This is a genomic window from Shewanella bicestrii (assembly GCF_002216875.1).
Taxonomy (GTDB): Bacteria; Pseudomonadota; Gammaproteobacteria; order Enterobacterales; family Shewanellaceae; genus Shewanella; species Shewanella seohaensis.
Map to the genome: position 1 here is coordinate 4,553,873 of NZ_CP022358.1, position 57,671 is coordinate 4,611,543.

Consider the following 57,671-nt stretch of genomic DNA (forward strand, 5'->3'; position numbering starts at 1 on the left):
GATTGAAGAAGCGAAAAAAGCCCAAGGTAATGCTACCTCGCTGTTTGAGTTTACCAATACCATCAATGCCGAATTTAGCTTGGAGCAAAAACAACAATTGCTGTTAGCTATGTGGCAATTAGCCTATGCCGATGGACAACTCTCCCAGTACGAAGATCAAATTATTCGCCGCACCGCCGATTTGCTGTACCTCAAGCACAGCGAACTGATCCAGATGCGTAATCAGGCTATCGAAGCGACCCAAGCGGCACGCTAAAAGCGCCCAATAAAAAAGCATGAATCGCAGTGTGCCATTCATGCTTTGAGTTTAACGTTTTAAATTGCCGTTTCGGGTCAAATATTCTTAAGCAAGGGCCTTACCTATTTCGAATCCAGCGCCTCTAAGCTCGGTTAACTTGACTCGCAATCCCCCCATTTCCATCTTTAAGCCCTTCTTGGTCGCTAATTGCGATAACCAACTGGTTTTATCGTCATCATCTATGCTGTCCCACTCTTCCAGCACTTTATAGGCGAGGCACAACAAGGCGGCCAATTTAGAAAACGGATTCGAATCCTTGGGGTGATCCTGATACAGAATGCCCTGCACCAGCGCTGGGGTAAATTTCCAGTTTTGGGCCAACAAGGCGCCTATATCGGGCGAATCATAGCCGAGCAGTTCACGCTCAAACGTATGCTTATCTTTGCCCTGAGCGACGGCTTCGGTAATCTTCTCGGCATCTTCGGGGGAAATCGCCGCAATCAGTAAGTCACCAATCCGATGGAGGATCCCACAGGTAAAGGCCTCATCGGGCTGTACCCCACAACGTTTGGCCATCTCTTGGCAATAGAGTGCAATTTCAAAGGTCTGCCCCCAAAACTGCGCGAGATCGACCCCTTGGCATTTAGGCACTGAGCCCATCACCGCCGACGCTAGGACTAACGTCCGCAGCGTCTGCATGCCAAGGCGCACAACGGCTTCGTCAATACTGCCCACCTCGCGGCTGTGGCCATAGTGGGCGCAATTGGCCAGCCTCAGCACCTTAGCGCTGATCAAGGGATCGTGGGACACCTTAGTCGCAATATTTTTGACCGTGGCATTATCATCGTTAACTACTTCAAGCAGCTCACTGATGGCTTTAGGTAAACGGGGTAAGTCATCGACTCGACTCAGTAGCGCAGCAGAATCCATATTTATTCTCCTTCGACATGAATGATCAAAATATAGAACACAGAATTTAGCCTCGCTTGCAAAGATATCGCCGTATATCAATGGCGTCTGGCACTTTTGTCTTACTTCAAACGATATTGAAAGCAGGCCGTGATTGCTACAAATCCGCTCGGCAAGCGCGATTGGCTCGTGCTTTATGCCATTCCAGCCCGTCAAAGTTGCTCAACAATTATGCTTATTTGTAAATAAATATTTCTAAAATTTAGTGATAGGTGATATAGATTAAATCTTGTTCATCCATTGTAAGGAAGCACTATGGGCCAACATGCACTCGTTAATCGCACTGGTATTATCCTTGTTAGCGCACTGATCACCTTAGGTTTGTTCGTGTTTATGGCGCAACTTATCCATAATCCGCAGCCCTTGAGCGGGCAAGCGAGCGATGCACCGCAGATCAATATTTTGATGACGGAGCGAACACCCATTCCGCCGAAGGAAAGCCGTAAACCCGAACCACCTAAACCCATTCCGGCTAGGGAGCGCGTTACCGCTCCCGGTGAGAGCAATCAACTCGTCAATTTCAATACACAAACTTTTACCCCCGAAATGCCAACCCAAACCACACTCTTTACCCAATCGGCAATGACGGCCGAAGCCTTACCTGTGGTGCAAGTGTCCCCTCGCTATCCCATTGATGCGGCGCAAAATGGCAAGGAAGGTTATGTAGTCGTGGGATTTGATATCACAGCGGATGGTAGTGTCAGCAATGTGCGCGTGCTCGATGCTAATCCGAAGCGGGTGTTTGATAAGGCGGCACTGTCAGCGGTGCAAAACTGGAAATACAAACCTAAGTTTGATTCGGGCAAGGCCGTGCCACAGCTGAATCAACAGGTGCAGCTCGACTTTAAACTGGATCAGAAGATTTAAGGCCAAGGGACCAGAACGCACGATGCTTGGCGTTCTGGTCCGTCATTAAGTGATAGTTCAGCACTTCGGCCACTAAGACGCTTTATTTACCGCTAAGCTCTGTTTGCGACTGATATGCGTCTTTTGCCACCACAGGAATGGTGCCACGAACAAGATCAACACCAACACGTAGGCCATACTTGCCCCAAGCGCGATACCTAAGGCCAAGCAGAAGCCACAACCTAATACCACTAAGGGTAAGTTACTGCGGGGCAATAACTTAGCCGCGGCTAACATCGCCATTAAATAAATCACCACGAACACCCCATTACTCCAGGCTATCAAATGTTCGAGCTCTTGGCCCGTGGTGTGGGTCAGCACTATCACACTCGCCATCACGCTGAGTAACGCCGCCAAGGCGCGGATAGGCACTCCGTGACGATTTTTTACCGCAAAGCAGCGCGGCAAAATGCCTTCGTTACTAAAGCTCCAGATTAGGCGCGCAGCACTGGCGGCGTACACGTTAACCGTGGCAAGACCGCTGGCAATCCCCAGCACACCAATCACTTGTGCGCCATAGCCACCCAAAAGCGCATCGAACACGCCAATCATGGCCACGCTTTTATCGGTCGGTACTAACAGCAAAATCAAGGTACAGGCCACATAAATAATGCCCACCAGCACAGTACCCATCATCATCGCAGGGATCATATCCTGCTGCGGACGACGAAAATCATCGGCGAGGTGAGTCATGGCCTCAATCCCAAGGAAACTCCAAAAGGCGATACCTGCGGCAATCATAATAGTGGGGATTTCTGGCGTGCCATAGCTCGCTAATGAGGTTAAGTGCCCAGGTTGCACACTGCTCGCCCCGAATAACAGCACCACAATCGCCACAATACAAAGGGTTAAGCCAAATTGCAGTTTGGCCGAGACTTGGATGCCACGCAGATTAAGTAGGAATAAGCCGAAAATCACTAATACCTCAGCGCCAACCTTAGACCAACCATCTAAGGGGATGAGCGCATTAACGAATTGGAAGGTCATCAAAATCGCGGCTGGCGCGCCCATGGGCACCACCAGTAAAAAAATCAGCCCAATAGTACGGCCAGCGGTGCGGCCAAAAGCCTTTTCGACAAAATAAGCGGGACCCGCTGCATGGGGAAAGACACTTGCCAATCGACCAAAAATCAGTGCCACCGGAATAATGGCTAAGGTCAGGAGTGACCACGCGATAAGCGCGCCAGCCTGGGCTTTGTCGATTATCATTTGCGGGAGAATAAACACCCCAGTGCCCAGCAAAGTGGTGGCCATCAAGCCTGCGCCTTGCCAACGTCCTATAGTTCCGCTATGTGAGTTCATCTGTTAAAATTCAGTGGTTTTGAAGCCGTCAGTATAGTGAGATTTTACGCCGCAATCTGCCGTCAATCTCAGTGTTCTTCATGGCAAACACCGGCAAAATGACGGCAAAAATGCATATTTCCGGCAAAATGACGGCGCAGCCCCAGCGCTAAGTGCTTAACTGATATTAGCCCGCCTTGGCGATTTGCCTCGCGCTTTTTTACAACCCGTTTTTATCGGAGCTCAAGTTGGATAAGTTTGATACCGCCATCATCCACAGCCTGCGACAAGATGCACGCCAGAGTGTCTCCAGTATCGCTGAGCAGGTTAACCTTTCCCGTAGTGCGGTTGCCGAGCGGATTAAAAAACTCGAGCAAACTGGGGTGATCCGCGGCTATCAGGTTTTGCTGAGCGAATCGCAAAAGGAAGGCGTGTCGGCCTATTTCGAAATCCAGCATAAATGCCCGCGCTGCGCCGATGTGGTGCATGTGTTCCACGCCATCCCCGAGGTGATCACTTGCCGCGGTATCTCTGGCGATATGGATTTGTTGGTGTATGTGCACGCCCCGTCGATGCGCCGCTTGCATGAAATTCGTGAATATATCGATACCCACACGGATATCATTAAAATCAAAACCCATGTGGTGATGAGCGAGTGGATAAATAACGCGGGTGAATAGGCGTGCTTTGTCCTCAAACAAGAAACGCCACCCCTAAGGAATAAAGGTGGCGAGGCCCTTGTGGAGGCAGGGCAAACAATATCAAAAATATGGCTTCCCTTCCCAATAACCTCCCTGTGACAGCAAATCGCGACAAGGCAACCCACCTTTAACTACTTCAGCCAGTGTAATCAAAGGAGGTTAACTCACAGTGCATTCCTTAAGCACCGCTTCGCCATCCGCCGTTATTCCTTCTTATCTTTAACTTGGGCAAACCGTGCCCCATTAAACGACCGTCATTTGCCCCGTGTAGAGAATAAAGTTACGCAGCAGTAGTACACCAATAAGACTCAAACATGCGGTGCCTGCCACATAGGCCCACTTACGTTTGGAAGTGGCAGTCATAAACAGATTCATTGCCAGTGGTCCCGATAATCCCAGCCCAACTATGCCAATCCAGAAGACCCATCCCCAGAAGCCATAACCTATCGCATTGAAGGCGGCAAACTTACTCTGACCTCCCGACAAGACGAGCCCCATAAAGAAGGTGAAAATCAACACTATCTCCACCAAAATCAATGGGATCTCAACTTTATGGATAAAGTGTACTTCCTTGGCATTGGGGTTGGCATTAAGTAGCACGCCACCCAAGAGGGAAGATGCGGCGCCCGATGACAATCCCGAAGCCAAAAATAGCAGTGGCAACACGGGGTTTTTCAACATCGGATAGCCGGGTAAGGCCGACAGTAAAAAGCCGGTGTAGGCCCCAAGCGCGAGGGAGAAGATTACCAATAAACCAGTAATCGTTGCCTCGAAACGGCTCAGCCAGGCGGTGAACTTCAGCACCATGGGGAAGCGACTCTCACACCAAGCATCGATAGGTTTACGGAATAACAAGCCTATCCACATAAACATAAAGACTTGGTAAATCAGTAGAATCAACACCCCCATCGACATCACTGACTTGGGATTATAGAAGACTAAGATCTTCCAAAAATCGAAGGGCTTAGTTAAGTCCAAGACTAAGATGCCCAAACCCGCCATCACAGCCACGGGCGCCACAATACAGGCCGCTTGTACAAAGCCAGACTGGTAGGCGTTATGCTTTAACACAAAATGTTTGAGTAACACCGCAAAGAACATGGCACCGGCCGATGCGCCGGCTAAAAACAGGTAAATCGCGATCGGCCAATGCCACACTAGCGTATCAAAATGTAGGGCGCTCATATTGCTACCTCCCCTGATTTGGCCACAATGCGGAACAGTTTTGGCCGCGTTCCTAGGTCAACCTTAGCCCTTTGGGTCGGGTTAGCCTTCAGCACTTGTACCACCTGTGAACTCGGATCCTTTAAGTTGCCAAACACTAAGGCCTTAGTTGGACAAGCCGCGACGCAGGCGGGCTGTTTACCTTGGGCCAGATTAGTCTCACGGCAAAAATCACACTTGTCCGCGGCATGGGTAACGGGATTGATAAAGCGAATTTTGTAGGGACAAGCCGCAATACAATACTGACAGCCCACACACTTCCACGCATCCACCGACACGATTCCCGTTTCTTTATCGATAAAAGCGGCGCCAGTCGGGCAGACATTGACACAGGGCGCGTCTTCACAGTGCTGGCAAGACTTACGACTAAAGTGATAAAACTGGTTTGGATATTCTCCGTAAGGTCCGGTTTGTTCTATCTTCAGCCGCGCCACGCCCTCTGGCACATGGTTGGTTTCACGGCATGCAACCTCACAGGCCTTGCAACCTATGCACTTAGTCTCATCGTGGATCAGCGCATACTTAACACTGGCGTCGGCCTTGGCCTCATTCGAAGCACTGACAGTCGCGAGTAGGGTCGCTCCCGAAGCGCCGGCCAACAGGGCACATGTCCCTTTGAGAAATCTTCTTTTTGAATTTTCCATAACCTTACTCCTGCTGGCCTGTATGACAGTTACGGCACAGCTCACTGCGAACCTTAGGCGTCATGTCGGCCATAGGTTCAGTTGGGCTATGTAATTTATGGCAAGCGGCGCACGCCACTTTTTGCGCATGCACATTATGCGTCCACTCTTGGGAACTGAGTTTGGCGGGCCTGTGGCATTTTTGGCATGCTTGTAATTGCACTGTGGTTTCGGATGCCTCATTTAATCCAAAAACCACTAAATCATTTGGTTTTTTAGGGTGATCACCCTTTTCACCGTGACAACTGGAACAGGTCATTTTCATGGCATCCTGGCCGTGATGCCCTAACATTTGACCATTACGCTTATGACACTTCATGCAAGCATCACTGTTAATTTGCCTAGCAGGCTCAGCACTCGAAGCAGAAAAACTGAGCAATACAGCAATGACACCCAAGCGTAATGACCACAGCCATTGTCGTGTAGACATAGCGAGTCCTCATATTGATAGATGGGGAAATACAGAGGAAGTCAGGGTTCGGAAGGCTCCGAACCCGACAGTCGTGGTCAGACGGCTAAAGCTTGCTTAAGGCTTTGGGTATCCCACTGTTTATGCTGGTTCATTTCAATAAAACCAATATTGAATTTACTGAACAGCTTTTTCATGGGTGAGTTAATTTGCTTACCAGCGTCGCTGATCACCATTTTGACTTCAGAAGAGTCATGGTCAATCAACACATAGTCGAGACGGCATTCGTGATTTAAATCAGCATCATGCTGGTCCATATCAAATACAGTGTCTAACGGCACATTGCAGCAGACATCATATTTACCTTCTACGACAGTTTTGAGTGATTTAAAAAAGCTGAAGCTTTCTTCATCAAATAACACTGGTTTGAGTTTCATTTCATGATGAGCGTCATCAGGAACTGCTCTAAAAAACTTAATGCAAGTCATGACAAACATTACAAACACGAATGGAACTGCGACGAATAGTACAAAGTACATAAACGCATAGCTGAGAATGACTGAAGTGTTCATATACGCCTCCAATAACACAATTATATTTTTGTTTTCTCCTTTAAAGCAGCTTCAGTATTATTGTTAATCCCATTTATTTTTTTGACATAGATCACATTTAAAAATACAAAATTACATATAAACAACAAGTTAAGATACAGAACACATTACCGTTTAACATAAATCTAAAATGCACATATTGATAATGGTTAATTAATAAATTGAAATTCAAATAGTCAAATATCACAAACTAAAATTTCAAATTAAATTAAAGATGTTTTTTGAAAAATAAAAAATTCAAATCTAAATTTCCTGTTACACATAGATAGAAAAAAGGTGCTAGACTTGAGACTGGTTTCACATTAATTTTAATTACCAACACCATAATAATTCCTTGCTTATCTAGTGCTTGCCCAATATTAAGGAATATAAAAAATGCATATTAATAACATGGACAACCTCGATATTTTGAGTTTGAAAATATTGGTTTCATTATATGAGAACAAATCTGCAACCTATGTATCAAAGGCGTTAGATATCCCTGCCCCCAAAATAAGTCGCAGCCTAAAAAATCTGCGGGAAACATTTGGCGATGAACTTTTCATTCGTAAAAAATACGGTTTATTTCCAAATGAGTTTGTAACTCATTTATATCCTATTGCGAAACAAACCATAGAATGCTCGGATAAATTTCAAAAGGTGCGCGCGGCAAATGCAAGCCAAGTCAAAACCCATGTTGAAATTGCAGCGCCGGGCCTCATTGCCTATGCGTTTCCTAAAGCCTTAATGCAGGCCATTAAGGAAGAACAAAAGCCGATGCAGATTAATATCACCCCTTGGTCGCTGCACACGACACAGGACATCATCAATGGCGATGTGGCCTTAGGCATTTGCTGTAATAAGAGCACCGCCGATGTGGCGGCCTTTGGTGATAAGTTGCAAACCACGACACTGCAACGCATGGACAAGGTTTACCTCATCGCCAGCCGTAACCATCCGATTTTTAAACGCGAAATCATGCTTGAGAGCATTGCCGAATACCCCTATGTCAATACAGATCTTGGCAACCCCAGCACTCGCCTCAGCCCATATCAGGAGTTCTGCATTAAAAATGGCATAAAACTCAATACTGAAATTACCATTACCAGTATTTCTAGCCTGTTCGAATATCTCGGCGAGAGCCAGACAATTTCATTACTGCCCTATCGAGTGGTCTACGAGATGGTGAGCGATATTCCCGAGTTACACACTTGCCAGCTGTCACAACTGGAGGCCGAACGTTTGTACGCCCATACCGAAGCGCCAACGATTTTCCTCGTACAAAAAAACCAACCGAATAAGGTGAACGAAGACTTGCTCTGGCTCAGCGGGCAGATAAAGAAAATTGTCGACCATATTATTTAGCGGCTCCTTATCCTGTATTTTCATCTTGTAATACGAGGTGATAGGCATACTCTGCCTTAGCTTAGGCTCCACCTCATCCCCCACAGTATCTACCCAAGTTTTGTTAAGCCAGGCATACATCTTACCCGCCAAACACGCTACACTAAGCCCATCTTTATCTTGATAGATCTTGCTATGCGAACCGAAAACACAGCCACACTGAACCTGATGTGGGGCGCACTTATTCTGGAAGAATTAGCACGTCTTGGTGTGCAGCATGTCTGCATGGCACCGGGCTCACGCTCGACACCGCTAACCTTAGCCGCGGCTCAGCAAACCAAGCTTAAACGTCACTTGCATTTCGATGAGCGTGGCTTAGGTTTTATGGCACTCGGATTAGCCAAAGCCAGCTGCGCCCCCGTGGCGATTATCACCACCTCAGGCACGGCCGTCGCCAACCTTTATCCTGCGATAGTCGAAGCTTGGTTGACCCATGTGCCCTTGATTGTCCTAAGCGGTGACAGGCCACCAGAGTTACTCGGTTGCGGCGCCAACCAAGCCATAGTGCAACCGGCGATTTTTGCCAATTATGCCCAGCAGGTAAACCTGCCCACGCCAGATGCGCACATTGCGCCACAGATGTTGCTCACAACCCTCGATGAGGCGGTGGCAAACCAAACACGCCCAGTGCATATCAACTGCATGTACCGCGAACCTCTATATCCGAGTGAGATGACTGGCACCATTCTCGATAGCGAATCACCTTATCTGAGGCCACTGCAAACCTGGCTGCAACACGCCAGACCCTACACTCAATACGGTAAGAGTGAACAACTCAGCAGCCCGAGCGATGATGCCATTATGCGTTTCGTCCATGGTAAGGGCGTCATCATCGCGGGTACGCTCACGCCGGAGCAAGATCCACAGCAACTCATCGCCCTCTCACAAAAGATTGGTTGGCCATTGCTGACCGATGCGCAGTCACAACTGCGGCAACATCCTGCGGCGATGGGCAATATTGACCAACTACTGCAACATCCTAAGGCACGCAATCTGTTGCAAGAGGCTGACCGCGTGCTGGTATTTGGTGGGCGCTTATTGTCCAAGCGTTTGATTGCTTACCTTGCCGAGCAAAACTGGCACAGTTACTGGCAAGTGCTGCCACAGCAGGACAGGCTCGACCCAAGCCATAATGCCAAACACATTTGGCACGCCAACGCCGCGCAATTTGCTCAACTGAATTGGTATCGTTCCTCTTCGGCCAATTGGGCCAACACCTTAGTCACCTACAACGATGAATTACATAGTTTATTTGTACGTAATATCGATCAAGGTGAGTTTGGTGAGGCGCAGGTTATCCGCGCCATTGCCAATACGCGGCCCTTAGAGCAGCAATTGTTTATCGGCAATAGTCTGCCCGTGCGGTTATACGATATGTACGCCCCAGTGAGTTGTTGCACGGCCACCACTTATACCAACCGCGGCGCATCGGGGATCGACGGCTTACTGGCCACCGCCTGCGGCATTGCAGCGCATCAAGGCAAACCTACGAGCTTGATTATTGGGGACTTATCCCAGTTGCATGATCTCAACTCTTTTGCCATTGCCCGCAGCTTAACCAGCCCGTTGGTGATCATTATTCTCAACAACGACGGCGGCAATATCTTTAATCTCTTGCCCGTTCCTAACGAGGAGCTGCGCAGTGATTACTACCGCTTAAGCCATGGTTTAGAGTTTGGTTACGCCGCTGCCATGTTTAATCTGCCATATAATCAAGTGGATAATTTAGCCGACTTCCAAAGTTGTTATCACGAAGCGCTGGATTATCAGGGCGCCTCGGTGATCGAAGTCAGTGTAAGCCAACACCAAGCCAGCGAGCAGATCGCCGCGCTGAATTTATGGGTGAAACAAAGCTAATGCCAACCGTGGCCCGTTACGGGGAAGTCTCGCAACCAAACTTAGTCCTGCTTCACGGCTTTTTAGGGACTAAGGCCGATTGGCTGCCGCTTATCCCCGAACTGAGCCAGCATTTTCACTGTATCTGCCTCGATTTACCCGGACACGGCGATAATCAGCACGAGCTGCCATCGACGCTAGCCAATGGTTTCGAGCATTGTGTTCAAGACATTATCAGCCGCCTCGATCGCCTTGGTATTGAATCCTTTTATCTCTACGGTTATTCCCTCGGCGGCCGCATCGCTCTGCACCTTGCCAAGGCGTATCCGCAGCGCGTTTTGAGCTTATGGCTGGAGTCCTGTCATCCCGGGCTAACCGATACCGCAGAGCAAGCCGCACGCAGTAAAAACGACAATCTGTGGGCCAAACGCTTACTCAGCTTAAGCAGTCGGGATTTTTTACAGCTTTGGTATCAACAGGCGGTGTTTGCCGATATGTCCGACAAGGCGCGGCATGCCTTGGTAGCAAAACGTGCGTCGCTGCTCGACCAACATCCCAAGCAGACACTAAAACAGATCTTTTTGGCCACATCGCTGGCTCGCCAAACCTCTCTCTGGGATGTACCTGAAAACCTTGGCTGTGAATGCCATTTTTTTGCTGGCAGCCAAGATGCTAAATTCACTGCAATAGCAAAGGATTGGCAAGCACAACAACCCATCATCTTGCATCAGATTGAACAGGCTGGGCATAACATACATCAGGCCAATCCCGCGGCATTAGTCGCCTGCTTAAGCGCGCTAAAGCTTAAAAAATCGATGACTTGAAACAGATAAATTTAGGGAAAATATGATCTTAACGTCGCTCAGCTTGTACTTATATCGCCTGCCCTTAGACCGCTTTTTACCCGTGGGGAAACAGCGTATCGACCATAGAACGGGTTTAGTATTGCAGGCAAAGGCACAAGCTGAGGGCGAAGAAAGCGAGCAACTGATTGAAATCGCGCCGCTCTCTGGGTTTGATATCGACCAGCAGCCATTGTCCGGTTTTAGCCGCGAGAGCCTAGAAGAAGTACAACAGGCCTTAGTGGCACTGTTGCCTAAGCTGCAAAATCAACCTATCGATTACTTACTCGAGCAAGCCGAAGCGAGCCCCTATCCGTCCATGGCCTTTGGCTTAAGCCTATTGCACGCCAAACTTAGCGGAAAACTCGAGTCGGTGCGCCCAGTTACCGCCACTGTGCCGTTGATTTATCAGCCAGTGGATGCGCCTAAAACTGAATTGATTGCTAACATTGCGAGTCTTGATAGCTGCGTGCGCTCAGTCAAAGTGAAGGTTGCGCAAACCTCAGTGGAAGATGAATTAAGCTTGATTTATGGCATCTTAGGCCAGAGACCCGATCTCAAGCTGCGCTTAGATGCTAATCGCGGCTTTAGCTTAGAACAGGCCCTCGATTTTGCCGCTTGTTTACCGCTAGAGAGCATTGAATATATTGAGGAACCTTGCCAGCATCCGCAGGATAATCAAACCCTGTATCGCGCCATTCCTCTGCCCTACGCCTTAGATGAATCCCTCAATGAGCCGGATTATCAATTTATGATGCATGAGGGACTCACGGCGCTCATCATCAAACCCATGCTACTTGGCAGTATTGAAAAACTTCAGCGCCTTATCGACGAGGCACACAGCCATGGCGTGCGCTGTATCTTAAGCTCAAGCCTTGAGGCCAGCTTAGGTATCAATGACTTGGCCCACTTAGCCGCCATACTGACGCCCGATGAAATCCCAGGGCTCGATACGTTAGCCGCCTTTAGCCAAGACTTAATCGTACCAAGCGGTAAGCCCCAATGCTTAAAGCTTCATCAACTTAAACTTGTCGCCAGTACGCAGCAGGATTAATCGCCAATGTCCGAATCTCAAACATTGGCACCATCCCAATCCATTGCACAGCAAGGTATCTCGCCATTACATAGCGCGGCGCTCACCTCGCCCACACAAACGGCGGTTAAGTGTAATGGGCAAGACATCAGCTACGCCCGCTTAAGCCATATGGTGCAAGCCTTGGGTGAACAACTCACGCGCATCGGCGTTGGCCAAGGGCAACCACTGGCATGTATCAGCCGCAATAATCTAGAGATGATTTGCCTGTATTGGGCCTGCGTGGATATTGGCGCAATCTTCTTTCCTATCTCGCCCCGTTTTCCGCTGGCGCAAGTTCAAGGGCTTATCGATAGCCACCACATTCCTTTCTATTGGAGCGAAGCGGCGCCGGCCTTATTAGGCAGTCATCAACTCACGCTGGATTTTAGTCTCGATGCAGCACCTAGCGCCAACCTCGCCGCGACAGCTTTTGATATTTATCGTCCAAGTAATGTGATTTTAACCTCTGGCTCCAGCGGTTTTCCTAAGGCGGCCGTGCACAATCTTGCGAACCATATTGCCAATGCCGAGGGCGCCCGCAGCCTGATCCCGCTGGTCTCTGGTGATGCTTGGTTGTTGTCGTTACCCCTGTTTCATATTGGCGGCCTCGCCATTCTCAACCGCTGCGCCTTAGTGGCGGCGACGGTAGTGCTGCCGGATCAGACTCTCCCGCTGCAGGCACAAATCGAGCGCGACGGCTTAACGCATGCTTCCCTCGTGCCGACACAGTTACTCAATCTACTTGCCGACAAACAGGCTTCACTCAAGAGCATTAAAGCCCTGCTGCTCGGCGGCGGCGCAATTTCTATCGATTTGCTCAAACAGCTCGAACAGCGGCATATTGCCAGCTTTACCAGCTACGGCATGACTGAGATGGGCTCGCAAATCACCACAGGCCCAGCGCTAAGCGATGGCACCAGTGGCAAATTACTCCCAGGGCGTGAGCTCAAAATTGTCGATGGGGTGATTTGGGTGCGAGGAGATTGCTTATTTATGGGCTATCTCACGGATAATGGCATTGAAAAACCACTCGATGCCGAGGGTTGGTTTTATACCAAAGACAGGGGCGAATGGGATGCTAACGGCAATCTTAAGATCTTGGGCCGCGTCGATAATATGTTTATCAGTGGTGGCGAAAACATTCAGCCAGAGGAAATTGAAGCGGCGCTAAAACTGCATCCACTAATTGATGAGGCGATCGTCTTTCCTCTGCCAGACGTGACCTTTGGCCAACTCCCCGCCGCCATTATTCGTGGTGATATTATTCTCGGTGAGACAATCCACAGCAGTACAAGCCAAGAGATAAGCGCAATAGAGGCTGAACTTGAAGTCTTTCTCGCCGACAAAATCGCTCGCTTTAAACGACCACGTCGCTATTACCCTTGGCCAGAGCATGTCGAGCAAACGGGTTTAAAGGTGAATAGATCACAAATAGTTAATTGTATTAGTCACAACTCTCAAGACTAACCTCATTGTATTCCACTAGCTCAAGCCCAAGAGGGAAAAAACGCTGAATAAAAGTACGCTCATCAATCGGGCTAGAAAAACAAAAACCTTGCCCTATAGTGCACCCCAGCTGCTGTAATAGACTCAGTTGTGAATTCGTTTCTATTCCCTCGACAACAAGTTCCATGTTCAATGCCTGTGATAGTGCTATTACGCTGGAAATAGCCGCCTGACACCTTGGTTCAACACCTAACTCTCTAACAAAACAACTATCTAGCTTAATCTGTGAGAATGGCAACTCACACAAACGTGCTAAGGAGGAATAGCCAGCACCAAAATCGTCCATGGCAAGTTCGAAACCATACATACGGAGTCGGATGAGATTTTCCATGTTATATGCTGGAGCGGCTAACAATCCTGTCTCAGTAATCTCTAGAGTAATAAATCGAGGATGTATATTAAAACTCTTTACAATTTCGAAGATTTGATAGACTAGTGTAGGGCAATTAAGCTGAGATATATCAAGATTATAGGCCAATGAAATATGACGATTTGCTTGTTGCAATCTCTGTTGCAAACGACAGCCTTGTTCAAACAACTGCAAAAACAACTCATCGAGTAAACCATAAAATATTAAGGGTTCAATAAAAGTGGCGGGGGCCAATAGACCAAATTTAGGATGATGCCATCTCGCTAGTATTTCAGCCCCAGAGAGACTAAACCCCTCGACATCAAACTTAGGTTGATAAAAGCCAGAAAACTGCTTATTTTTCAAACCATTTTGAAGCTCTTCTAAGGAAACATCTTGAGGAGCTTTCTCTACTAGTGAGCGAAAAGTTATATTTCCATTCTTACCACGCAACTCTGCATACTTATCAAGCATAGTGTGTAAATTGTCTACAGAAGGACTTTGGTTCAAATCCCCTAGATATTCCAAATTAAGCATTTTAATCATTTGTGACACAGCACGCCTTAGCTCCATATCGATACAACTAAACAACATGACCGAAAAGATATTACATTTGGAACTTGCCTTGCGCAGAAAAGATAGACCATCCATTTCAGACATCATCAGATCACATATCACAATATCGGCCTGATGATTATTATCAAACCAAATCATTGCATCCTTAGCAGAGCCAAATGAAAATATATCAATTTCTGGAAAATATTTTAGATTACATTCAAGAACCGCACGCTGAAATGAATGCTCCTCTAAAATAATTATCCGAATTTTACTCATATTAAAAACCTTTAAATTACTTAAATCTAATAAAAATTATTTCTCTTCACGTGATTCGATAAAAACAATTAAAACATAACATGCTAAATTAGAAAGGTGCACGATACAAAATGACACAAATTTTAAATGGTTGAATAAACTCCAATGATTGCAACCAAATACCTCCATTTGCTTAATTCTATGGCAATAAAAAAAGAAAATTGCCGAACATGCTGTAGGAATGTTCTGAACATGCCTGTATCATTTCGCGGTTCATATTTACAAAGGGTAGAATTATAGAGGGTAAATAAAAGTGTTTCTCATTTTAAATGGAGTACGTGGATGAAGAAAAAAATACTAATTGTTGATGACCATCCTGTAGTCGTGCTAGCGTTAAAAATACTCCTTGAGAAAAGTGGATTTGAAGTCATCGGAGAAACTAATAACGGTGTTGATGCACTCAAACTCACAAGAGAGTTATCTCCTCATGCAATAATTCTAGATATAGATATCCCACAAATCGATGGTCTAGAGGTTATAGAAAGAGCACAGAAAATACCTTTATGCCCACCTATACTAGTATTAACAGCGCAACCATCTGAACATTTTGTTTTGCGCTGTATTACAGCTGGTGCAGCTGGATTTATTTCAAAAAATAAAGATCTGGTTGAAGTTTCAAGCGCCTTAAATGCTGTTATCTCAGGCCATTCTTATTTTCCTCTAATTAGGAAAAATAAAAATACTCAAGTAGATATCAATGAGTCCGACCTTATAAAAAAACTATCTACACGAGAAATGAGCGTACTTAGGCAACTTTCACTTGGGCTAACAAACAATGAAATAGCTGAAAAGATGCTGTTTAGCAATAAAACCATAAGCACATATAAAACAAGAATATTTGAGAAGCTTAACATTAGAAATATTGTTGATATAATAGAATTTTCTAAGAGAAATAACTTAGTATGAGATACTCCCTGCTCATTACCTACTTTTTTGTAAGTTTTATATTTTCAATATCATTAAGAGCTTATGAAATAAAAGAAGAAGCTGAAATAATAATAAAGCCCAACGAGCAATCTGAACTTAACATTCCGCTAGCGGCCGATGAAGAAAATATAAAATCACTATATAACGAGATCAATGTAGGCGTATCAATTTACAATTACCCGCCTTATGATGTTGTAAATCAAGGTAAAACATTTTATCAAGGAATTAGTGCAGAATACTTACAGATAATTTCTGATATTTTAGACATGGATATCAACATTAAATATTATCCATCACGAGATAGAGTTATAGCTGCCGTATTAAGTGGTGACGTCGATATCATTACCACTGCAAATGCCTTTGACAAGCTTTACGGACTAGTTTTGAGCGAACCCTATATTGAGGATAAACCCACAGTATTCCGTAGTAGTGATATAGGACCTCGTGCCGAAATAAAAACAATGGCAATGGCATATGAGTACCTTCCTGATGATACGATAAAAAATTTATATCCTAAAAGAAAACTCATAAAATTTCCAACTCGTGAAGCAGCAATCGCTGCCGTTGTTTTTGGTCAAGTCGACTCAGTGATTATTGATCTGGTTTCAGCAAATTACCTAGTCAACAATCATTTCCCTAACAAGCTTAAATTCGACTCAAATATTGCACTTAATCCTGAAGGTAATGCATTTGCCTCTACAGAGAAAAATCTTGAATTACTCACACTCATCAATAAAGCATTGGGGAACATTAATTTAGATAAAAAGATGCTCATACGCAAAAAATGGAGTGGTGGGGGCAACATAATCCCGCTACCTTCTGAACTTCCCATGTTTACCGATGAAGAGAAAGCATGGATCAAAACAAACAAGAATTTAACAGTATCCATCAACAAATACTCTGCGCCACTGACCTACATGGATAATGCCAATAATATTGATGGTTATGGTATTGAGATACTTGACTTAATCCAACTCTACTCTGGGTTAAAGTTTCATTATCAACTAACAGACAGATATTCAGAACATATCAGCTCTCTGTTTAGTAAAAGTGTTGACTTGGCAATTGTTAATGCTAATCATGTAATGAATGAAAATATTATCACAACTAAGGAATTTTCAAACTCCCCTTATGTTCTAGTAACTAAAAAAAACACAACCAATATAGAATTTGATTCAATTGTTGTTCCGGATGGCACGCTAAGCAAAACAGATATTAAAAATATTGACCCACATGCAGAGATCACAATATCGAATAGTTATATTGAATCTTTTTACAATATATCTACAGATGGTGCTGAAGCAACAATCGCTCCCATTATCCTTGCCGATTATTATATCACAAGCAACTTCAAAGATACTCTAAAAATAGCTAGAATTGTAGATGAAGTACCGAATATATCAATGGCATTTGGCGTAAACAGATCAAACACAATACTAAAAGATATTTTAGATAAAACCTTAAGCACTATACCTCCAGATGAAATACAGATGTCCGAAAATCGCTGGCATCGAAACGCTGTTCCTACCCATCAAAGCTGGATTGATTACAAGTATACGATTTATACTATAGTGATATTCTCTGCTATTTTAATTTTACTCTCTCTCATTTGGACTTTTTATACACGTTCAAATTATGCTGAAAAATTACAGGTTCAGGAACAGTTAAGTCAGCAACTTGAATTTTTGCAGCTTATCATAGACACATTACCTCATCCACTCTATGTAAGAAATATAAACCATGAATTAACTCTCTGTAATGAGAGCTATTTAAGAGTTCTCAATGTTGAAAAAGATCAAGTTATTAATAAGAGAATAAAAGACAGTATCGGTCCACATGTGGATCCAGCTAGTTTCGAACGTGACTATGTTAATGCCGCACATTCTGATGAAACTATTTTTATCAATAAAGAGTTTCTAATTGAGGGCAAAAACTACCATATACATCAGTGGATCAAGTCGAACACCGATAAGTCCGGAAAATTTCATGGAATTGTAGGCGGTTGGATTGATATCACCGAACATATACAGCTCGTCCAAGAATTAGAAGAAGCTAAGGAAGCCGCTGACAGTGCTAGCCAAGCCAAAAGCACTTTTTTAGCCACCATGAGCCATGAAATCCGCACCCCAATGAATGCCATTATCGGCATGTTAGAGTTAGCGTTAGCACGTGCCAATACCAAGCAATTCGATATCAATCACATTCGAATAGCTTATGATTCAGCCAATGACTTATTAGAGTTAATTGGGGATATTCTAGACATTGCTCGTATCGAGGCAGGTCAGTTAACCCTCTCCCCTACTCGCATAAATTTAAGATTGCTCGTCACCTCAGTCGTACGTGTATTCGATGGTTTAGCACGACAAAAGGGGCTTGTCCTCCAGCTTAATTTCGATCCTGTAATAACCTATGACGTATTGGCTGACCCCATGCGTTTAAAGCAAATTCTTTCAAACTTAATTGGTAATGCAATAAAGTTTACCGACACGGGTTTTGTCAGCATTAATGTTGCCAGTGAAATTGATAGCGAGAAGGGTCATAGGATTCTATTTACAATCAAAGATACTGGTATTGGAATATCTGCTGACAATCAACAAAAACTGTTCGCACCTTTTAGCCAAGTGAGTAACACAAAAAATACGCGCAGTGGAACTGGGCTAGGTTTAATGATCAGCAAGACTCTATGTGAAATGATGAATGGTTGTCTAAAACTTGAAAGCATAGAGGGTGAAGGCACAACCATTTATATGCGGCTCCCACTCGTAAAACTAGAACAAGCTTACGATATAAACACCGAAGTCGAATATGACGAGCTCCACAACGCAGATGCACTCAATATTCTGATCGTTGACGACCATCCTTCAAATCGCTTACTGCTATCGCAACAGCTACAGCATTTAGGACATTACGTTGAAGAAGCAGAAGACGGCAATGTTGGTTTAACTATGTTCAGTAACAGTGAATACCATTTCGTAATTACCGATTGCAATATGCCAGTGATGAGTGGTTATGAACTAAGCAAAGAAATTCGTCAAATTGAAGATAAATGCAGGTTTAAGCCAGTCATTATTGGCTACACGGCGAATGCTCAGAAAGAGGCTAAAGAGGCCTGCCTGGCTGCGGGGATGGACGACTGTATATTCAAGCCAATTAGCTTGAATGACCTAGATAAAACCATTAAAGCCTTTAAGCAGGATAAGTGTTCATCAACGGGTTTCGATCCTAAGACGATTAGCAATCTCACGGGCAATAATAAAGAACTCGATTATAAGTTACTCAGCGAACTGCTAAAAACCAATCAAGAAGATCTACAATGCTTGCAGTTAGCCTTAACTGAAGAGAATGTAGAGTTGATGAAAAAGCATGCACACCGGATTAAAGGAGCTGCCAAAATTATCAATGCAACTAAGGTTGTCTTTGACTGTGAAATGTTAGAAAGCTGTGCTGATAACACAAAGCTAGCTCACCATGTTAATAAAATGAAAAAATCGATATTGAGCCTAGAAAATGAAATTAAAGCCTATTTAGAATACCAAACTAATGGAAATCACTAAATGCTAGTGATTTCCAAAATAAACTGGGCTTCACGCCTATATTTTAATAGCAGTAATTTAATTTAAACCTCGTAATTATTAGATATTTAAAATATTACTCTTCGTTATACGCAAGCAAGATGATTTATATAACTTAGTAAGTAAAAACGTTTGCTATTATTATTTATTTTTTGTTTTCATGTCAGGGGTGGTCTCAGCAGGATTTGGCAGCCAAAGCGTAAATAAGGTGTCTACACTGAAATCAGCGTTATAAGCTAAAGATGGTATCTATGTAGAACTTACAGGCTATATTGTTATGTCAGTATATGAGGATAATTATCTATTCAAAGATGATAGTGGAGAAATTAAGATAGAAATAGATAATCATGAGGGGAAAGGTCAAAATGTGACTCCTAATGATAAAGTAACGATTATAGGAGAAGTTGATGCTGAATGGTAAACATCTAAAATTGATGCAGATAGTGTTAAAAACAAATTTTATCCTTATGAATAATTGCAACCTTAAAGTTATAAAGCTCACTCAAGCATGACGTGTAAGCTTTATAACTAACATAACAAGGTTAAATAAAAACCAAATATCTAATAATATGTCATTTGATAATTAATAGTAAATGAAAAATCACCTTGTGCTGATTCACTTAGCGCTTCAAACAATCCTAAATAAGTGATGGTATGTGATGAAGATAATTCTTGTATTTTTAACTCATTTTCAATACCAAAGATTACAGGATTGCCTGCTGTATCTGTGATACGCATATTTGTTCTAACGCCATTTTCATTTGAAAAGTGTAAAACTTCGTTATTTTGATCTAGGTTAACATTTGAGCTGGATGCATTAGTAAATTTTGTCTTTGTATTATTGCTAACACTCACAGGGTCTGCACAAGATAAATAAATTGAGAATGGTTTTGGAAATACTCTTCCAGAGTAAATCTCACCTACCTTAATATTGGTATCGCTTGTTATAGTACAAGTGCTATCATAAACATAGATATCAGTCCAAAGATTATAATTTGAAAATACGTTATTTCTTGCAGAACCATCTGTAAAAATAATATTAAAAGGGTCTTCAAGAGTTACTCGTCTAGTCGAACCGGCAGAAAAACTACCTCCCGCTCCACTTCCTATGTAACCATTTTTGTCAGCCATAAACAGTGGCACTCTTAAAGAACCTCTGTAGAAGCCATCTTCTGAGACTTCATTGGCATTAAAATGTTTTAAATACACATTATTCCCTTGTCCAGTTACAGTTTCTCTCGTCAATAAAGATTGATGAACAAGCCCCCAAGTATTTGTCCTATAAGCTTCTCCTCCTCCATAGCTATTATTTAAATTGTACGTGGCTAAGCTCATTCTTTTACTTGTGTTTGAAAATGGCTTGCAAATATAATCAAATTCTAAAAAAATTATCCCTTGACTCTCATTACTACTTGACGTTTTATTTCCGAATACCAAACCTTTTCCTTCGAAACTGGATCTAAGATTTGTCCCTTCGCATGTTCCATTATTTGTAGGGAGGGCAAAAGTAGTCGCAGAAAAACTTGCACAAATAAGCAAAATCAATTTTACAAATATATTAAAGTGCATCCTAAATTTATCATCTGACATTATTTTCATATACATATTCTATTCCACCATAATCATTAATAATCCCATGTTTAACCCTTATTATTCCTTTTTTTATATCATCAGGAATAAGATATATTTGCTCTCCAAATGGCGGAACCATATTAAATCTATCTGGAAAATCATATCTTTCATCATTTAAGATACTTAGTTCACCCATACTTAAATAGTAAGGACTATCATTCGATGCAACTAAGTAGTCTTTATCATCTTTCTTACGTAATGAAAATCTTAAATTTTTTGATGCTTCCTCTAATCCTGCTCGCGCCAAACTTTCTGGTCTAACGATTACTTTAATACGGCTACGAATCGCCATTTTGAGTGTATTGTGTGACTCTGTTTTACTTGGAATTTCTTGAATATTGAGCCAAAAAATGCTTTCTCTATCGTTAGGTAACATGGCAGTGATAGGCGCCAAGCGCACAATTCCTTTCTCCATACCTTGCATTTCAAAAATTGGAGGAGTAATAACAATAGGCAATTTTTTTCTGTTACCAGACAAATCCTCAAGCCAACTCTGAACCAAGTAATTAGCATTTGATGTATTAATAATATCGACTTTATATTCACCTTCTGTACCAATCACTTCACGGGTGTAAACAGGTTTTACGCTTGCATAAGTATTAAAGCTTAGCCATAAAATACTTGCTATCAATATCGCCTTCAAAACTATTCCTCGCACAAAACATTTATTAGATCATTCAAATTTTCATTATTATTTTTCATATCTACATTAAAATGACATATGTTATCTTCACCAATGTAAAAATAATTATCTTTACCAGACTTTAGTCCCGGTATGTAAACTATATTATCAGTTCCAACAAAAGAGATTCGATTACCACTTGTTTTCTCAAATACAGGCTGCGTAAAGAAGTCTACCTTAGAGTCAATAGATACCAATTTACGCACACCCACACGAGCTTTTACAGGTACTAATATCGTTGCCCCTCTTCTAGGGACAAACCCTCCGGTCCCATTTGAAACTGATACATTAGGGCTTCTTGAGGTATCAATATTTATTTGGTTATATCCATAGGGAACTGGATAGGGAACAACACCAATTCCATTGGAATTAGTTTGACTGTTAATATCATTGTTCAAAATAACTCCCTCTGCACCGTCTCCAAAATCAAAAATAGCAGTAGTTTCACCAACTTGAGGAGCTAAAACAATACCATCTTCATATCCAATAATTCCCCCAAAACCAGATAGGGTTAGCTTTTCACTACTTTCAGCGAGGTCAACCCGTGCGCCAAAATAACCATATTTCGAGTTATTGTTCAATGAGCCAGATACTCCATATGTAGTATTATCTACACCAGAGTTCGTTAATACTGAAAGGTTATAGGTTGTATTGTTGCTCGCATGTGTTAAGCCTAATGTATTATTCAAGCTTCCATTGTTATTCCCTGACAAGTAATCCGAAACCGTTGTTCTATTTTTATCACCAAAAGGTACAGATATATTAAGCCCATAACTTATTTCTGAATCATTATCATTGTAATAATCCTTACTAATATTTATACCTACAGTCGCAGTACCTAGCATAAAATTGAAAGATGAATAAAGACTTTCATCCGCCCTTACTGACCGATCATGATATGAGTTTCGCCTATATCCAAAATATAGATAATAATCTCCTATCTTTTGATTCATTGATATATCAATTTTATTTTTTATATTTAAATAACTTCCTGTGTATTCAAGATACTCTTGCAATGTCGTGAAGTTTTTTGAGCGATATTGGGTTCCAGCAAATTGTATTCCAGTATCTGTATTTTCAATATATTTTGCATAAGATGCCTGCAACATGTACCCCTCATTAAACTCGTCTGAACTGGATAATCCTGCTCCAAGAGAAAATGCACCAATATCTTCTAAGTCAACTGTAGAATTTGACTCTAGATAACGATAGCCATCTGATAAAATAAAGCTTGCCTCTTGTGTAAAGCGCGAAAAGCCATAAGCAAACTTACCTGTAACTAGATAAGGTTCCTCAGCAAATGAACCGGTGCTTCTATACTTACCCAAAGAGAAGCTATAGTCATATGCACCTGACTTAAGCATATTTGGTAGTTTTGAGTAAACGACCCCTTTCTTTCTGACCGTACCATCTGATTCCTCAATTACCAAAATTAATGTAGAACCTACGGCTTGAATATCAAGATCTGAAATAACAAACTCACCAGTAGAAAATATTTTACTGAAAACGACTTTATCACCATCCATAATTGTGACCTTAGACGATGCCGAATTAACTCTATCCTTAATAATTGGAGCATATGAATTCCACTTTGGGTTTAACATCTGTTCTGATAAGGATATTCTTATTCCAGTTAATGGAATAGAGGAATTAACATTACTTCTAGAGGATGTTGAAACCTCACCAAAGCTTAATTGTGATGAAATACTATCAATGTCGGTATATGTATATAGGTCGCCTACATTATAGCTAGAAAAGCTATCAGCCCTATAATATGAAGAACTACCTACAAATCGCCACCGACCTAAACTTGCTAATCCATTTACAGCGATATAACCATTATTAGCACCACTTGTATCTGCAGCTAAATAACTATTGTAATTTAGTTTTGCATGATTAATGCCATGATCCCATAATTCCTTGTTTGCTTTAAATTTACGATCAAGCTTTATTTTATTGACATCAGGTATATGGAGAGTGACTGTGGAACGACTTGAAGAATAATCAAAAGCCGCGTCCTCACTAATGTCTTCCATGATATAGCAGGATTTTGGCTCCAGAGGTTTCATGATGCCAAGAATGGCTAACTGTTTCTTAGTAAAACATGGAACAACATCTTCATAAACACTAATGAACTCGACTTTCATCGTAAGATCATAGATATTATCTAGCGTAACTCCAACTGAATGATAACCAGGTTCAAGACCAAACTTCAACCAATCAGCCCCAATAGACTCAGATGTCCCACTAAGAAAGTCTAAATCATACTCACCAGAGCCAATACTCCCATGACTATAGGCTGAAATAAAAAGTGGGAAAATGAATACTAGCCTAATCACTTGTGGTTCCTCTGAATCAACTTAAGAAATTCTAAGCGATGAATAAAGGTAAAAATCTAGAAATGGAATATAAAACAGAATAAAACAATAAATTTTAGATAGAGAAATAGCACTCTAATCATATTAAATCATAAGTAGGAAATCACTAGATATATTATTTAAATAATTATTTTAATTAACATTTAAGCTATTAATTAATTCAAAATAAAACTAAACAATAATTCAGAAATTAAATTATTTTATAAGGATAAGCATTACGCTTATCCTTATAAATATTTAATTAGTTATACTCGACAGAATAAGTTGCAACGGCAGTTACATCACCCGTGGTCACTGCAGAACCAGAAGTATTCACATAGGCTACATTATAGTGCAGTTCTAATGCTGCTGGCGTTTCACCTTTAGCAGGAATGGTATATTGCTTATCTTTGTTAGAACCATTATTGATATCAATAATAGTAGAACCATCTTGCTGTAAAAGCTGTAAACCCACACCAATTGCAGCATTATTTGCAGCAGTGTTTTTTAGCACATAGACGTTATTTTCATCCGATGTACCAACGAAAGCAATGCGTACTTTCTCAGCTTCTGTCGTTTGAGATTCACAGTTTTCTAATTTGATTGAAAATGCAGTATGACCAGCTTTATCCCCTAAGGTGCTACCGATAGCCGATGTAGAAATACTTGGCAAGTTTACAGTAAAATCCTTAGCCGAAGCACTTACATCACAAGATGCTTTTACTACTTTACCGTTAAAAGTGATCTTGCCATCTGCAGCATTCACTTGTGAGCTCATAGCCAAAGTAACTAAACCTGCAACCATTAAAATTTTTGCTTTCATCGAAAACCCCTTATTAGATTCAAATACTCTTGTAAACTGTTACCAAGGTTTTTAACAACAATGTCGTTTCGACCAAGAGTCTTTAACAGTTCAAAATTACTCAATACGTGGACTAAACCATCGAGATTGCCTTAACTGTCTGCCATATTGGGACTTAGACATTGCTCATATCTAAAGCTAAGGCACTAGAGGTACTATTGATTCAAAAATATCGAAATCATCAAATAACACTCTGGTGATCATTACTTTCCACATTACTGTTTAAATCATGCCAACTGACGCTGGAGATAAATTTACCAATATCAACCAGGAGTCAAAATCAGACAAGGATGATCAACAGGTAGGAATTTTCCTACCTCAATACTTAATAAATGCACCATAGGTAACGATTATCTATACCGTTTTGAAATCTATCGAGTAAAAGCAGTTAGCAATAGAGGTGATTTCAGGCACAAAAAAACCTGCCGCAGCAGGTTTTTTTATGTTCTCACGCCGAGCCTAATTAGGCTTCCATACAAGCCTTAAGCTTGTTCATGGCGTTTTTCTCTAACTGGCGAATGCGCTCAGCCGAGACTTGATAGGTTTCTGCCAATTCCTGCAGTGTGGTTTTATCATCGTCTAGCCAACGGGCACGCAGAATATGCTGACTACGCTCGTCTAAGGTTTTGATGGCCGATAATAAACGACCTTGGGCATTGGATTCCCAGTTATCGTTTTCGATGTTTTCGGCTAAATCCGACGAATGATCTTCAAGATAATGCACAGGGGCAAAATCCTGCTCATCATCGTTATCACTGCTGAGGTCAAACGCAGGATCCTGCGCCGCCATACGTGATTCCATCTCAGTCACATCGGCCTTAGATACACCTAAGTTTTCTGCCACCATTGCGACTTCATCATCGCTAAACCAACCGAGGCGAGTTTTCGCTTTACGGATATTAAAGAACAATTTACGTTGTGCTTTGGTGGTTGCGACTTTAACAATGCGCCAGTTTTTCAGCACATATTCGTGAATTTCAGCTTTAATCCAGTGCACAGCAAAAGACACTAGACGAACGCCCACATCGGGATCGAAGCGCTTAACCGCTTTCATCAGACCGATGTTGCCTTCTTGGATCAAATCTGCCTGTGGCAGACCGTAACCTGAGTAGCCCTTAGCAACGTGCACCACAAAACGTAAGTGCGACATAATCAGTTGCTTCGCCGCTTGCAGATCACCCGTTTCCTGCAAACGCTTGGCTAACTCATACTCAGTCTCAGCGTCTAACATTGTCATGCTAGTCACTGAATGGATATAAGCTTCTAAACTACTGCTGCCCTGAGGGACTGTTAGTGCCATTGATTGCGTTTGAAAGGTCATTCGCGCTCCTACTCTCTTACTACTTATCAAATATAAGTCGATTTCATCCTGTGGTTTAACTCAAAACACCTTGAGGATGAGCTGACGAACTATCGGCTAATTGACAGAGTATGTCAACCTTCGCTCGTCAGGGGTGTTACTTTTAACCCCGTTGAATAGACATTGCAAGTGAACAAAAGTTCATCGCTTGCCTTGTCTACTCGTATTTTCAAACGATAAGCGATTGATCATTAAGAAGGTTCAATCGCTCTTAAATGTTGCCTTACCGAAAGGTAAGAACCCAGCCAACCTAAGAAGGAAGCTAAGCCCACTAATTGTAGCAGTTCGGTAAAGGTCAAAGACTTCATCTCTAACTGACTGCCGTACAAACCGAGCAGCTCAGCGAGGGCAGAATCTAGATACCAAACCAATAAGTTAATAATAAGCCATGCCAATACGCCGCCAATGACCCCGTACCAAATGCCCGTATAAAGGAAGGGACGTTGAATAAAGGACTCAGTGGCGCCAACCAGCTTCATCACTTCAATTTCGGTGCGACGGTTCATAATCGCTAAGCGAATGGTGTTACCTATCACCAACACCACGGCGAGTACCAGTAGGGCTGCAATCGCCATCACGGTACGTTCGAGTAAGCGCACTACGGCTTGCAGACGCTCTAGCCATTCGATATCTAAGCGGCCAAAACTGATTTCAGGCTCGCGCTCCAGCTTAGACAACAACTCACGGGCACCCACTGGGGTCGAATAACGCTGAGTCGGCGTCACGGTAATCACCGCTGGCAGCGGGTTTTTATCGAGATAGGCTAACGCTTCACCAAACCCCGACAGACGCTGAAACTCTTCGAGCGCTTGATTGCGGTCGATATACTGCACCTTTTCTACTTCGGCATAGGCTCGGATGCGGGTCAGTAAACTTTGAATTGTCTGCTCGCTGCGATTTTCATCGATAAACAGTGAAATCTCCGCCGCGCTGTTCCAAGAGCTAGTAATGGTCTCGGCATTTTTAACTAATACTTGCAGCGCCGCAGGTAAGCTTAGACTCACACCGAGAACCGCCATCGTCATCAGAGAAGAAACTGGGCTGCGCCACAACTCACCCATACTCGCCATGGCTTGCTGCACATGACGAATAAAAAACATCACGATACGCCCAGAGATGGGCAACTTGCTGCGCGTTAATTTAGCGTTGTCACTCATTGCGCATCACCTCGAGCAGTCGCGTGTCCATGGTGTAATTCCTGTGCGCCGAGCATACGCCCTTGTTTCAGGGTAAAAGTGCGGTACTTCATCCGCGCAATCAGCCCCAAATCGTGGGTAGCGATAAGCACGCTAGTGCCTGCATCGTTAAAGGTTTCGAATAAGCGCAAGATATCCATCGACAACTTAGGGTCCAAGTTGCCCGTCGGTTCGTCGGCCAGCAATAGTGGCGGTTTATTCACAATGGCGCGGGCGATACCGACACGTTGCTGCTCACCACCGGATAACATAATGGGGTTATGGCGCTCTTTGCCATACAAACCCACCATATCCAACGCGCCAGCGACACGTTTGCGGATCTCACCGTGGGAGAAACCTTCAATCACTAACGGTAAGGCCACGTTGTCGAATACGCTTCTGTCCATCAATAGATGATGGTTTTGGAAAATCATTCCAATATTGCGGCGCAAATAGGGCACGTGTTTAGGGCTGATTTTGGCAATATCGTGGCCATTAATCGCCACCCGGCCAGTGGTTGCACGCTCGATCACTGTGATTAATTTCAACAGGGTACTCTTACCCGCGCCCGAATGGCCGGTTAAGAATGCCATTTCACCTTTTTGTAGATGAAAATTCACCTCTTCCAGTGCCATTTGGCCACCAGGATAAATCTTACTGACCTGCTGAAAATCAATCATAAATTAGCTATCCGCTTTCTCTTGAGTGAACAAGGCATCAATAAATTCTTTAGAATTAAAGGTACGCAAATCATCAATTTGCTCACCCACGCCAATATAGCGCAGCGGGATTTTAAACTTGTCGGCAATCGCAAACACCACGCCGCCCTTGGCGGTACCGTCGAGCTTGCTGATGGTCATGCCGGTGACGCCAACAGCCTCTTGGAATAGCTGCGCTTGGCTAATGGCATTTTGGCCCGTGCTCGCATCTAAGGTCAGCATCACTTCGTGTGGCGCCTCTGGGTCGAGTTTCTTCATCACCCGCACCACTTTCTTTAACTCTTCCATCAGATGCGACTTGTTTTGCAGACGACCGGCGGTATCGGCAATCAAGATATCAATCTTACGGGCCTTGGCCGCTTGCAGCGCATCGAAGAGTACCGAGGCACTGTCGGCGCCCGTATGCTGAGCCACCACGGGAATATTATTACGTTGACCCCAAACCTGTAATTGTTCAACGGCTGCTGCGCGGAAGGTATCGCCCGCCGCTAACATCACAGACTTACCCTGACGCTGATATTGCTTCGCCAGTTTACCGATAGTGGTGGTTTTACCCACACCGTTAACGCCAACCATTAGAATCACATAGGGGCCGTTAGCATTTTCAGGCACTAAAGGAATAGCGACAGGATCGAGCGTCTTCTGCATTTCATCACGCAGCAGATCATAGAGCGCTTCGGCATCCTTTAGTTGCTTGCGAGATGCGTGTTCGGTCAGGCTTTGGATAAGGCGTGAAGTAGTCTCGACACCCACGTCGGCGATTAACAGCTGCTCTTCCAACTCTTCAAACAGATCATCATCGATTTTTTTACCACGAAATAACCCGATGAAACCGCTACCAATATTTTCGCTAGTGCGCATCAAGCCGCGTTTTAGTCGCGCGAAGAAGCTTTCTTTGGCGGGTTTTGCCTGAGGTTCGGGTTGTTGTTCAAGGGGGTGTTCAGCTTGGACCTGTTCAGCGGCAACTCGCTCTGCTTCTGCTTGGGCTTCTGCAGCAACTCTTTCGGCTTCTGCTTTTTCTGCGGCTAACAGCTCTGCCTGAGCTTGCTCCGCCGCTAAACGCGCGGCTTCGGCCGCCTGTTGTTCGGCTAAACGTGCTGCTTGCTCTTCGGCAACACGCTGGGCTTCCGCTTCTGCTTGAGCTTTTGCGGCTTGTTCTGCAGCAACTCTTTCGGCTTCTGCTTGTTCAGCGGCTAACTGTTCTGCCTGCGCTTGCTCCGCCGCTAAACGCGCGGCTTCGGCCGCTTGTTGTTCGGCTAAACGTGCAGCTTGTTCTGCGGCAACTCTTTCCGCTTGTGCTTTTTCAGCGGCTAACTGCTCAGACTGCGCTTGCTCCGCCGCTAAACGCGCGGCTTCGGCTGCCTGTTGTTCGGCTAAACGTGCTGCTTGCTCTTCAGCAACACGCTGGGCTTCTGCTTCTGCTTGGACTTTTGCCGCTTGTTCTGCGGCAACTCTTTCCGCTTCTGCTTTTTCGGTCGCTAATTTGTCGGCTAAAGCCTGTTCGGCAGCCGCCTTTTCAGCCGCGAGACGGGCTTCTTCAGCTTGCTGCTTTGCTAATGCTTCGGCTTGCTCGGTTTGCGATGGAGTAGAGACTGGGGTTTGCTCGACAACCTCATCTTGTGATTTATCTTTACGAAACCAGGAGAAAAAACCTTTCTTTGCCATGTGTAATTCCAGCGCTCTACTTCAGTGTTGAATTTAAAATAAGACCCTGCCGTTATACCAGATTACCGCGGCAATTACGCCCAAAAAGTCGGCAATTAGTTCTGCTCTATCAGCCTTCTCACCTTTTACTAGGAGTTTGATATAAAATAGTGGCCTTTATTAAGGTGGCATAGTCTACCACTTTCTTTCTTCAGGCAAAATCACGGGGGCACTTTGGCTAATAATCGTGCAAACAACAAGCAAGTGACCAAGAGTCAAACGGCCAATAAGAAAGCCGGTAGTGGCCAAGTGCGGATCATTGCCGGGCAATGGCGTTCGCGCAAACTGCCCATCCATGATTTAGACGGCCTGCGGCCGACCACAGATAGAGTCCGCGAAACCCTATTTAACTGGCTTGCCAATGATATAGCCCATGCAAGGGTGCTCGATTGCTTTGGTGGCAGCGGAGCCTTGGCGCTTGAGTCTCTCTCTCGCTATGCAAGTTACGCCAAGATTATCGAGTTGCAACGTCCTGCCGCCATGCAACTTAAAGCGAATCTCAATACCCTCAAGTGCGACAATGCCGAGGTACTCAACGCCGATACTTTAGTCGTGCTGCAAAATGGCTGCGAGCAAGGGTTTGACGTGGTGTTTATCGATCCGCCTTTCCGCAAAGGCTTGGCAGAAAAAACCATTCAACTATTGGACAGCCAAGGTTGGCTTAATGATGGCGCGCTAATTTATGTGGAGATTGAGTCGGAATTAACTCAAATGGCAGTCCCTGCAACTTGGCAACCGCTCAAGGATAAGACCGCAGGACAAGTCAGCTATCGCTTATATCAATACCAAGCCGAAGACTCTCAGGCTAACACCGAGGAATAGCATGTCGTTTCTGATCAATATGGGCAAAGCCATTACCTTAATCGCGTGGCTGATGATGGCTTATAACCTTGTTATGCCTTTTGCAGGTAATATCGGCATTATTCTCAATATCTTGCTCGGCATTACTTGCCTGATGCATTGCTTCCAAGTTGCCATCTTCCATATGCTGTTTAAAAACCTGCTGATGCTACGCAAGCAAGATTACCTGCAAGTGTTTATCTTCGGCGTATTTAGCCTTTTGGCTTTTCGCAAACAGGTTTTATCCCAATCCAATTAATGCTCGGCGAAGCAAAAAGCCCTCTTTCGAGGGCTTTTAATTTTCATATTAAGCTATTGAAGCGCTAAACCTTATCCTTTTGGATAGGGGTGAGCGACACCTTTGTGACAATCCACACAGGTCTTTCTTGCTTCAGGATCTTTCTTGAAGTTGTTGCTGTGCATTCTCACAGCCATTGGCTTCATAGTGTCAGGCTGGTTCTCGTAAATACGAGTATGGCAGTGTTGGCAGTTTGCAGAGTCATTACCACGGAAGTAAGCCAATGCTTTGTCTGCTTGCTCTTTGCGGTTTTCGTCTAACCAAGCTTGAGTGTTAAAGCCATCGATCGTTAAGAAACCGTATAAGTCTTTAGATACGATGATCTTCTTAATTAAGTAATCCACTGGACCGTGTGGTAAGTGGCAGTCTTGACACTGTACTGTCACACCCGCACGACCACCGCCGTGGGCAGAAGCTAACACTTCATCTTTCAACGAGTGGTTGCTATGGCAGCTCATACAGAATGCGTCTTCGCTTGTCGCATGTAAGGTTTGCTGGGTTGCAAAGTAGCCCACAACACCGACAACAATACCGACGACGATCAGCGCCAGGATGGAATATTTTGCGCTTGGTTTAAATAGTGCACGCCAGTTCATCACTCTATCTCCAAAAAATATTGTCAAAATTAGTTTTTATAAGACTATTTTATATTTTTTCATTTATTAGAAATTTGATTTTAAGCCTAAAAATGCCCATTAATTTAAACTTAAAAGTGCAAAATGAGACTTAGGTCTAACTCTTAATACATAACTCACTCAACCCAGCTTAGCAGAGCTTGAAGGTACTTCAACTCACGCTAATACATTAATCATTATGCTAAGCGACCAATGATTAAGTACTACCTTATGAAGCTAAGGCAATGAAATCATTTTTAGAATACAAAAATGTGATCAAGGCGACATTTAACCTGCAAAGCCGCTGTGTGATACATAAAAAAACAAAATAAATATGAAACTTTTCACCAACTTTAAAGGTCATTAGAGGTAGGCATTATTTTAAGTGAGTTTTTATGGCTAAGTTTTGGATCACCATAGCACTGTTATTTTCACTTATCGCCCAATCGGCGATGGTGAATGCTATGCCAACTTCAGCGATGAATGACTTCCACGATACGCCCAGCATGCAAATGGTCGATGGCAAGATGAAGTGTACTATGCCCGATTGTCCTTCGGACGAATGCATGTTGCATTGCCAAGACTCCCTCACCAACCACTGTAAAACCCATTGTCTCGCACAACTTTATCTCTCTACGTCACAACCCCAACTCGCACTGATGAATCATGCGAGTAAGCGTATTGCAGTCCAAAGCTGGGCGATTCAAACGGCTGATCTCGGGTTAACCACACCCCCTCCCAACTCCAATTTGCTGTAACCGATCTGTTTTAAGTTTTAGCAATTAAACCGATTCAATATTCCGCGATGATGACGCCACGATTGCGCGCTCACGCGATATAGCAAATTTTTGGAGTTTATTATGAAAACCACTTTAATCAACAAAACCTTAGTTGGCGCGACTTTAATCATGAGCACTCTGGCGATTAGCATGACGGCTAACGCAGCAACCCTAAAAGGTACAGAAACACTCAATGTTGTCAGCATTAATGGCCAAGCCACTAAAGCGTTTAAACCCGTTGAACTGCCCGAAGGTAAAGTGCTGGTTGAAGTTAAATATCAAGATGTATTCAATTACCGTGCGGACGACAGCGGCACTTGGGTGAAGTCGGAACCTTTATTCTTTACCTTAGATGTTGCATCTCAGTCTAATTACCAAATTAGCACGCCTAAATTAGTCAGTGAGGCGGATGCGAGACGTTTTATTAAAAATCCCAGCATTCAATTAAGTGTGGATGATGCGTCACCACAGCCACAGCCATTGCAAAACCACAGCCAATTAATGGCGGATATGTTGGAAAACCATCCCTCAAAATAATTAAACCGTAGGAGTTTATAAACAGGGGCATTAACTGAAATGTGAGTTAACTCATTGCAGGATAATGCCTCTATGTTAAAATCTAGCCGTTCATTATTTGGAATATTTATGCATCACACACTAGGTCGTTCACTATTAGTCATATTCACTTTACTCGCACTCGTCGGGCAAAGTGTTGCGTCTAATGGTCATGCGCTGGTGATGCGCTCTATGGAAATGAGCGCTATGGTTCATAACCCTTCCAGCCAAGGAATGGACCATGCCGCCATGATGCAGATGAACACAGAGAACCGAGCTGATTCAGGTGCAATGGCCAGTACAGATTGCTGTAACGATCAAATGCTTCCCGGCGCGAAGCAGCACTGCTGTGATGGCACCACATCTTGTCTTAATGACTGTGGACATTGTTTAACGATTTCAGTTGCCGGCACTCTTTTCAGCCCACACCTTTGGCCCAGTGTTGGACTGAGTGATACCCCAGTGGCCACTCCTATGCCTCATTTCCACTCTATCTCCCTGTCTTCGGCCTTTAAACCGCCGATAGCCTAGCCTCATTGTGCCCTTTTTTCAGGGCGAACAAAGCTAACAATTTATTTCGCCGTTTATTGTGGTGCACTAATAACTCAGCACCCAGAGTAAAGCAAAAGCGTAGTACTGATCCCGCTGACCGCTATGGCAGCCCTATTCGCGCAGGTTATCGGCGCAGAATAAAACCAGTCACGTTTTATGCACTCATATTCGGCTACCAAACCCGATGGAGTGAACAATATGAAAACCTTAACTAATCTTGCCTTAGTTGCATTTTTAATGACCAGCACCAGTGTGTTTGCTACGGCAACGCCCCATGAGCACCACCATGACAATACAGCGCCACAGGAACAAGCTCAAACCTATGTTTGCCCTATGCACCCAGAAGTGACAGGTAACAAAGGTGACACTTGCCCTAAATGTGGCATGAATTTAGAGCCAAAAGCGACTGAAGAGAAAATGGCTGACGGTGCAATGCACAAAGACCACGCGCACCACTAAGCTAGGCTGGAGATGAGGCATATGAAGCAATTTAATAAAGTAAAAAAGCCGGGCCCTAAGGCTGTATTGATACTCAGCAGCCTACTGATGGGGACGCCTTGGTTAACCCAAGCGCAGCTCGTTAATGCCGCAACACAAGCTGAAGCGGGCCACGAACATGCGCACGATACTAACAGCGCAAATCAAGTCAAAACCTACACTTGCCCAATGCACCCCGAGGTTGAAAGTCACGAACCCGGTCGTTGCCCTAAGTGCAATATGTTCCTCGTTGAGAAGGAAGAAGAGGAAGAGGCAAGCACTGCCGGCCAACATGCGGATCATCAAGCCAGTGGCGCAAGCCAAAATGCGGCGCAAGTCTTTGATACACCAACGCCTAAAGCCAATAGCTTAGTCAAGAATCAAAGTTCAGGGGCAACCATAAAATACGTCTGCCCTATGCACGCCCACATTATTAGTGATGTGCCAGGCACTTGCCCTATCTGCGGCATGAATTTAGAAAAGGTTGAAACCGGCGGTAATACCCAAGAAATCAACCTCAATGTCTCGGGCAGCATGCAACAGGCACTTGCACTGAAAGTGGCCGAGGTTAAACGCGATACCCTATGGAAATTTGTCGAAACCGTCGGTCAAATAGACTACGACGAGAGCCAAATCAACCATGTGCACGCCCGTGTTACTGGCTGGATTGAAAAGTTGATGATCAAATCCGTTGGCGACTCAGTCAAAAAAGGCCAGCTGTTATACGAGATCTATTCACCCGATCTGATTAACGCCCAGGATGACTATCTGTTAGCGCTCGATACCGCCAAGTCTGCGGGTAATGGTAGCCGTTATCAGGATTTAGTCCGTAAAGCGGGATTACGCTTGTCACTACTTGGAATGAATGAAAAGCAAATTCAACAACTTGCCGACTCACGTCAGACCCAGTACCGCGTGCCTTTCTATGCCCTGCAAGATGGCATTGTCAAAGCACTCGATGTACGCGATGGCATGTATATCCAACCCTCTACTGAGGTAATGTCGGTTGTCGACCTTTCCAAAGTGTGGGTGATCGCCGATGTGTTTGAAAACGAACAAAGCTGGATTGCCCTAGGGCAGAAAGCCGAAGTCTCTGTTCCCGCCATGAATATCAGCGGTATCGAAGGCACCATTGACTATATCTACCCAGAGCTTGACCCCATCACCCGCAGCTTAAGAGTGCGTGTGGTGCTGAATAATACCGATGTCTCCCTCAGACCTAAGACGCTTGCCAAGGTCTCGCTCTTCGGCGGGCCGAATAAAGATGTGTTAGTGATCCCGCAGGAAGCCCTGATCCAAACGGGTAAAGAAAACCGCGTGATAGTGAAACAGGCCGACGACAGCTTTACCGCTAAGGCCGTGACGGTCGGCATGATGAGCCAAGGTAAGGCCGAGATTGTCTCGGGTCTCAGTGAAGGTGAACGCGTGGTGACATCGGGACAATTCCTACTCGACTCCGAGGCCAGCCTCAAGGGCAGCTTAATGCGTCTAAGCAGCGGCCATCAGCACTAGGAGCGGATTATGTTGAAATATATTATTGAGTCCTCGATCAGACAAAGGCTCATGGTGTTGATTATCGCCATGATGATCACTGTCTGGGGGATACAGGAGCTGCGTAAAACGCCACTCGATGCCCTACCGGACTTATCCGACGTGCAGGTGATCATTAAGACTCCTTATCCGGGGCAAGCGCCAAAATTGGTTGAAGAACAAGTGACTTACCCACTCTCAACCGCCATGTTAGCCGTGCCCGGTGCAAAAACCGTGCGGGGTTTCTCGATGTTTGGTGACTCTTATGTGTATGTGATCTTCGAAGATGGCACCGACATCTATTGGGCGCGTTCGCGGGTGTTGGAGTATTTAAGCCAGATCAGCAGTCGCTTACCTCAAGGGGTACAACCCTCTCTCGGCCCCGATGCTTCAGGCGTGGGTTGGGTATTTGAGTACGCACTGGTCGATCGCTCCGGCAACTTAGACCTGTCGCAACTGAAAAGCTTGCAAGATTGGTATCTCAAACTCGAGCTACAAAGTGTTGCCGGCGTCTCTGAAGTTGCGACCGTCGGCGGCATGGAACAAACCTATCAGATCGTGCTTGAGCCGGACAAAATGGCGATTTATAAGCTCGACATCGCCGCCGTTAAGCAAGCGATCGATAAAGCCAACAGCGAGGCAGGTGGTTCTGTGGTCGAAATGGCCGAAGCCGAATACATGGTGCGCGCTAAGGGTTATCGCCAAACCTTAGAGGATTTCCGTGAAATTCCTTTAGGGATCACTAGCCCATCCGGCACAGGCTTGTTGCTGAAGGATGTTGCGACCGTCCGTAAAGGCCCAGCTTCTCGCCGTGGTATTGCCGAGCTAGATGGCGAAGGCGAAGTCGTGGGCGGTATTGTGGTCATGCGTTACGGTGAAAACGCCCTCGCAACTATCGATGCGGTCAAAGCCAAACTTGAAGAGTTAAAAACCGGTCTGCCTGACGGCGTGGAAATCATTCCAACCTATGACCGTTCGCAACTGATCCAAAAGTCCGTCGACAACCTATTCAGCAAAGTGGTCGAAGAAATGCTGGTCGTGGGCTTAGTGTGTCTGCTGTTTTTGCTGCATGCGCGCTCAACCTTAGTGGCCGTTATCACCTTGCCACTGTCGATTCTCATCGCCTTTATTGTGATGAACAAAATGGGCGTGAATGCCAACATCATGAGCCTTGGCGGTATCGCCATTGCTATCGGTGCGGTCGTTGACGGTGCCATCGTTATGATCGAAAACCTGCACAAACATTTGGAGCATTTTAAAGCCGAGCACGACCGTGAGCCTTCGGTAAAAGAGCATTGGCGTATTGTGACCGAGGCTTCGATTGAAGTCGGCCCAGCGCTATTTTTCTCGCTGATTATCATCACCTTAAGCTTTGTGCCCGTCTTCGCGCTAGAGGCACAGGAAGGACGCTTATTCGCACCGCTCGCCTACACCAAAACCTTTGCTATGGCGGCGGCCGCATTTTTATCTATTACCTTAGTGCCGATTCTCATGGGTTACTTTATCCGTGGAAAAATCCCAAGCGAGCGCAGTAACCCTATCAGTCGCGTGCTGATTGCCCTGTATCAACCGGCATTAAAACTGGTGCTTAAGTTCCCTAAAGTCACCATAGTGCTTGCCTTAGTGGCATTGGCGAGCGCTTGGTATCCTATGACGCGCATGGGTAGTGAGTTTATGCCCGCCCTCGAAGAGGGGGATTTACTCTATATGCCAACGGCACTGCCTGGGATCAGCGCCAGTAAAGCCGCCGAAGTGCTGCAACAGACCGACCGTTTGATTAAAACCGTCCCTGAAGTGGCCCGCGTATTCGGCAAGGTCGGCCGCGCCGAAACCGCAACCGATCCCGCGCCGCTGACCATGCTTGAAACCACGATTATGCTCAAACCCCATGACGAATGGCGTGAGGGCATGACCTTAGACGGCATCATTAATCAGCTGCAGCAAACGGTGAAAGTGCCCGGCCTAACCAACGCTTGGGTGCAACCAATTAAAACTCGTATCGATATGCTGTCGACGGGGATTAAAACCCCCGTGGGGATTAAGATCACTGGCGCCGATGTCAATGAGCTACAAACCCTAGGCGCTAAGATTGAGGCTATCTTAAGTAAAGTGCCGCACACCAAATCGGCCTACGCCGAACGCAGTGGTGGCGGTCGCTATATTGATATCAGCCCCAAACTCGATGTAGCCGCCCGCTATGGCATGACACTACAGGATATCCAAGATGTAGTACGTTACGCGATTGGCGGTATGGATATTGGTGAGTCGGTACAGGGCTCAGAGCGCTACCCCATCAACCTGCGTTACCCACGCGAACTGCGTGACAATATCGAGAAACTGCGCGAACTGCCGGTGATCACTAAATCAGGCCATTATTTGCCACTGCGTAACTTGGCCGACATCGAAATTACCGATGGCGCGCCAATGCTTAAAAGCGAAAACGGCCGGTTAATTTCGTGGGTGTTTATCGATATCGAAGGCACTTCAATTGGTGAATATATCGCGGCCGCCAAAACTGCCTTGGATGAGGAACTCGTGGTCCCAGCCCGTTACAGCTACAGCTTTGCGGGTCAGTACGAGTACATGCAGCGGGTCGACGCTAAACTCAAGCAAGTGATCCCCATGGCACTCGGGGTGATCTTTATCCTGCTGATGATGACCTTTGGCTCGACCATGCAGGCCAGCATTATTATGCTCAGCCTTCCCTTCGCCCTCGTGGGTAGCACTTGGCTGTTGTATCTACTCGACTACAACATCTCGGTCGCCGTCGCCGTGGGGATGATCGCCCTTGCGGGGGTCGCCGCCGAATTCGGGGTGGTGATGTTGGTGTACCTCAATAACGCCATTAAACATCGGCAGGAGAAGAACACCTACCACACAGTCGAGGACTTAAAAGAAGCCTTGATTGAAGGTGCGGTAATGCGTATTCGTCCAAAGGCGATGACAGTAGCAACCATCTTCTTCGGCCTTTTGCCCATCATGTGGGGTGCGGGTTCGGGTAACGATGTAATGCAAAAAATCGCCGCCCCTATGGTCGGCGGTATGGTGACAGCACCGATATTGTCGCTGTTTGTTCTGCCTGCACTGTATCTGTTGATCTACGCTCGCCAAATCAATAAAGCAGAATAACTCTTTGCCTTAACTCACCATAACCCCTAGCGAGATTAACGCTAGGGGTTATGTTTTTTTGAATTCGAAGTAGCTTTTCAGTCCATATCCTATTCGCGTATTCGGTAATTTCCCTGCACAATAGCAGCTTGCAACACTATGTGTTTGTGCCACCGCCATAGCAGAAAGGACGCCAGCGAATGACAGCTTTATTTTCTCTTCCCATCCACAACCGCGCAGGTATTTATCGCCATAGCTTTGGCTGGCTGGGGCTGTTGTTGATAGGTTTTACCCCCATCGCCCTTCAGGCGGCCCCTGCCTCGGGAGAGTTTGTCGCCAATAAGCGCTGCGAACTGTTTCAGTCTAAAAATAAACAAACCAATCCCGATGATTGGCAGAGCAATATTGGCGAGCGTTATCCCGTTGCCGAAATTTTAGGTAACAGTGCCAACCCCGATTGGCTTCGGGTGCGAACTAATGCCAACAGCTCGCCACTGCGTTGGATAAAAGGTGATTGCGGACAATACAATGCCGCGGCTACAGCGCCCGCCGAATCCATAGCGACCGCTCAGCCCACAGCGAATGTCGAGCCCGCGCAAACAAGCCTCACTAGCGAGAGTGCAGCGGTTAAGAGTGAAAACCCGCAAGAACGTGGCACGCCAGAGAAGCGCCAAGGCAATGTGTGTCAAATCGAAGATAACTACGACTCCAATGTGCTCGCCCTGAGTTGGCAGAGCACCTTTTGCGAACTCTATGGTAGCCGTAAACCCGAGTGCCGTGCCTTAAGCCAGAACAGTGATGCGCCTCAGTGGCAACACTTTAGCCTGCATGGCCTCTGGCCGAATCGCCAGCAATGTGGCACCCGTTACGGCTTTTGCAGCAGCGTGAAACAACAACCGAGTGATTTTTGTGATTATCCCGAGGTGACGCTCAATGCCTCCGTCCAAAAAAATCTCGAGGAAGTGATGCCAAGCGCCCGCTACGGCAGCTGTTTAGAGCGCCATGAATGGTGGAAACATGGCACCTGTCGCAACCAAGACCCTAATGACTACTTCTTACTGGCGACTCAGCTGACGCAGGAAGTGAATGCCTCTGCATGGGTGCAACAATTCATCCATGAAAGAATCGGTAAAAAAGTGACTCAACAGGAGCTAAATCAGAGCTTTGATGCCAGCTTTGGCCAAGGTGCGCACACTAAAGTAACCCTAGACTGTGCCAAAGGACTCTTGAGTGAAATCCGCATTAACCTGCCTCAAGTCATCAACAATTCCGACTCTTTGCCGAGTCTGCTCGCGAAGGCGCCGAAGGCGAAAAAAACCAATTGCCCGGCCACACTGTTAATCGACAACCCAAACTAACCGCGTACGGCCAGTGGCGAGGTATATCGCCACTGGCAACCGCTTATAAACCAAGAGGCTAAAAACGGTTATCCCCCCCAAACGCCCTCGCCCAATATTAACGAAACTTCATTTAAGCTGTCCCTTTACCTCAGGATATGTCTCCTATACTCAAACAAGCCGTGCCTAGTACAGGAGCTAGCGCTTTAATCCAAGCCATGGAAGACAAGTTCACTCTGAGGTAACTATGTTTTCTATCAATCAGTTAACGCTCACTAAAAAGCTTGCAATCGTTCCTGTCTTTCTCGTTGCCATGCTTATAACTTTAGGGGTATTAAGCTACTTTGCCCTGACCGACATTGATAATCGGATGCGCGCCGTTACCGAAGATCTTGCCCCAGAAAGCGATCTCACCAGTAGCCTGCTACAGGAAATTTATCGCCTGCGCCTCACGGTAAAAACCTATGTCAAAACCGGCTCCAGCGAGACGGCAGCCGAATTTAGCGCCCAAGACAGCAAAACCCGCGACATATTGGCAAAGGCCAAAGCCCATATAGATAATCCTGAGCGAACTCAAATGCTTGAGCAGATCATTGCCCATGAAAAAGAGTATGTGGATATTTTTAATCGCCAAGTCGTGACTAATCAGCAGCAAAGAGCCAAGCTAGTCACCGGCATACTCGACGTTAAAGGGCCAGAAATCGAGAAAATTATCTCCCAGATCATGCAGTCTTCTTTTACCGATGGCGATGTTCAGGGCGCCTTCTTCGCCGGTAAAAATCTGCGTGAACTGCTCTTGGCTCGCCTCTATGTCAGCAAGTTTCTCCTCGATAACCAAGCCGATCAGGCACAACGTTTTCGGGATGAAATCGTTAACACTCATACCACTATGGATGAGCTTGCCGCCGCGCTCGATAACTTGAGCTATCAATCACAAGTCAAGCAAGCCGCCGGACTACTTAGTGAATATGAACAAGCGGCCAACGGGGTTTTTGAGGCGATTAACAACCGCAATCAAGCCATAGTGCAGCTCGATAATATCGGCATCGAAATGGCGCAGATAACCTCAGATCTGCAAGACAATACCATGAAGTCTCTCTCCGAAGCGGGCGATATCGCCGCCAAGGAAGTCAGCCAAAAAATCATCTTTATCAACATTATCCTGCTGATCGCGATTCTGCTTTCCGCCTTTATTACCGTGATAGTGACCCAAAGCCTGCTGCGCACCATACGTGAAGTAGTGGCGCTACTGAATGAAATCGCCGATGGCGAGGCCGATCTCACCCAGCGCTTGCCCGTTAACGGCCATGACGAATTGACCCAACTTGCCAAAAACTTTAACCGCTTTGTGCTACGGATCCAGCAGTTAGTGGCCGAAGTCAAAGACACGACGGTTCAAATGGTTAGCGCATCAACCCAGTTAAACAGTGTGACTCACAGCGCGACCCAAGACATGAGTTCGCAGCAGAATGAAACCCAACTCGTCGCCTCAGCCATCACCGAAATGGCCGCCAGTGCTGTCGAAGTCGCCGCCAGTGCAGATACTGCCAATAAGCTCTCGGAGGATGCCAAAGCACAAGCCCTCCTCGGCCGCGAGACAGTCACCCGCGCCACCCATTCGATGAGGGAACTGGCAAGCAAAGTCGAAGCCTCGGCTACCACCATAGAACAGTTACGTAACGACAGCGATAAGATTGGTGCCGTGTTGGATGTGATTCGCGCCATTGCCGAGCAAACCAATCTGTTGGCGCTCAACGCAGCCATCGAAGCGGCGCGGGCGGGCGAGCAAGGACGTGGCTTTGCCGTGGTGGCCGATGAAGTACGTTCACTTGCCAGCCGAACGCAAGAATCGACCAAGCAAATCCAGCAAATCATCCAAACACTGCAGGATAGATCGGGCTCAGCGGCGACCATGATGGGACAAAGCCGAGAAGCGACCAACAGCACGGTCGAGCAAGTAACCCAGGTGGAATCGGCTCTCTCGACTATCACCGAAATGGTCATGTCGATCACCCACTCGGTCTCGCAAATGGCCCACGCTGCCGAGCAGCAGTCGACCGTGGTGGAAGAAATTAATATGTCGATCAACAGCGTGAATGACAGCGCCAACCGCACTCTGACGGGAGTTAAACAGGCAGCCAGCTCTGCCAATGGCTTGCTGGGGATAGGTCAACAGTTGGATGGTTTAGTGAGTGAGTTTAAGGTGTAGCAAGTAGCGGATAAAGAAATAAGCGCATCGACATAAGACCTTATAAAACCTAGGTATGACTCAATAAACCTAGGTTTTATCATCGCTTATGCCGAAATATCACCTCGCCAGCTTAAGATAGCGCATTCAACTTGATGACCGCGAAGGTTGCCCCTTGCGCGTCGGCAATCACCGAAAAACGTCCCACATCGGGGATATCGCTTGGCGGCACGCATAGCTGCGCACCCAGCCCCTGCGCCTTAGCGGCAAAGGCATCACAATCCGCCACCACAAAATAAGGCATCCAATGGGCGGGGATCTCGCCCCATTCTGGCATCATTTTCATCATGCCCCCCATAGACTGGCCGTCGATTTGCCACTCGGTGTAATTGATGCCGGGCACATGACTTGGGAGTGCGGTCCAAGGAAACACTTGAGTGTAAAAACTGGCTTCGGCGCTAGGCTCGAGACAGGCCAGCTCCACCCAACACAGGGTATTTTCTTCGCCTTGGCGACGCGAGCCTGAGTGATTTTTCGCTTGCCACAGGGCAAAACGTGCGCCTTCGGGGTCGCTCACCTGCGCCATCACGCCCGCATCCCCCACCACATGCGGTCCCATGTGTAATTGCCCACCCGCAGCCAGGATGGCGGCAACCGTCGCTTCGATATCCTTAACCGCAAAATAGATCCGCCAATGGCTAGGGATCTGTGGTTCCGACTCAGGGATTTGATACATGGCCCCTAAATCGTCCCCCTCCAGATTGAACAACGAGAAATGACCATTAGGAATCGCCATTTCCACCGCATTCCAACCAAACAGTGCGTGGTAAAACGCCTGTGCGCCCTGCCAGTCATGGCTCGCCAGTTCGACCCAACAAGCCTGTCCCTGTGCGTACTGAGTAATCCTCATTGCAGACTCCAATCAAACAGATAATGTGTTCGAGTTAAGCTGGAGTTTGAGCAACTGTCCAGTTTTGGCGATAAAAAGATGAATATAAAGAAAAAGCCCTCAATTTGAGGGCTTGATTCGTAGGCGAAATACTTAGGAGAACTGCGGCAATAAATTCGCCATCGCGAGTAGATGGCAAGCCCCTGTCACCACGCCGTATAACACCACAAGGATAATTAAGGGCGTGCCACCAAAGACTCTAAAACCTTGATGGTTAGGGAACTGCTGTCTCGATTTATAGGCCATCAAAGCGGGCACTATGACGGCCCAAACAGTTGCCGCTAAGGCTGCGAAACCAATGGCAACCAAAAAGCCATCGGGGAACAACAAACCTAAAATGGTGGGTGGCACAAAGGTGACAACTGCCGTTTTCATCCGCCCCGAGCGTGTATCGTCGAACCCGAATAAATCGGCCAAATAATCGAATAAGCCTAAGGTCACGCCAAGGAAAGAAGACGCCACAGCTAAGTTAGCAAATAGAGTTAACATGCTGTTTAACCAGCTACTTTCCATCACTTTCGACAAGGCGCCTACTAACACCCCCATATTGCCACCCTGGGCAATAATCTCACTAAATTGGCTGCGGGGAATGTTGCCCATAGTGGCGACTAACCAGCAGGCATAAATGATCAGCGCGATGAAAGTGCCGACGAAAATCGCTTTGATGATGGTCGATGAATCTTTGCCATAGTACTTCACCAGACTCGGCACGTTGCCATGGTAGCCAAAACTTGCTAAGCCAAAGGGCAAAGCAGCCCACAGATAAGGCACAAAGCTTTGATTGCCATCCGGTTCGAGCAGCTTAGTCACATCAATCTCGATCAGTAAATTACCAATCGCGAGGAAGAAAGTAATAATCATACCGCCGAGCATTATGGTCGTAATACGGTCCACCGCCTTGGTGCTGATCAACACGATACAAGCCAGCACAACCGCAAATACTAATCCAGCAACACTCTGGGGTAACTCAATCCCCATACCCTGTAGGCTATGGTTAACAATCGAGCCGCCGCCACTGATGTAGGCGTAGGTTAAGATGTAAAGCACGAAGGCAATCGATACCCCATTCACGATCCGCCAAAACTGCCCTAGGGTTTCCTTGGTCAGGGTATCGAAACTTGCTCCCGGCTCGAAATGCAAGTTGGTTTCGAGCAGTAACAATCCCGACATCAACATGCAGAACCAAATACCGAGTAACATCAGTACCGAGTAGCCAAACCACATGCCAGCGCCCACAACGGGTAAAGAAAACATCCCCGCCCCGACTGTGGTGCCGGCAATAATCATGGCACCACCGAGCAAGGACTTGCCCACTGGCTTATTCTTCGCCGCATTCATATGGTTAGCCATTAAACGATATGCTCCGCGGTCACGCTCGCAACTATGGTTTGTCTCACTGAGGCTCTGAGTAAGCTATTGGCTTGATCGCGAATGCGTTCAACGTCGGATTTATCTTCCTTCTCGGAGAAATAACCCAACTCTTTAAGCTTAACACTCAAGGTGTTATAGAGTTTCTTGTCGTAGAATTCTGGCGCGGTAACTCCATGCAGCGCCCCTAAACGTTGGGCAAGCAGATGGCTTTCAGACTCCAGCTCCGAACGCTCCATCTTAGGTCTGTGAGCCAGCAAATTGAAGATAATCGCATAGCGTTGCAAGGTTTCGCTAACGCTTCCGGCCAGCAACAACATTTGGCTGGTGTGCTCGGTCACCACCGACAGCGTATCGCTTTCCTGCACTAGACCCTGCTCAATAAACAGATCCAGCACTTGATTCACATAACTTGGGAGGTCCTTGATACCCATGAATAACTCCGCCTTCAGTAGCGGATAGAAGTCACTCACAATCCCTAGGATATAGGCTCTTGAAATCTGCTTATTGTTGGTTAAGCAGCTAGCAATCAACGACGGAATAATAAATAAGTGGATGATATTGTTACGATAGTAAGTCATTGAAATCGCTTGATTCGCGTCAATAGATACTATCTCACCCAGAGGATCGGCATTGATGGAGAACTTATTCAGCTCTAAACCTTGTTGCACTAAGTGCTTGCCATCACCTTCGGCCACCGACGTAAACGAAGTGTAAGGCACACGCTTAAGCAGCGTCAGGTACAAATCTAACTGACGCTCGAGCAAACAACGCTCTAGGGCATTTTGCTCCGACGCCAATAGCACTAAGCTCGTCAAGGTGATAGAACTGGCGGCGGCAGCATCGTTAATACGGGTCATCACACGATTCGCTAACACGTTCACCGCAGGGGTTAACCAAGTCGGTTTTTGTTCGGGATCGTCGGCCACTTCAGCGCGCCAGTTAGGCGCGGTTTCATTCAAGAAGTTTTGCAGTGTAATCGGCTCACCAAAGTTGACATAACCTTGGCCAAAATTACCTAATTTACGAATAGCACCAAAAACTTGCCATACAGATTCTTTCTGTTTTTTCTTACCGCTCAACTCTTTATGATAAGTCGCCACTTCCATCACGTGATCGTAGCCTAAATACACAGGCACTAAGGTGACAGGGCGTTCGATACCACGCAGCACACTGTTGATCGTCATGGCGATCATGCCAGTTTTCGGCGCCAATAGACGACCGGTGCGAGAACGGCCACCCTCAGAGAAATACTCAACCGAATATCCCTTAGCAAACAGCTGATCGAGGTATTCACGGAACACGGCAGTATAAAGTTTATTGCCGTTAAAACTACGGCGAATAAAGAAAGCGCCACCACGGCGGAACAGCGGTCCCGCAGGCCAGAAGTTTAGGTTAATCCCCGCCGCAATATGCGGTGGCACCATGCCTTGGTAATACAGAATGTAGGATAACAGCAGGTAATCCATATGGCTGCGATGGCAAGGTACATAAACAATCTCGTGACCATCATGGTGCAGCTGACGGATTTGCTCGGCACCTTTGATATTGATACCGCTGTAGAGCTTGTTCCATAACCAAGTTAAGAAACGCTCAGCAATACGCACTAGGCTGTCGGAATAATTCGCTGCAATTTCATCAAGATATTCAATTGCTGTTTCACGGGCTTGGGTTTCGGAAATCTTCTTACTCGCCGCTTCTTCCTGAATAGCCTTGCGTAAGGATTCGGATTTCAGCAGGGAGTGGAACATTGCCTGACGATTCGGCAACACAGGCCCTGTCATCACTTTGCGTTGACGGCGGAAATGAACCCTAGCCACCCGCGCCAGTTTATGGGCAATCCCCATATCGGTGCCGTGTTCGTCGGCCATGTAACGCAGCGATACCGCATTAGAAAACTGCACAAAGTTATGACGACCCAAAAATAAGATCATCAAGCACTTACGTAACCAAGTTGGATTCTCGCGCTCAAGAACAGCCGCCTTCATGGTGTCGTCTTCTTTACCCGGAGTACGGCCCCAATACAGACTCACAGGCACCAGCTGAATATCTAACTCTGGCTTTTCCTTATGGACGGCCAACAGGCGCATAAAACATTCGAGGAATGGCTCATTACTGGCACGCTCGCCAAACAAAGGCTTACGGCCTTCGAGGCAAACGACGCGGGGCGCGACAACGCCATTTACCACGAGCGGCTCATAGGGGCTTGGCAAACCCAGCTTAGTGGTGATCTCGCTTAACGCAGCAATATCACTCAGGGATTCTGTTTTCATTACATAAGCAAGCGGTCTGGAAGCGTCCAGATTCAGATCGGCAAAGGGATCCTGCGGCACAACAATAGTGTGCACTAAGTGTTTTTGGATCCAGCGTAATGATTTCAACCAAAGAGAGTCTTGTTTAGGCATTATTCTTATGCAATGTAAGTACGTTCATTAGCCCCATAGAATACCAGATTCTAGGGAATATTCGCTAATACTCTCCAATCGCGTTAAAAAGTGGTTAATACTTGCACTACGAATAATACTGTATATACTAACAGTAACTGTATAGAAAAACAGGAAAGAACATGAGACCGTTGACGCCACGCCAAGCCGAAATTTTAGAGCTGATTAAACGTAATATTGCCGAGACTGGCATGCCACCCACCCGGGCCGAAATCGCCACCCGTTTGGGTTTTAAAAGTGCAAATGCCGCCGAGGAACACCTTAAGGCATTGGCGAAAAAAGGCTGCATCGAGATCATGCCTGGCACTTCCCGCGGGATCCGCCTCCCAGTTGAGGAAGAAGATAACAGCGAATCTGGCTTACCACTGATTGGTCAAGTGGCTGCGGGCGAACCTATCCTCGCCCAAGAGCATGTCGAACAGTATTATCAAGTCGACCCCAGCATGTTCCACCCAGCCGCCGATTTCTTGCTGCGCGTCAGAGGCGACAGTATGAAGAACATCGGTATCCTCGAAGGGGATCTGCTCGCCGTTCATAAGGTACAGCAAGCGCGCAATGGCCAAGTAGTTGTTGCTCGCGTTGACGATGATGTAACAGTTAAACGCTTTGAAAAGAAAGGGAATCTCGTTTATCTACATGCTGAAAATGAAGATTACTCCCCGATTAAAGTCGATTTAAGTTTCCAAAGTCTAACAATTGAAGGGCTCGCCGTAGGGGTGATCCGCAATGGAGATTGGCTATGAACAAACTACTAGGTAATGCCCCGCGTCACCCCGGTTTATGGCTCGATGCGGTACGCGAAACCGATACAGACTGGCAGCATACGCCTATCATCACTATGCCCACCGAGAGCCAAGGGCGCCAAGAGCTAATGCAACTTAGCAAACAATTGGCACAATTGAGCCAACAAGGCCGCTGGGTCGTGCTCATCAACCCACCCAGTATTGGCTACAAGCAGTTACTGGCCAGCGCCGGCGTGCGTATGGATCGCATACTCTTAGTCCATGCGAAAGATGAAGTGGAAACCCTGTGGGCCATGGAAAAAGCCTTAACTAGCGGCACTTCCAGCGCAGTAATTACTTGGATCCACTCACTCGATGCCCGCGACAATCGTCGTTTGCAAATTGTGGCCAAGAGCGCCCGCGCCATGGGAATCGTGCTAGAAGGTGTCGTAAATCACTCACCTACGGACGCGACACTCAAGCAACCTGCTCACTTTGCCCAAGGTAGTTTTTTTAGCTCTGTTCATTAAAATTTTTGCACTGCGTATTTAGCCTTGAAAGCCGCCTCACCTGTGAATGTGGGGCTTTTTTTTTGGCAATTTTTCAGACAATTAGAAAAAGAAGTGATCTTGATCAATTTTTAAACAGCAAGTATGTTTGATTCAGGCGAGCATAATATATCGCCCATTTAGGCAAAAAATATCGACGATTTATCGAATATCTCTTGCCCACAAAAATCGAGAATAATGGGTTTATTCAGCAGTATGTGCCAGTGTGGCTAATACCAGCAGTAACAATACTTAATCAAAAGTAAGCCGCCAACGCACGTTGAAGTCAGAGAAGCTTTTTTGGGAACTGAAGAGTTTGCATAGAGTTGAGACTTACTGTGTTGCTCTTCTTTGTAGTTGCTATTCGCAATTAGCAGAGGAGAAGTCTTGTGAAGCAATGGTTGTATTGTTTACTCGTGGTGCTATTCGCCCCACCGTTGGCCGCAGCGGACATGCGGTTCAACATGACCCCCGGCGTAACAGAAATCAGTGGCAAGGTTTATCACTTACACATGACGATTCTGTATATCTGCTGCGCGATAGGCCTAGTGGTTTTTGGCGTGATGATTTATGCCATGATCAACCACAGAAAATCCAAGGGCGCGGTCGCGTCTCACTTCCATGAGAGCACAAAAGTCGAAATCGCGTGGACGATTATTCCTTTTGTCATTCTGATCTTAATGGCGATTCCCGCCACGAAAACTCTGATTGCCATGGAAGATCCCAGTAATGCCGATCTCACGGTAAAAGTCACAGGTTCTCAATGGAAATGGCATTATAGCTACTTCGATCAAGATATTGATTTTTACAGCATTCTCGCAACACCAAGACCTCAAATCGAAGGAAGTGAAGCCAAGGGAGAGCACTACTTACTCGAGGTCGATAAACCCCTAGTATTACCCATCAATCGTAAAATCCGCTTCTTAATGACCTCAGAGGATGTCATTCACTCATGGTGGATGCCCGCCTTTGCGGTTAAAAAAGACGCTAACCCAGGTTTTATTAACGAGGCATGGACCCGTATCGACAAACCCGGCATTTACCGTGGCCAATGTGCCGAGCTTTGCGGTAAAGACCATGGTTTTATGCCGATAGTGGTGCAGGCATTACCCGAAGCCGAGTTCGATGCTTGGGTTGTAGAACAAAAACAAGCCGCCAATGCCGCAGCGCAAGCCGCACAAGCCGCGTTATCGCAAACACTGACAAAAGAAGAGCTGATGGCTCAGGGTGAGCAAGTTTACCTTGGTCACTGCGCGGCCTGTCACCAACCCAACGGTGAAGGTCTACAAGGAGTATTCCCGCACCTCAAAGGCAGCCCGATTGCGACCGGACCACTGAGCGGCCATCTTGAAATAGTGCTCAATGGTAAAGCGGGTACGGCCATGCAAGCCTTTGGCAAACAATTAACGACCCAAGAGATTGCCGCCGTGATTACCTATGAGCGTAATGCGTGGGGCAATAACACGGGGGATGCGGTGCAAGCCAAAGACGTTGATGCCCATAAATCCGGAGGCACCAATAGCGAACCAGTAGCAACGACTCCGCCTCCAGCAACCACCGATGCGCCAAAGCCAGCGACAGAACCCGTCGCCAGTGTCGACCCCGCGAGTCTTCCCACGCTTAGCCATGATGAACTGATGGCCGAAGGGGAAAAGACCTATGCCACGATTTGCGCCGCCTGCCACCAGCTAACGGGTGCAGGTATGCCTCCCGCCTTCCCCGCCCTTGCTGGCAGCGCTATTGCAACGGGTCCGGTCGCCAATCACATCGACATTGTGATGCACGGTAAACCGGGCACGGCGATGCAGGCATTTGGCACACAACTAACGCCACAACAGCTTGCCGCCATCATTACCTATGAGCGCAATGCGTGGGGCAATAATACTGGCGATACAGTGCAACCCGCTGATATTGCTCGCCATGGACAGTAGGGGATTAAGATGAGCACACTGACTCAAGATCAAATTGCCGCCCATGATGAACACCATCACGGTGCACCTAAAGGCATCATGCGCTGGTTACTCACCACCAACCACAAGGACATTGGCACCCTGTACCTGTGGTTTAGTTTCATAATGTTTTTAACCGGTGGTGCGATGGCTATGGTGATCCGCGCCGAACTCTTTCAGCCAGGATTACAACTCGTTGAGCCTAACTTCTTCAACCAGATGACCACAGTTCATGGATTAATCATGGTATTCGGCGCCGTGATGCCGGCCTTTACAGGGCTGGCTAACTGGCTGATCCCGATGATGATTGGTGCGCCAGATATGGCGCTTCCACGGATGAACAACTGGAGTTTCTGGATCCTGCCCTTCGCCTTTACTATTTTACTGAGCTCACTGTTTATGGAAGGCGGCGGCCCTAACTTCGGTTGGACCTTCTACGCACCACTCTCGACCACTTATAGCCCTGACAGCACAGCATTATTTGTATTCTCTATTCATATCATGGGGATAAGTTCGATCATGGGTGCCATCAACGTGATCGTCACCATAGTCAACCTGCGCGCTCCCGGCATGACCTGGATGAAGTTACCGCTGTTTGTCTGGACTTGGCTGATTACCGCCTTCTTGCTGATCGCCGTTATGCCTGTGCTCGCTGGCGCCGTCACTATGGTGTTAACCGATAAGTTTTTCGGTACTAGCTTCTTCGAGGCGGCAGGTGGTGGTGATCCTGTGATGTTCCAGCATATCTTCTGGTTCTTCGGTCACCCCGAAGTCTACATCATGATTCTGCCTTCCTTCGGCATTATCTCCGCCATTGTTCCAGCTTTCAGCCGTAAACCATTATTCGGCTATTCATCCATGGTGTATGCCACGGCGAGTATTGCGATTCTGTCCTTCCTCGTGTGGGCGCACCATATGTTCACCACCGGCATGCCTGTGTTTGCTGAGTTGTTTTTTATGTACTGCACTATGCTGATTGCCGTGCCGACTGGGGTAAAAGTGTTTAACTGGGTAGCGACCATGTGGCGCGGCTCATTGAGTTTTGAAACCCCAATGTTGTTCGCGGTGGCCTTTATTATCCTGTTCACTATTGGCGGCTTCTCTGGCCTGATGCTCGCCATCACGCCAGCCGACTTCCAATACCACGATACTTACTTTGTGGTGGCTCACTTCCATTACGTGTTGGTTACTGGTGCGATTTTCTCCATCATGGCGGCGGCCTATTACTGGCTGCCAAAATGGACCGGCCATATGTACAGCGAAAAGCTCGGCCAGTGGCATTTTTGGTGCTCGGTGATTTCGGTCAATGTGTTGTTTTTCCCGATGCATTTCTTAGGTCTTGCGGGTATGCCAAGGCGTATTCCCGATTACTCGATTCAATTTGCCGATGTAAACCAAATCGTGTCGATTGGGGGTTTTGCCTTTGGTCTTTCTCAGCTGATTTTCCTCGTGCTGGTGATTAAGTGCATTCGGGGCGGTGAAAAGGCGCCCGCCAAACCTTGGGAAGGCAGCGAAGGCTTAGAGTGGACCCTACCCAGCCCTGCCCCCTACCACTCTTTCACCACGCCACCCGAGGTGAAATAACATGCAAGGCCAACCCCATCAGCCCAACATCAAGTCCAACCGTAAGCTCATCAGCCTGCTGGTGCTGGGCTGCCTTGGGATGTTTGGCTTTGGGTTCGCCTTAGTGCCGCTCTACGATGTGTTGTGCGAAAAACTGGGGATTAATGGCAAAACCTCCAATACTGCCAGCAGTTATCAAGCGATCACTGTGGACAAGAACCGCGTGGTAACGGTGGAGTTTATCTCGCAGGTGCAGACCGGCATGCCGTGGAAATTTGAGCCACAAACGAAACGGCTCGAAGTGCATCCGGGAGAACTCATTCACACGGCATTCCTGGCGCAAAATGTCTCTAACAGAGCGATCGTTGGCCAGGCGATTCCTTCTATTTCGCCCGGACAAGGTGCGGCTTATTTCAATAAAACCGAATGTTTTTGTTTTAACCAACAACACTTAGCCGCCGCGAGTCGCGCCGAGCTGCCGTTGATCTTCTTCGTGGATCCTCAATTACCCGAGTCTATCCACACCTTAACCCTCTCTTACACCCTCTACGACATTACCGACAAGCAGTTAGCGTCTGCCATAGAGCAAGGAGCTGCAAAATGACCACTAAACATGAGACTTACTACGTCCCCGCCCAGAGTGCTTGGCCGATTGTTGGTGCTATCGGCTTGTTTTTAATTGCCTTTGGGGCGGGACATTTTGTACATCAACTCAAATCTAGCGCTTCGGGTGGCGGCTATATTCTACTGGCAGGCATAGCCGTCATCCTGTTTATGCTGGTTGGTTGGTTTAGAACCGTGATCAAAGAATCCATGACGGGCCTCTATTCCCATCAGATGGATAGATCGTTTCGCCAAGGCATGAGCTGGTTTATCTTCTCCGAGGTGATGTTCTTTGCCGCCTTCTTCGGCGCCTTATTTTACGCCCGTATGGTCGCTGTGCCTTGGCTAGGCGGTGCCTCCAACAATGCCATGACCCACGAAGTCCTGTGGCCACAGTTCGAAGCCGTTTGGCCACTCGTCACCACGCCAGATGGCACCAAAACCGAAGCCATGCCATGGAATGGACTACCGCTAGTCAACACCATAGTGCTGCTAACCTCCTCAGTCACGCTGCATTTTGCCCATGTCAGCTTAGAAAAAGGTAAGCGTTCGGCCATCACCCTCTGGCTTGGGCTCACGATTTTGTTGGGAATTAGCTTCCTTGCTTTGCAAGCGGAGGAATATAGCCATGCCTACCATGAGATGGGGCTAACGCTCACCTCGGGCGTGTATGGCAACACCTTTTTCCTGCTGACGGGTTTCCACGGCATGCATGTCACCTTGGGCACTATCTTTCTATTAGTCTTGTTTTTCAGAGTGTTAAAAGGCCACTTTAGTGCGGATAAGCATTTTGCCTTCCAAGCGGGCAGTTGGTACTGGCACTTTGTCGACGTAGTTTGGCTCTGCCTATTTATCTTTGTTTATGTGCTTTAAATATTCATTAAAACAATAAGTTGAAAGCTTAAGGCGTGGGATTAAGACCAAGTAGTCCAGTCCCCAAAGCCACCAGCAAGAGCAGGATCACTAGTACAGAAAACATCACCCTACGGCCCAAATACCGGCTCATAGGCACAGGGTGATCAGCGGTTTGATCGTCACCTTTAACCATAATGATTAAGGCTCTGCCTAGGTTAAAAATGATAAACAGTAACAGCAGTACTAAAACACACTTAAAAATGAACGGGATGTTCATACGCTATCCTTATGTTTTGCTGACCAAATTAATGGGGTTGCCAAGATACATTTGGGTGCATAGGGCAATGTTGTTACTGCTGATATTGACTGTGGTGGTATTCGTGATTTTGGTCAAGCTGGGTTTGTGGCAAATGGATAGGGCCGCGGAAAAAACCGAACTACTCGCACAAATGGAGGCCAGACAATCCGCTGCCGCACTCAATCCTGAGCAGCTCATCGCTGAATTGGCTAAAGGCGGCGTTACTGGCTATCGCCTTGAGGTTCAAGCCAGCCCCGTTAATCCACAAATCTGGTTACTCGACAATCAGGTCTATCAAGGGCAAGTGGGTTATCTCGCCTTTCAATTACTGCAAATAGCGTCAGAAAATCATACAGATAATCGCGAGCAACCTTGGCTGTTACTCGAACTCGGCTTTATTGCCGCTAAATCCCACCGAGATGCCTTGCCCGAAGTCAGCCCCATAGTCGGTGAACTGGCTCTTACAGGCCGCCTCTATCAAAAACAGATTAATCCCTTGAGCCATCACTTATTAGCAGAACCCTTCACCACGGAACAAGGTGAACGGATTCGGTTTCAAAATCTCAATCTGCCCGAGATGGCACAAATGTTAGGACATCCCATCCTGCCCGCGGTGTTACAACCCAATGCCTTACCCCAATTACAACCCGCGCAGGCCTTACCCCACCCTTGGCAACCTTTCCCGCTCTCGGCCCAAAAACATTGGGGTTATGCATTGCAATGGTTTGCCATGGCAACTGTGTTTGCGGGGCTGATGGGTTGGCAAGCAATGAAATACCTCAAAAAATCACGACAACGGCATCAAGCCGATAAGGAAGCGACTAAAACCGAGTAACAGATAACAGCAAGATTTTAATAAAAAACAATAAAACAAAGCATTAGGGACAATAAGAGGAGCAAATATGGACTCCCAACAAACAGCCAAATACCGCGCATTGGGGTTATTGCTACTGGCCTTTATCGCGCCTGTGGTCATCGCTAAGTTAGTGCTGAGCATGCATTGGTATCAAGGCGGCTCCACCAACCACGGTGAGCTCATCAGCCCAGAAACCAGTTATACCAGTCTTGGCCTTAACAATCCTCAGCCTAAGGAATGGCAACTGTTGTATTTATTGCCCGCAAAGTGCGATGAAGCTTGCCGCGAGCGCTTGTATATTCTGCGTCAGAGCCATACCGCCTTAGGGCCAGATCAGGCTCGTGTCGAACCGCTTATTCTTGTGAATCCAGACAGTGACTTAAGCGCATTAAGCAGCTTTAACTTCAACACTCAGCCCGCCAGCCAAAGCCTCAGCCAATGGCTTGACCAACAGCAGCTGATTATTGTCGATCCACTCGGCGCACTCGTGCTGCGTTACCCCCAAGTACAAGGCAAGGCGGCACATTTAGCTCAGGGTAAGGCCTTGGTCGCGGATCTGCGTAAGTTATTAAAACTATCGAGGGTAGACTAATGCAACTGACTTGGCTCCTACGCGTCACCATAGTCTTTACTCTGTTAGTAATTTTAATGGGGGCTTACACTCGGCTCTCGGACGCAGGGCTTGGCTGCCCAGATTGGCCCGGTTGCTACGGCCATATCAAAGTGCCCACACACGACCATGAGATCTCCCATGCCCAAACCCTATTTCCTGACCACGATATCCATCCCGAGAAAGCTTGGCTCGAAATGATCCACAGGTATATCGCAGGCGCCTTGGGCATACTAGTGTTACTGATTTTGATCCTTTGCTTGAAAACATCCCAAGCCCCCAAGAAACTGCCCTTTGCCATAGTGCTACTCATCATCTTTCAGGCGGCGTTGGGGATGTGGACTGTGACGATGAAACTAATGCCGATTGTCGTGATGTCCCATTTAATTGGCGGCTTTAGCTTGCTCTCGCTCCTGCTCTTACTGTATCTGCGAACACGTCCGAGGCGAATTTTCGAAACCGCTGATATTCACAGTCAGCGTGGTGCGGGCGCAGGATTTAATGGCGCCCATGGTTCGCGGATAGGCACTAGCCTTAAATTTCTCGGCCAGAGCAAACATTTGCCGAAACTGGCGCTGTTGAGTCTGCTGGTGCTGATAGGTCAGATCATGCTTGGCGCCTGGACCTCCTCCAACTATGCCGCACTCGCTTGCACGGCTTTGCCGATTTGTGAAGGTAATTGGATGGATAATCTCGCCATTGCCGATGCGTTTTCCCCTTTCCAAGGGCAACACCCAAGCTTTGAATTTGGCGTATTGGATTACCATGCCCGCATGACCATTCATATCGCCCACCGCGTTGGCGCCATTATTACCGCCAGTCTATTGTTGCTGCTCGCCTATCGGTTATTTTTCAGCACCCAGCTCAAGGCCCTTAGCCTATTGCTGGTCGCCTTAGTGATACTGCAGGTCAGTTTAGGGATTTCAAACGTGGTGATGCATTTACCACTGGGGATTGCCGTTTCCCACAATGGCGGCGCGGCGCTGTTACTACTCACCTTAGTCGCGATTAACTATTTCCTTTGGCGCAGGGCACCTTAATCATCGGGGGATTTATCATGGCAAAACCACTCTCTATCAGCAGTCACCCCAGTGTCCATTTGGCTTGGCGTGCCTATTTCGAGATGACCAAACCTAAAGTAGTGGCTTTAATGCTGCTCACCGTCTTAGTCGGCATGTGTTTAGCCATGCCTACCATACTGCCAGTCAAACCCTTAGTGGCAGGTTTGCTCGGCATCGCCATGATGGCGGGATCGGCCGCCGCTTTAAACCATCTGATTGATAGGCGAATCGACGGCATGATGGCACGCACTTATAACCGTCCGCTGCCCAAGGGCCGAGTCTCGGCGACGAGGGCGTTGTTGTTCGCGGCACTCTTAGGCAGCCTAGGTTTTGTGATCCTCTATGTTTTTACTAATCCGCTCACCGCTTGGCTGACCTTTGCCAGCTTGATTGGTTACGCCTTGATTTATACCGCCTATTTAAAACGGGCCACACCACAAAACATTGTCATTGGCGGTTTAGCGGGCGCGATGCCGCCGCTCTTGGGCTGGACGGCGGTAACGAATCAATTCCATGGTCATGCGCTATTGCTCGTCATCATCATATTCCTGTGGACGCCGCCGCATTTTTGGGCACTGGCGATTCACAGACGCGCAGAATATGCCAAAGTGGATATTCCCATGCTGCCCGTGACCCATGGGGTAGAATTTACTAAGACCTGTATCTTGCTCTATACGATTTTACTGGCGATAGCTTGTCTATTGCCCGTGTTAGTCGGGATGAGTGGACCGCTCTACTTTGTGTGCTCAAGTTTGCTCAGCACGGGATTTATTTATAAAGCGTGGCAATTAAAGTATCAGGATTGCGAAGGGCTGGCGATGCAGGTATTTCGTTTTTCGATTTATCATTTAATGTTGTTATTCATGGCATTACTGCTCGACCACTATCTTTGGGCTTAATGTGCAACGAGCAATAGGGCGAGCATGGTCAAAGGACAAAATATGCAAGCAAGAATCTCCAACAAAATCTTAGTGATAGCGATTCTGTTAATAGGATTGGGTGGACTATTTGCAGTGAAGTTCAATCCACCTAAGCCCGTTGAGCTAGAGAGTGGTTTTTTGTTTCCTGAGGCGTTCGAGCTAGCGCCCTTTGAGCTTGTAGATCAACAGCAGAAACCCTTTACTAATGCCAATTTGAAGGATCAATGGAGCCTATTCTTTATCGGCTTTACCTATTGTCCCGATGTCTGTCCGACCACCTTAAACAAGCTCGCCGCCGCCTATCCTGAGCTGAAAAAAATTGCCCCCATTCAAATCGTGTTTTTATCCGTAGATCCGAAGCGGGACACCCCAGAGAAACTCCTCACCTATGTGAATTTCTTTAATCCTGAGTTTAAGGCGGTGACGGGTGAACAAACCCAAATATTCCCCCTCACCCGCAGCCTAGGGCTCACCTATGCCATGGTCGGCGAAGGGGATAATTATCAAGTCGATCATAGTGCTGGCTATGTACTGGTTTCTCCCCAAGGCACGCGGGTCGCGGTGTTTAAACCCACGGCAGCCTTAGGTAAAGCCCCTCAAGTACTCAACCAAGCCTTGATCAGCGATTTCGATAAAATCGTCAAAAGCTACAAACCTAAATAGCCGCCGCTGACGTGTTACTCTTTAACCCAAGTGCCGTCGTCTTTGGGTCTCACCCATGCCTGCGAAAACCAGTAATAGCCGTTGCGCGTCTTGCTTGGCGCCGTGCAA

General features: G+C 46.4%; 53 protein-coding genes (2 of these 53 running past the window's edge). 32 read left to right on the forward strand and 21 right to left on the reverse strand.

Annotated elements, in window-relative coordinates; genetic code table 11:
* Positions 1–256, forward strand: partial view of a TerB family tellurite resistance protein gene (locus tag CF168_RS19930; protein ID WP_011718675.1) — the 3' portion only. 206 nt of this gene lie to the left of the window's left edge; only the last 256 of its 462 coding nucleotides appear in the window; its start codon lies beyond the left edge, outside the window; it ends in the stop codon at positions 254–256.
* Between the two features lie 87 nt (positions 257–343).
* On the opposite strand, the gene CF168_RS19935 is transcribed toward CF168_RS19930, so the two are convergent.
* Complete coding sequence (locus CF168_RS19935; RefSeq protein ID WP_011624479.1) at positions 344–1,168, reverse strand: HDOD domain-containing protein; 825 nt, start codon at positions 1,166–1,168, stop codon at positions 344–346.
* 294 nt (positions 1,169–1,462) lie between these two features.
* Between CF168_RS19935 and CF168_RS19940 the strand changes: the two genes are divergently transcribed.
* Positions 1,463–2,074 carry an energy transducer TonB gene (locus CF168_RS19940; RefSeq protein ID WP_089068758.1) on the forward strand — a complete coding sequence of 204 codons (612 nt, stop codon included), beginning with the start codon at positions 1,463–1,465 and terminating at the stop codon, positions 2,072–2,074.
* A gap of 72 nt (positions 2,075–2,146) precedes the next feature.
* Here the strand turns inward: CF168_RS19940 and yjeH are convergent, their stop codons facing one another.
* A complete protein-coding gene (yjeH, locus tag CF168_RS19945; RefSeq protein WP_089068759.1) occupies positions 2,147–3,415 on the reverse strand; it encodes an L-methionine/branched-chain amino acid transporter in 1,269 nt (422 codons plus the stop codon).
* A gap of 227 nt (positions 3,416–3,642) precedes the next feature.
* On the opposite strand from yjeH, the gene CF168_RS19950 reads away from it, so the two are divergent.
* Complete coding sequence (locus tag CF168_RS19950; protein WP_011624482.1) at positions 3,643–4,074, forward strand: Lrp/AsnC family transcriptional regulator; 432 nt, start codon at positions 3,643–3,645, stop codon at positions 4,072–4,074.
* A 264-nt stretch (positions 4,075–4,338) separates the two neighbouring features.
* Here the strand turns inward: CF168_RS19950 and nrfD are convergent, their stop codons facing one another.
* The 4 genes from nrfD to CF168_RS19970 all read right to left on the reverse strand — a co-directional run bounded on the left by nrfD (position 4,339) and on the right by CF168_RS19970 (position 6,983).
* A complete protein-coding gene (gene nrfD / locus CF168_RS19955; RefSeq protein WP_089068760.1) occupies positions 4,339–5,280 on the reverse strand; it encodes a cytochrome c nitrite reductase subunit NrfD in 942 nt (313 codons plus the stop codon).
* Complete coding sequence (locus CF168_RS19960; RefSeq protein ID WP_089068761.1) at positions 5,277–5,963, reverse strand: 4Fe-4S dicluster domain-containing protein; 687 nt, start codon at positions 5,961–5,963, stop codon at positions 5,277–5,279. The genes nrfD and CF168_RS19960 overlap by 4 nt, the downstream gene beginning before the upstream one ends.
* Positions 5,964–5,967: 4 nt before the next feature.
* On the reverse strand, positions 5,968–6,432 hold the full coding sequence (locus CF168_RS19965; protein ID WP_089068762.1) for a nitrite reductase: 465 nt from the start codon (positions 6,430–6,432) through the stop codon (positions 5,968–5,970).
* Between the two features lie 77 nt (positions 6,433–6,509).
* Positions 6,510–6,983, reverse strand: coding sequence for a DUF2726 domain-containing protein (locus tag CF168_RS19970; protein WP_089068763.1), 474 nt, complete (start codon positions 6,981–6,983; stop codon positions 6,510–6,512).
* Positions 6,984–7,397: 414 nt separating this feature from the next.
* Between CF168_RS19970 and CF168_RS19975 the strand changes: the two genes are divergently transcribed.
* From CF168_RS19975 to menE, 5 genes are all read left to right on the forward strand, one after another.
* Positions 7,398–8,366, forward strand: coding sequence for a LysR family transcriptional regulator (locus CF168_RS19975; protein WP_089068764.1), 969 nt, complete (start codon positions 7,398–7,400; stop codon positions 8,364–8,366).
* Positions 8,367–8,540: 174 nt separating this feature from the next.
* Positions 8,541–10,262, forward strand: a complete 1,722-nt coding sequence (menD, locus tag CF168_RS19980) for a 2-succinyl-5-enolpyruvyl-6-hydroxy-3-cyclohexene-1-carboxylic-acid synthase (protein WP_089068765.1) — start codon at positions 8,541–8,543, stop codon at positions 10,260–10,262.
* Positions 10,262–11,065 carry a 2-succinyl-6-hydroxy-2,4-cyclohexadiene-1-carboxylate synthase gene (gene menH, locus CF168_RS19985; protein WP_089068766.1) on the forward strand — a complete coding sequence of 268 codons (804 nt, stop codon included), beginning with the start codon at positions 10,262–10,264 and terminating at the stop codon, positions 11,063–11,065. Before menD ends, menH begins: the two co-directional genes overlap by 1 nt.
* A gap of 22 nt (positions 11,066–11,087) precedes the next feature.
* The gene (menC, locus tag CF168_RS19990) at positions 11,088–12,137 is read left to right on the forward strand and encodes an o-succinylbenzoate synthase (RefSeq protein WP_089068767.1); all 1,050 of its coding nucleotides are present in this window, start codon (positions 11,088–11,090) and stop codon (positions 12,135–12,137) included.
* A 6-nt stretch (positions 12,138–12,143) separates the two neighbouring features.
* Positions 12,144–13,625 (forward strand): o-succinylbenzoate--CoA ligase, encoded by a 1,482-nt coding sequence (menE, locus tag CF168_RS19995; protein WP_089068768.1) that lies wholly within the window; start codon positions 12,144–12,146, stop codon positions 13,623–13,625.
* Here the strand turns inward: menE and CF168_RS20000 are convergent.
* Complete coding sequence (locus CF168_RS20000; protein WP_089068769.1) at positions 13,603–14,847, reverse strand: EAL domain-containing response regulator; 1,245 nt, start codon at positions 14,845–14,847, stop codon at positions 13,603–13,605. The two genes, menE and CF168_RS20000, sit on opposite strands and share 23 nt — an antisense overlap.
* Before the next feature lie 321 nt (positions 14,848–15,168).
* Here CF168_RS20000 and CF168_RS20005 point away from each other — a divergent pair, with 321 nt between their 5' ends.
* From CF168_RS20005 to CF168_RS20015, 3 genes are all read left to right on the forward strand, one after another.
* Positions 15,169–15,792 carry a response regulator transcription factor gene (locus tag CF168_RS20005; RefSeq protein ID WP_089068770.1) on the forward strand — a complete coding sequence of 208 codons (624 nt, stop codon included), beginning with the start codon at positions 15,169–15,171 and terminating at the stop codon, positions 15,790–15,792.
* Positions 15,789–19,367 (forward strand): ATP-binding protein, encoded by a 3,579-nt coding sequence (locus CF168_RS20010; protein WP_089068771.1) that lies wholly within the window; start codon positions 15,789–15,791, stop codon positions 19,365–19,367. Before CF168_RS20005 ends, CF168_RS20010 begins: the two co-directional genes overlap by 4 nt.
* 295 nt (positions 19,368–19,662) lie before the next feature.
* Positions 19,663–19,806 (forward strand): NirD/YgiW/YdeI family stress tolerance protein, encoded by a 144-nt coding sequence (locus CF168_RS20015; protein ID WP_089068772.1) that lies wholly within the window; start codon positions 19,663–19,665, stop codon positions 19,804–19,806.
* Positions 19,807–19,946: 140 nt separating this feature from the next.
* Here the strand turns inward: CF168_RS20015 and CF168_RS20020 are convergent, their stop codons facing one another.
* The 8 genes from CF168_RS20020 to ftsY form a co-directional block, all read right to left on the reverse strand.
* Positions 19,947–20,990 (reverse strand): type 1 fimbrial protein, encoded by a 1,044-nt coding sequence (locus tag CF168_RS20020; protein WP_089068773.1) that lies wholly within the window; start codon positions 20,988–20,990, stop codon positions 19,947–19,949.
* Positions 20,965–21,660: a fimbrial biogenesis chaperone gene (locus CF168_RS20025; RefSeq protein WP_167373672.1), complete on the reverse strand. Its 696-nt coding sequence runs from the start codon at positions 21,658–21,660 to the stop codon at positions 20,965–20,967. The genes CF168_RS20020 and CF168_RS20025 overlap by 26 nt, the downstream gene beginning before the upstream one ends.
* A gap of 2 nt (positions 21,661–21,662) precedes the next feature.
* Positions 21,663–24,038, reverse strand: coding sequence for a fimbria/pilus outer membrane usher protein (locus CF168_RS20030; protein ID WP_089068775.1), 2,376 nt, complete (start codon positions 24,036–24,038; stop codon positions 21,663–21,665).
* 280 nt (positions 24,039–24,318) lie between these two features.
* Positions 24,319–24,879, reverse strand: a complete 561-nt coding sequence (locus CF168_RS20035) for a fimbrial protein (RefSeq protein WP_089068776.1) — start codon at positions 24,877–24,879, stop codon at positions 24,319–24,321.
* Between the two features lie 502 nt (positions 24,880–25,381).
* Positions 25,382–26,239, reverse strand: a complete 858-nt coding sequence (rpoH, locus tag CF168_RS20040; protein ID WP_011624492.1) for an RNA polymerase sigma factor RpoH — start codon at positions 26,237–26,239, stop codon at positions 25,382–25,384.
* A 230-nt stretch (positions 26,240–26,469) separates the two neighbouring features.
* Positions 26,470–27,435: a permease-like cell division protein FtsX gene (gene ftsX, locus CF168_RS20045; RefSeq protein WP_011624493.1), complete on the reverse strand. Its 966-nt coding sequence runs from the start codon at positions 27,433–27,435 to the stop codon at positions 26,470–26,472.
* Positions 27,432–28,133 carry a cell division ATP-binding protein FtsE gene (gene ftsE / locus CF168_RS20050; protein ID WP_011624494.1) on the reverse strand — a complete coding sequence of 234 codons (702 nt, stop codon included), beginning with the start codon at positions 28,131–28,133 and terminating at the stop codon, positions 27,432–27,434. Before ftsE ends, ftsX begins: the two co-directional genes overlap by 4 nt.
* Positions 28,134–28,136: 3 nt before the next feature.
* A complete protein-coding gene (gene ftsY, locus CF168_RS20055) occupies positions 28,137–29,837 on the reverse strand; it encodes a signal recognition particle-docking protein FtsY (RefSeq protein WP_089068777.1) in 1,701 nt (566 codons plus the stop codon).
* A 213-nt stretch (positions 29,838–30,050) separates the two neighbouring features.
* Between ftsY and rsmD the strand changes: the two genes are divergently transcribed.
* Positions 30,051–30,698 carry a 16S rRNA (guanine(966)-N(2))-methyltransferase RsmD gene (rsmD, locus tag CF168_RS20060; RefSeq protein ID WP_089068778.1) on the forward strand — a complete coding sequence of 216 codons (648 nt, stop codon included), beginning with the start codon at positions 30,051–30,053 and terminating at the stop codon, positions 30,696–30,698.
* A gap of 1 nt (position 30,699) precedes the next feature.
* Positions 30,700–30,975: a DUF1145 domain-containing protein gene (locus CF168_RS20065; RefSeq protein ID WP_089068779.1), complete on the forward strand. Its 276-nt coding sequence runs from the start codon at positions 30,700–30,702 to the stop codon at positions 30,973–30,975.
* A gap of 71 nt (positions 30,976–31,046) precedes the next feature.
* On the opposite strand, the gene cymA is transcribed toward CF168_RS20065, so the two are convergent.
* Positions 31,047–31,610 (reverse strand): NapC/NirT family cytochrome c CymA, encoded by a 564-nt coding sequence (gene cymA, locus CF168_RS20070; protein ID WP_086902435.1) that lies wholly within the window; start codon positions 31,608–31,610, stop codon positions 31,047–31,049.
* Between the two features lie 413 nt (positions 31,611–32,023).
* Between cymA and CF168_RS20075 the strand changes: the two genes are divergently transcribed.
* The 8 genes from CF168_RS20075 to CF168_RS20110 all read left to right on the forward strand — a co-directional run bounded on the left by CF168_RS20075 (position 32,024) and on the right by CF168_RS20110 (position 42,175).
* Complete coding sequence (locus CF168_RS20075; RefSeq protein ID WP_011624499.1) at positions 32,024–32,386, forward strand: hypothetical protein; 363 nt, start codon at positions 32,024–32,026, stop codon at positions 32,384–32,386.
* Positions 32,387–32,488: 102 nt separating this feature from the next.
* A complete protein-coding gene (locus tag CF168_RS20080; RefSeq protein WP_089068780.1) occupies positions 32,489–32,944 on the forward strand; it encodes a DUF2057 family protein in 456 nt (151 codons plus the stop codon).
* 72 nt (positions 32,945–33,016) lie between these two features.
* Positions 33,017–33,493 (forward strand): hypothetical protein, encoded by a 477-nt coding sequence (locus CF168_RS20085; RefSeq protein WP_206191649.1) that lies wholly within the window; start codon positions 33,017–33,019, stop codon positions 33,491–33,493.
* Positions 33,494–33,712: 219 nt separating this feature from the next.
* On the forward strand, positions 33,713–33,973 hold the full coding sequence (locus CF168_RS20090) for a heavy metal-binding domain-containing protein (protein WP_089068782.1): 261 nt from the start codon (positions 33,713–33,715) through the stop codon (positions 33,971–33,973).
* A gap of 21 nt (positions 33,974–33,994) precedes the next feature.
* Complete coding sequence (locus tag CF168_RS20095; protein WP_089068783.1) at positions 33,995–35,503, forward strand: efflux RND transporter periplasmic adaptor subunit; 1,509 nt, start codon at positions 33,995–33,997, stop codon at positions 35,501–35,503.
* Between the two features lie 9 nt (positions 35,504–35,512).
* Positions 35,513–38,650, forward strand: a complete 3,138-nt coding sequence (locus CF168_RS20100) for an efflux RND transporter permease subunit (protein WP_089068784.1) — start codon at positions 35,513–35,515, stop codon at positions 38,648–38,650.
* 179 nt (positions 38,651–38,829) lie between these two features.
* On the forward strand, positions 38,830–39,987 hold the full coding sequence (locus CF168_RS20105; RefSeq protein ID WP_089068785.1) for a ribonuclease T2: 1,158 nt from the start codon (positions 38,830–38,832) through the stop codon (positions 39,985–39,987).
* Between the two features lie 226 nt (positions 39,988–40,213).
* Entirely contained in the window at positions 40,214–42,175 is a 1,962-nt protein-coding gene (locus CF168_RS20110; protein ID WP_089068786.1) for a methyl-accepting chemotaxis protein, read from the forward strand.
* A 112-nt stretch (positions 42,176–42,287) separates the two neighbouring features.
* Here CF168_RS20110 and CF168_RS20115 read toward each other — a convergent pair whose 3' ends face one another.
* From CF168_RS20115 to plsB, 3 genes are all read right to left on the reverse strand, one after another.
* Positions 42,288–43,064, reverse strand: a complete 777-nt coding sequence (locus tag CF168_RS20115; protein ID WP_089068787.1) for a VOC family protein — start codon at positions 43,062–43,064, stop codon at positions 42,288–42,290.
* A 132-nt stretch (positions 43,065–43,196) separates the two neighbouring features.
* Positions 43,197–44,453, reverse strand: a complete 1,257-nt coding sequence (mtr, locus tag CF168_RS20120; protein ID WP_089068788.1) for a tryptophan permease — start codon at positions 44,451–44,453, stop codon at positions 43,197–43,199.
* Positions 44,453–46,876 carry a glycerol-3-phosphate 1-O-acyltransferase PlsB gene (gene plsB, locus CF168_RS20125; protein WP_089068789.1) on the reverse strand — a complete coding sequence of 808 codons (2,424 nt, stop codon included), beginning with the start codon at positions 46,874–46,876 and terminating at the stop codon, positions 44,453–44,455. Before plsB ends, mtr begins: the two co-directional genes overlap by 1 nt.
* A gap of 161 nt (positions 46,877–47,037) precedes the next feature.
* On the opposite strand from plsB, the gene lexA reads away from it, so the two are divergent.
* The 6 genes from lexA (at position 47,038) to CF168_RS20155 (ending at position 53,173) form a co-directional block, all read left to right on the forward strand.
* Positions 47,038–47,658 (forward strand): transcriptional repressor LexA, encoded by a 621-nt coding sequence (gene lexA / locus CF168_RS20130; RefSeq protein WP_011624510.1) that lies wholly within the window; start codon positions 47,038–47,040, stop codon positions 47,656–47,658.
* Positions 47,655–48,167: a cell division inhibitor SulA gene (locus CF168_RS20135; RefSeq protein WP_089068790.1), complete on the forward strand. Its 513-nt coding sequence runs from the start codon at positions 47,655–47,657 to the stop codon at positions 48,165–48,167. The genes lexA and CF168_RS20135 overlap by 4 nt, the downstream gene beginning before the upstream one ends.
* 407 nt (positions 48,168–48,574) lie before the next feature.
* The gene (gene coxB, locus CF168_RS20140) at positions 48,575–50,116 is read left to right on the forward strand and encodes a cytochrome c oxidase subunit II (protein ID WP_089068791.1); all 1,542 of its coding nucleotides are present in this window, start codon (positions 48,575–48,577) and stop codon (positions 50,114–50,116) included.
* Positions 50,117–50,125: 9 nt separating this feature from the next.
* Positions 50,126–51,718 carry a cytochrome c oxidase subunit I gene (gene ctaD, locus CF168_RS20145; protein ID WP_011624513.1) on the forward strand — a complete coding sequence of 531 codons (1,593 nt, stop codon included), beginning with the start codon at positions 50,126–50,128 and terminating at the stop codon, positions 51,716–51,718.
* A 1-nt stretch (position 51,719) separates the two neighbouring features.
* Positions 51,720–52,301 carry a cytochrome c oxidase assembly protein gene (locus tag CF168_RS20150; protein ID WP_011624514.1) on the forward strand — a complete coding sequence of 194 codons (582 nt, stop codon included), beginning with the start codon at positions 51,720–51,722 and terminating at the stop codon, positions 52,299–52,301.
* A complete protein-coding gene (locus CF168_RS20155; protein ID WP_089068792.1) occupies positions 52,298–53,173 on the forward strand; it encodes a cytochrome c oxidase subunit 3 in 876 nt (291 codons plus the stop codon). Before CF168_RS20150 ends, CF168_RS20155 begins: the two co-directional genes overlap by 4 nt.
* Before the next feature lie 28 nt (positions 53,174–53,201).
* On the opposite strand, the gene CF168_RS20160 is transcribed toward CF168_RS20155, so the two are convergent.
* Positions 53,202–53,432: a DUF2909 family protein gene (locus tag CF168_RS20160; RefSeq protein ID WP_041412864.1), complete on the reverse strand. Its 231-nt coding sequence runs from the start codon at positions 53,430–53,432 to the stop codon at positions 53,202–53,204.
* On the opposite strand from CF168_RS20160, the gene CF168_RS20165 reads away from it, so the two are divergent.
* The 5 genes from CF168_RS20165 (at position 53,377) to CF168_RS20185 (ending at position 57,563) form a co-directional block, all read left to right on the forward strand.
* Positions 53,377–54,288 carry an SURF1 family protein gene (locus CF168_RS20165; RefSeq protein ID WP_167373673.1) on the forward strand — a complete coding sequence of 304 codons (912 nt, stop codon included), beginning with the start codon at positions 53,377–53,379 and terminating at the stop codon, positions 54,286–54,288. The genes CF168_RS20160 and CF168_RS20165 overlap by 56 nt on opposite strands.
* 67 nt (positions 54,289–54,355) lie before the next feature.
* Entirely contained in the window at positions 54,356–54,901 is a 546-nt protein-coding gene (locus tag CF168_RS20170; protein ID WP_089068793.1) for a hypothetical protein, read from the forward strand.
* Positions 54,901–55,959, forward strand: a complete 1,059-nt coding sequence (locus tag CF168_RS20175) for a COX15/CtaA family protein (protein WP_011624519.1) — start codon at positions 54,901–54,903, stop codon at positions 55,957–55,959. The genes CF168_RS20170 and CF168_RS20175 overlap by 1 nt, the downstream gene beginning before the upstream one ends.
* Before the next feature lie 17 nt (positions 55,960–55,976).
* The gene (gene cyoE, locus CF168_RS20180; RefSeq protein ID WP_089068794.1) at positions 55,977–56,879 is read left to right on the forward strand and encodes a heme o synthase; all 903 of its coding nucleotides are present in this window, start codon (positions 55,977–55,979) and stop codon (positions 56,877–56,879) included.
* 54 nt (positions 56,880–56,933) lie between these two features.
* A complete protein-coding gene (locus CF168_RS20185) occupies positions 56,934–57,563 on the forward strand; it encodes an SCO family protein (RefSeq protein WP_161629207.1) in 630 nt (209 codons plus the stop codon).
* 14 nt (positions 57,564–57,577) lie between these two features.
* Here CF168_RS20185 and CF168_RS20190 read toward each other — a convergent pair whose 3' ends face one another.
* Positions 57,578–57,671, reverse strand: the 3' portion of a protein-coding gene (locus tag CF168_RS20190; RefSeq protein ID WP_089068795.1) for a polysaccharide deacetylase family protein. Its footprint extends 953 nt past the window's final position; only the last 94 of its 1,047 coding nucleotides appear in the window; its start codon lies off the right edge, out of view; its stop codon occupies positions 57,578–57,580.

Coding starts and splice junctions, on each gene's coding strand:
- CF168_RS20135 (WP_089068790.1), top strand. CDS start 47,655: ATGAACAAACTACTAGGTAATGCCCCGCGTCACCCCGGTTTATGGCTC.
- CF168_RS20115 (WP_089068787.1), bottom strand. CDS start 43,064: ATGAGGATTACTCAGTACGCACAGGGACAGGCTTGTTGGGTCGAACTG.
- nrfD (WP_089068760.1), bottom strand. CDS start 5,280: ATGAGCGCCCTACATTTTGATACGCTAGTGTGGCATTGGCCGATCGCG.
- rpoH (WP_011624492.1), bottom strand. CDS start 26,239: ATGACCTTTCAAACGCAATCAATGGCACTAACAGTCCCTCAGGGCAGC.
- CF168_RS20110 (WP_089068786.1), top strand. CDS start 40,214: ATGTTTTCTATCAATCAGTTAACGCTCACTAAAAAGCTTGCAATCGTT.
- ftsE (WP_011624494.1), bottom strand. CDS start 28,133: ATGATTGATTTTCAGCAGGTCAGTAAGATTTATCCTGGTGGCCAAATG.
- lexA (WP_011624510.1), top strand. CDS start 47,038: ATGAGACCGTTGACGCCACGCCAAGCCGAAATTTTAGAGCTGATTAAA.
- CF168_RS20100 (WP_089068784.1), top strand. CDS start 35,513: ATGTTGAAATATATTATTGAGTCCTCGATCAGACAAAGGCTCATGGTG.
- CF168_RS20170 (WP_089068793.1), top strand. CDS start 54,356: ATGGACTCCCAACAAACAGCCAAATACCGCGCATTGGGGTTATTGCTA.
- CF168_RS20005 (WP_089068770.1), top strand. CDS start 15,169: ATGAAGAAAAAAATACTAATTGTTGATGACCATCCTGTAGTCGTGCTA.
- CF168_RS20035 (WP_089068776.1), bottom strand. CDS start 24,879: ATGAAAGCAAAAATTTTAATGGTTGCAGGTTTAGTTACTTTGGCTATG.
- CF168_RS20095 (WP_089068783.1), top strand. CDS start 33,995: ATGAAGCAATTTAATAAAGTAAAAAAGCCGGGCCCTAAGGCTGTATTG.
- CF168_RS19935 (WP_011624479.1), bottom strand. CDS start 1,168: ATGGATTCTGCTGCGCTACTGAGTCGAGTCGATGACTTACCCCGTTTA.
- CF168_RS20090 (WP_089068782.1), top strand. CDS start 33,713: ATGAAAACCTTAACTAATCTTGCCTTAGTTGCATTTTTAATGACCAGC.
- yjeH (WP_089068759.1), bottom strand. CDS start 3,415: ATGAACTCACATAGCGGAACTATAGGACGTTGGCAAGGCGCAGGCTTG.
- ctaD (WP_011624513.1), top strand. CDS start 50,126: ATGAGCACACTGACTCAAGATCAAATTGCCGCCCATGATGAACACCAT.
- mtr (WP_089068788.1), bottom strand. CDS start 44,453: ATGGCTAACCATATGAATGCGGCGAAGAATAAGCCAGTGGGCAAGTCC.
- CF168_RS20080 (WP_089068780.1), top strand. CDS start 32,489: ATGAAAACCACTTTAATCAACAAAACCTTAGTTGGCGCGACTTTAATC.
- CF168_RS20105 (WP_089068785.1), top strand. CDS start 38,830: ATGACAGCTTTATTTTCTCTTCCCATCCACAACCGCGCAGGTATTTAT.
- CF168_RS19970 (WP_089068763.1), bottom strand. CDS start 6,983: ATGAACACTTCAGTCATTCTCAGCTATGCGTTTATGTACTTTGTACTA.
- CF168_RS20065 (WP_089068779.1), top strand. CDS start 30,700: ATGTCGTTTCTGATCAATATGGGCAAAGCCATTACCTTAATCGCGTGG.
- CF168_RS19960 (WP_089068761.1), bottom strand. CDS start 5,963: ATGGAAAATTCAAAAAGAAGATTTCTCAAAGGGACATGTGCCCTGTTG.
- ftsY (WP_089068777.1), bottom strand. CDS start 29,837: ATGGCAAAGAAAGGTTTTTTCTCCTGGTTTCGTAAAGATAAATCACAA.
- menC (WP_089068767.1), top strand. CDS start 11,088: ATGATCTTAACGTCGCTCAGCTTGTACTTATATCGCCTGCCCTTAGAC.
- CF168_RS19975 (WP_089068764.1), top strand. CDS start 7,398: ATGCATATTAATAACATGGACAACCTCGATATTTTGAGTTTGAAAATA.
- menD (WP_089068765.1), top strand. CDS start 8,541: ATGCGAACCGAAAACACAGCCACACTGAACCTGATGTGGGGCGCACTT.
- cyoE (WP_089068794.1), top strand. CDS start 55,977: ATGGCAAAACCACTCTCTATCAGCAGTCACCCCAGTGTCCATTTGGCT.
- CF168_RS20150 (WP_011624514.1), top strand. CDS start 51,720: ATGCAAGGCCAACCCCATCAGCCCAACATCAAGTCCAACCGTAAGCTC.
- menH (WP_089068766.1), top strand. CDS start 10,262: ATGCCAACCGTGGCCCGTTACGGGGAAGTCTCGCAACCAAACTTAGTC.
- CF168_RS20075 (WP_011624499.1), top strand. CDS start 32,024: ATGGCTAAGTTTTGGATCACCATAGCACTGTTATTTTCACTTATCGCC.
- plsB (WP_089068789.1), bottom strand. CDS start 46,876: ATGCCTAAACAAGACTCTCTTTGGTTGAAATCATTACGCTGGATCCAA.
- CF168_RS20015 (WP_089068772.1), top strand. CDS start 19,663: ATGTCAGTATATGAGGATAATTATCTATTCAAAGATGATAGTGGAGAA.
- CF168_RS20160 (WP_041412864.1), bottom strand. CDS start 53,432: ATGAACATCCCGTTCATTTTTAAGTGTGTTTTAGTACTGCTGTTACTG.
- CF168_RS20010 (WP_089068771.1), top strand. CDS start 15,789: ATGAGATACTCCCTGCTCATTACCTACTTTTTTGTAAGTTTTATATTT.
- cymA (WP_086902435.1), bottom strand. CDS start 31,610: ATGAACTGGCGTGCACTATTTAAACCAAGCGCAAAATATTCCATCCTG.
- CF168_RS20175 (WP_011624519.1), top strand. CDS start 54,901: ATGCAACTGACTTGGCTCCTACGCGTCACCATAGTCTTTACTCTGTTA.
- ftsX (WP_011624493.1), bottom strand. CDS start 27,435: ATGAGTGACAACGCTAAATTAACGCGCAGCAAGTTGCCCATCTCTGGG.
- CF168_RS19965 (WP_089068762.1), bottom strand. CDS start 6,432: ATGTCTACACGACAATGGCTGTGGTCATTACGCTTGGGTGTCATTGCT.
- CF168_RS20085 (WP_206191649.1), top strand. CDS start 33,017: ATGTTAAAATCTAGCCGTTCATTATTTGGAATATTTATGCATCACACA.
- CF168_RS20165 (WP_167373673.1), top strand. CDS start 53,377: ATGATAAACAGTAACAGCAGTACTAAAACACACTTAAAAATGAACGGG.
- CF168_RS20155 (WP_089068792.1), top strand. CDS start 52,298: ATGACCACTAAACATGAGACTTACTACGTCCCCGCCCAGAGTGCTTGG.
- CF168_RS19940 (WP_089068758.1), top strand. CDS start 1,463: ATGGGCCAACATGCACTCGTTAATCGCACTGGTATTATCCTTGTTAGC.
- CF168_RS20000 (WP_089068769.1), bottom strand. CDS start 14,847: ATGAGTAAAATTCGGATAATTATTTTAGAGGAGCATTCATTTCAGCGT.
- menE (WP_089068768.1), top strand. CDS start 12,144: ATGTCCGAATCTCAAACATTGGCACCATCCCAATCCATTGCACAGCAA.
- CF168_RS20020 (WP_089068773.1), bottom strand. CDS start 20,990: ATGTATATGAAAATAATGTCAGATGATAAATTTAGGATGCACTTTAAT.